This is a genomic window from Micromonospora sp. ATLC20, from assembly GCF_057196585.1.
In genome coordinates this window covers 1-57,252 of sequence record NZ_JBXUOV010000016.1, presented here as the reverse complement: position 1 = coordinate 57,252, position 57,252 = coordinate 1, and the positions used below count along the sequence as shown (strand labels likewise).

At 74.3% G+C, this 57,252-nt stretch carries 46 protein-coding genes and 2 riboswitches (1 of these 48 only partly in view); of the genes, 28 read left to right on the top strand and 18 right to left on the bottom strand.

What is annotated here, in order from left to right; genetic code table 11:
• The 6 genes from AC2CHG_RS06190 to AC2CHG_RS06165 form a co-directional block, all read right to left on the bottom strand.
• Positions 1 to 584: the beginning of a non-ribosomal peptide synthetase gene (locus AC2CHG_RS06190; protein ID WP_262014278.1), read on the bottom strand. Its footprint begins 1,762 nt before the window's first position; the window shows 584 of its 2,346 coding nt (coding positions 1-584); the start codon lies at positions 582 to 584; the stop codon falls past the left edge of the window.
• Positions 581 to 1,936 carry a DUF6002 family protein gene (locus AC2CHG_RS06185; RefSeq protein ID WP_262014277.1) on the bottom strand — a complete coding sequence of 452 codons (1,356 nt, stop codon included), beginning with the start codon at positions 1,934 to 1,936 and terminating at the stop codon, positions 581 to 583. The genes AC2CHG_RS06190 and AC2CHG_RS06185 overlap by 4 nt, the downstream gene beginning before the upstream one ends.
• On the bottom strand, positions 1,933 to 3,084 hold the full coding sequence (locus AC2CHG_RS06180) for a potassium transporter TrkA (RefSeq protein ID WP_484524340.1): 1,152 nt from the start codon (positions 3,082 to 3,084) through the stop codon (positions 1,933 to 1,935). Before AC2CHG_RS06180 ends, AC2CHG_RS06185 begins: the two co-directional genes overlap by 4 nt.
• Positions 3,065 to 5,701 (bottom strand): amino acid adenylation domain-containing protein, encoded by a 2,637-nt coding sequence (locus AC2CHG_RS06175; protein ID WP_402811121.1) that lies wholly within the window; start codon positions 5,699 to 5,701, stop codon positions 3,065 to 3,067. Before AC2CHG_RS06175 ends, AC2CHG_RS06180 begins: the two co-directional genes overlap by 20 nt.
• A complete protein-coding gene (locus AC2CHG_RS06170) occupies positions 5,698 to 6,702 on the bottom strand; it encodes a class I SAM-dependent methyltransferase (RefSeq protein ID WP_484524339.1) in 1,005 nt (334 codons plus the stop codon). Before AC2CHG_RS06170 ends, AC2CHG_RS06175 begins: the two co-directional genes overlap by 4 nt.
• A gap of 161 nt (positions 6,703 to 6,863) precedes the next feature.
• A complete protein-coding gene (locus AC2CHG_RS06165; protein WP_484524338.1) occupies positions 6,864 to 7,628 on the bottom strand; it encodes a thioesterase II family protein in 765 nt (254 codons plus the stop codon).
• 81 nt (positions 7,629 to 7,709) lie between these two features.
• On the opposite strand from AC2CHG_RS06165, the gene AC2CHG_RS06160 reads away from it, so the two are divergent.
• Positions 7,710 to 9,860: a hypothetical protein gene (locus tag AC2CHG_RS06160; protein ID WP_484524337.1), complete on the top strand. Its 2,151-nt coding sequence runs from the start codon at positions 7,710 to 7,712 to the stop codon at positions 9,858 to 9,860.
• Positions 9,861 to 9,978: 118 nt separating this feature from the next.
• Positions 9,979 to 11,616: an ABC-F family ATP-binding cassette domain-containing protein gene (locus AC2CHG_RS06155; RefSeq protein WP_484524336.1), complete on the top strand. Its 1,638-nt coding sequence runs from the start codon at positions 9,979 to 9,981 to the stop codon at positions 11,614 to 11,616.
• A gap of 58 nt (positions 11,617 to 11,674) precedes the next feature.
• Here AC2CHG_RS06155 and AC2CHG_RS06150 read toward each other — a convergent pair whose 3' ends face one another.
• Both AC2CHG_RS06150 and AC2CHG_RS06145 read right to left on the bottom strand, forming a co-directional pair.
• Entirely contained in the window at positions 11,675 to 12,691 is a 1,017-nt protein-coding gene (locus tag AC2CHG_RS06150) for a sensor histidine kinase (RefSeq protein WP_484524342.1), read from the bottom strand.
• A gap of 8 nt (positions 12,692 to 12,699) precedes the next feature.
• The gene (locus tag AC2CHG_RS06145; RefSeq protein WP_315985940.1) at positions 12,700 to 13,398 is read right to left on the bottom strand and encodes a response regulator transcription factor; all 699 of its coding nucleotides are present in this window, start codon (positions 13,396 to 13,398) and stop codon (positions 12,700 to 12,702) included.
• 101 nt (positions 13,399 to 13,499) lie between these two features.
• Between AC2CHG_RS06145 and AC2CHG_RS06140 the strand changes: the two genes are divergently transcribed.
• The 3 genes from AC2CHG_RS06140 (at position 13,500) to AC2CHG_RS06130 (ending at position 15,670) form a co-directional block, all read left to right on the top strand.
• The gene (locus tag AC2CHG_RS06140) at positions 13,500 to 14,084 is read left to right on the top strand and encodes a DM13 domain-containing protein (protein WP_484524335.1); all 585 of its coding nucleotides are present in this window, start codon (positions 13,500 to 13,502) and stop codon (positions 14,082 to 14,084) included.
• A 110-nt stretch (positions 14,085 to 14,194) separates the two neighbouring features.
• A riboswitch (cobalamin riboswitch) is annotated at positions 14,195 to 14,399 on the top strand.
• Between the two features lie 131 nt (positions 14,400 to 14,530).
• On the top strand, positions 14,531 to 15,043 hold the full coding sequence (locus AC2CHG_RS06135) for an acyl-CoA thioesterase (protein ID WP_262014268.1): 513 nt from the start codon (positions 14,531 to 14,533) through the stop codon (positions 15,041 to 15,043).
• A 3-nt stretch (positions 15,044 to 15,046) separates the two neighbouring features.
• Complete coding sequence (locus AC2CHG_RS06130; RefSeq protein ID WP_355510641.1) at positions 15,047 to 15,670, top strand: LysE family translocator; 624 nt, start codon at positions 15,047 to 15,049, stop codon at positions 15,668 to 15,670.
• 34 nt (positions 15,671 to 15,704) lie between these two features.
• On the opposite strand, the gene AC2CHG_RS06125 is transcribed toward AC2CHG_RS06130, so the two are convergent.
• Positions 15,705 to 16,520 (bottom strand): PrsW family glutamic-type intramembrane protease, encoded by an 816-nt coding sequence (locus AC2CHG_RS06125; protein ID WP_484524334.1) that lies wholly within the window; start codon positions 16,518 to 16,520, stop codon positions 15,705 to 15,707.
• A 119-nt stretch (positions 16,521 to 16,639) separates the two neighbouring features.
• A riboswitch (cobalamin riboswitch) is annotated at positions 16,640 to 16,854 on the top strand.
• A gap of 114 nt (positions 16,855 to 16,968) precedes the next feature.
• Here AC2CHG_RS06125 and AC2CHG_RS06120 point away from each other — a divergent pair.
• Together AC2CHG_RS06120 and AC2CHG_RS06115 are read left to right on the top strand one after the other, a co-directional pair.
• Positions 16,969 to 19,365: a ribonucleoside-diphosphate reductase subunit alpha gene (locus AC2CHG_RS06120; protein WP_410054932.1), complete on the top strand. Its 2,397-nt coding sequence runs from the start codon at positions 16,969 to 16,971 to the stop codon at positions 19,363 to 19,365.
• Positions 19,356 to 20,384, top strand: a complete 1,029-nt coding sequence (locus tag AC2CHG_RS06115) for a ribonucleotide-diphosphate reductase subunit beta (RefSeq protein ID WP_262014265.1) — start codon at positions 19,356 to 19,358, stop codon at positions 20,382 to 20,384. The genes AC2CHG_RS06120 and AC2CHG_RS06115 overlap by 10 nt, the downstream gene beginning before the upstream one ends.
• A 21-nt stretch (positions 20,385 to 20,405) precedes the next feature.
• On the opposite strand, the gene AC2CHG_RS06110 is transcribed toward AC2CHG_RS06115, so the two are convergent.
• The 3 genes from AC2CHG_RS06110 to AC2CHG_RS06100 are packed head-to-tail and all read right to left on the bottom strand — an operon-like array spanning position 20,406 to position 24,276.
• A complete protein-coding gene (locus AC2CHG_RS06110; protein ID WP_484524333.1) occupies positions 20,406 to 21,641 on the bottom strand; it encodes an MFS transporter in 1,236 nt (411 codons plus the stop codon).
• 38 nt (positions 21,642 to 21,679) lie between these two features.
• Entirely contained in the window at positions 21,680 to 23,119 is a 1,440-nt protein-coding gene (locus AC2CHG_RS06105) for a condensation domain-containing protein (RefSeq protein ID WP_262014263.1), read from the bottom strand.
• Positions 23,120 to 23,133: 14 nt separating this feature from the next.
• Entirely contained in the window at positions 23,134 to 24,276 is a 1,143-nt protein-coding gene (locus AC2CHG_RS06100; protein ID WP_484524332.1) for a glycosyltransferase, read from the bottom strand.
• Positions 24,277 to 24,381: 105 nt separating this feature from the next.
• Between AC2CHG_RS06100 and AC2CHG_RS06095 the strand changes: the two genes are divergently transcribed.
• The 13 genes from AC2CHG_RS06095 to AC2CHG_RS06035 all read left to right on the top strand — a co-directional run bounded on the left by AC2CHG_RS06095 (position 24,382) and on the right by AC2CHG_RS06035 (position 39,363).
• Positions 24,382 to 25,656: a DegT/DnrJ/EryC1/StrS family aminotransferase gene (locus AC2CHG_RS06095; protein WP_484524331.1), complete on the top strand. Its 1,275-nt coding sequence runs from the start codon at positions 24,382 to 24,384 to the stop codon at positions 25,654 to 25,656.
• A gap of 39 nt (positions 25,657 to 25,695) precedes the next feature.
• Positions 25,696 to 26,910, top strand: a complete 1,215-nt coding sequence (locus AC2CHG_RS06090; RefSeq protein ID WP_484524330.1) for an inositol-3-phosphate synthase — start codon at positions 25,696 to 25,698, stop codon at positions 26,908 to 26,910.
• Between the two features lie 74 nt (positions 26,911 to 26,984).
• The gene (locus tag AC2CHG_RS06085; protein WP_269696696.1) at positions 26,985 to 28,229 is read left to right on the top strand and encodes an acyl carrier protein; all 1,245 of its coding nucleotides are present in this window, start codon (positions 26,985 to 26,987) and stop codon (positions 28,227 to 28,229) included.
• Positions 28,226 to 29,725 carry a class I adenylate-forming enzyme family protein gene (locus AC2CHG_RS06080; protein WP_269696695.1) on the top strand — a complete coding sequence of 500 codons (1,500 nt, stop codon included), beginning with the start codon at positions 28,226 to 28,228 and terminating at the stop codon, positions 29,723 to 29,725. The genes AC2CHG_RS06085 and AC2CHG_RS06080 overlap by 4 nt, the downstream gene beginning before the upstream one ends.
• The gene (locus AC2CHG_RS06075; RefSeq protein WP_194799943.1) at positions 29,718 to 30,965 is read left to right on the top strand and encodes a type III PLP-dependent enzyme domain-containing protein; all 1,248 of its coding nucleotides are present in this window, start codon (positions 29,718 to 29,720) and stop codon (positions 30,963 to 30,965) included. Before AC2CHG_RS06080 ends, AC2CHG_RS06075 begins: the two co-directional genes overlap by 8 nt.
• A 5-nt stretch (positions 30,966 to 30,970) precedes the next feature.
• Entirely contained in the window at positions 30,971 to 31,225 is a 255-nt protein-coding gene (locus AC2CHG_RS06070; protein WP_135239575.1) for a phosphopantetheine-binding protein, read from the top strand.
• On the top strand, positions 31,222 to 32,382 hold the full coding sequence (locus tag AC2CHG_RS06065; protein ID WP_281600862.1) for an acyl-CoA dehydrogenase family protein: 1,161 nt from the start codon (positions 31,222 to 31,224) through the stop codon (positions 32,380 to 32,382). Before AC2CHG_RS06070 ends, AC2CHG_RS06065 begins: the two co-directional genes overlap by 4 nt.
• The gene (locus AC2CHG_RS06060) at positions 32,375 to 33,475 is read left to right on the top strand and encodes an acyl-CoA dehydrogenase family protein (protein ID WP_484524329.1); all 1,101 of its coding nucleotides are present in this window, start codon (positions 32,375 to 32,377) and stop codon (positions 33,473 to 33,475) included. The genes AC2CHG_RS06065 and AC2CHG_RS06060 overlap by 8 nt, the downstream gene beginning before the upstream one ends.
• 67 nt (positions 33,476 to 33,542) lie before the next feature.
• A complete protein-coding gene (locus AC2CHG_RS06055; RefSeq protein WP_484524328.1) occupies positions 33,543 to 35,033 on the top strand; it encodes an amino acid adenylation domain-containing protein in 1,491 nt (496 codons plus the stop codon).
• A complete protein-coding gene (locus AC2CHG_RS06050; RefSeq protein ID WP_484524327.1) occupies positions 35,033 to 35,566 on the top strand; it encodes a flavin reductase family protein in 534 nt (177 codons plus the stop codon). Before AC2CHG_RS06055 ends, AC2CHG_RS06050 begins: the two co-directional genes overlap by 1 nt.
• Positions 35,563 to 36,471, top strand: a complete 909-nt coding sequence (locus tag AC2CHG_RS06045; RefSeq protein ID WP_484524326.1) for an inositol monophosphatase family protein — start codon at positions 35,563 to 35,565, stop codon at positions 36,469 to 36,471. The genes AC2CHG_RS06050 and AC2CHG_RS06045 overlap by 4 nt, the downstream gene beginning before the upstream one ends.
• Positions 36,455 to 37,411, top strand: a complete 957-nt coding sequence (locus AC2CHG_RS06040; protein WP_355510605.1) for a Gfo/Idh/MocA family protein — start codon at positions 36,455 to 36,457, stop codon at positions 37,409 to 37,411. The genes AC2CHG_RS06045 and AC2CHG_RS06040 overlap by 17 nt, the downstream gene beginning before the upstream one ends.
• A gap of 101 nt (positions 37,412 to 37,512) precedes the next feature.
• The gene (locus tag AC2CHG_RS06035; protein WP_484524325.1) at positions 37,513 to 39,363 is read left to right on the top strand and encodes an AfsR/SARP family transcriptional regulator; all 1,851 of its coding nucleotides are present in this window, start codon (positions 37,513 to 37,515) and stop codon (positions 39,361 to 39,363) included.
• 55 nt (positions 39,364 to 39,418) lie between these two features.
• On the opposite strand, the gene AC2CHG_RS06030 is transcribed toward AC2CHG_RS06035, so the two are convergent.
• Positions 39,419 to 40,453 carry a hypothetical protein gene (locus AC2CHG_RS06030; RefSeq protein ID WP_262014249.1) on the bottom strand — a complete coding sequence of 345 codons (1,035 nt, stop codon included), beginning with the start codon at positions 40,451 to 40,453 and terminating at the stop codon, positions 39,419 to 39,421.
• Positions 40,454 to 40,853: 400 nt separating this feature from the next.
• Here AC2CHG_RS06030 and AC2CHG_RS06025 point away from each other — a divergent pair, with 400 nt between their 5' ends.
• On the top strand, positions 40,854 to 41,744 hold the full coding sequence (locus tag AC2CHG_RS06025) for an SGNH/GDSL hydrolase family protein (RefSeq protein ID WP_262014248.1): 891 nt from the start codon (positions 40,854 to 40,856) through the stop codon (positions 41,742 to 41,744).
• Positions 41,745 to 41,799: 55 nt separating this feature from the next.
• Here AC2CHG_RS06025 and AC2CHG_RS06020 read toward each other — a convergent pair whose 3' ends face one another.
• Positions 41,800 to 43,023, bottom strand: a complete 1,224-nt coding sequence (locus AC2CHG_RS06020; protein ID WP_484524324.1) for a glycoside hydrolase domain-containing protein — start codon at positions 43,021 to 43,023, stop codon at positions 41,800 to 41,802.
• 209 nt (positions 43,024 to 43,232) lie between these two features.
• On the opposite strand from AC2CHG_RS06020, the gene AC2CHG_RS06015 reads away from it, so the two are divergent.
• A complete protein-coding gene (locus tag AC2CHG_RS06015; RefSeq protein WP_194799931.1) occupies positions 43,233 to 43,385 on the top strand; it encodes a hypothetical protein in 153 nt (50 codons plus the stop codon).
• Entirely contained in the window at positions 43,385 to 44,350 is a 966-nt protein-coding gene (locus tag AC2CHG_RS06010; RefSeq protein ID WP_030268833.1) for a golvesin C-terminal-like domain-containing protein, read from the top strand. The genes AC2CHG_RS06015 and AC2CHG_RS06010 overlap by 1 nt, the downstream gene beginning before the upstream one ends.
• A 57-nt stretch (positions 44,351 to 44,407) precedes the next feature.
• On the opposite strand, the gene AC2CHG_RS06005 is transcribed toward AC2CHG_RS06010, so the two are convergent.
• Together AC2CHG_RS06005 and AC2CHG_RS06000 are read right to left on the bottom strand one after the other, a co-directional pair.
• Entirely contained in the window at positions 44,408 to 45,631 is a 1,224-nt protein-coding gene (locus tag AC2CHG_RS06005; protein WP_281600857.1) for an epoxide hydrolase family protein, read from the bottom strand.
• 22 nt (positions 45,632 to 45,653) lie between these two features.
• Positions 45,654 to 46,556: a redoxin gene (locus tag AC2CHG_RS06000; protein ID WP_484524323.1), complete on the bottom strand. Its 903-nt coding sequence runs from the start codon at positions 46,554 to 46,556 to the stop codon at positions 45,654 to 45,656.
• Positions 46,557 to 46,764: 208 nt separating this feature from the next.
• On the opposite strand from AC2CHG_RS06000, the gene AC2CHG_RS05995 reads away from it, so the two are divergent.
• Positions 46,765 to 48,990 carry a hypothetical protein gene (locus AC2CHG_RS05995; RefSeq protein ID WP_269696686.1) on the top strand — a complete coding sequence of 742 codons (2,226 nt, stop codon included), beginning with the start codon at positions 46,765 to 46,767 and terminating at the stop codon, positions 48,988 to 48,990.
• A 13-nt stretch (positions 48,991 to 49,003) separates the two neighbouring features.
• Here AC2CHG_RS05995 and AC2CHG_RS05990 read toward each other — a convergent pair whose 3' ends face one another.
• Together AC2CHG_RS05990 and AC2CHG_RS05985 are read right to left on the bottom strand one after the other, a co-directional pair.
• A complete protein-coding gene (locus AC2CHG_RS05990; protein WP_194799928.1) occupies positions 49,004 to 49,561 on the bottom strand; it encodes a GNAT family N-acetyltransferase in 558 nt (185 codons plus the stop codon).
• Positions 49,558 to 51,594, bottom strand: a complete 2,037-nt coding sequence (locus tag AC2CHG_RS05985) for a penicillin acylase family protein (RefSeq protein WP_484524322.1) — start codon at positions 51,592 to 51,594, stop codon at positions 49,558 to 49,560. The genes AC2CHG_RS05990 and AC2CHG_RS05985 overlap by 4 nt, the downstream gene beginning before the upstream one ends.
• Before the next feature lie 226 nt (positions 51,595 to 51,820).
• On the opposite strand from AC2CHG_RS05985, the gene AC2CHG_RS05980 reads away from it, so the two are divergent.
• The 4 genes from AC2CHG_RS05980 to AC2CHG_RS05965 all read left to right on the top strand — a co-directional run bounded on the left by AC2CHG_RS05980 (position 51,821) and on the right by AC2CHG_RS05965 (position 57,154).
• A complete protein-coding gene (locus AC2CHG_RS05980) occupies positions 51,821 to 53,377 on the top strand; it encodes a pyridoxal phosphate-dependent decarboxylase family protein (RefSeq protein WP_484524321.1) in 1,557 nt (518 codons plus the stop codon).
• Positions 53,378 to 53,403: 26 nt separating this feature from the next.
• Positions 53,404 to 54,678 carry a lysine N(6)-hydroxylase/L-ornithine N(5)-oxygenase family protein gene (locus AC2CHG_RS05975; protein WP_484524320.1) on the top strand — a complete coding sequence of 425 codons (1,275 nt, stop codon included), beginning with the start codon at positions 53,404 to 53,406 and terminating at the stop codon, positions 54,676 to 54,678.
• A gap of 110 nt (positions 54,679 to 54,788) precedes the next feature.
• Entirely contained in the window at positions 54,789 to 55,373 is a 585-nt protein-coding gene (locus tag AC2CHG_RS05970; protein ID WP_262014305.1) for a GNAT family N-acetyltransferase, read from the top strand.
• Positions 55,370 to 57,154, top strand: coding sequence for an IucA/IucC family protein (locus tag AC2CHG_RS05965; RefSeq protein ID WP_484524319.1), 1,785 nt, complete (start codon positions 55,370 to 55,372; stop codon positions 57,152 to 57,154). The genes AC2CHG_RS05970 and AC2CHG_RS05965 overlap by 4 nt, the downstream gene beginning before the upstream one ends.
• Positions 57,155 to 57,252 lie beyond the last annotated feature (98 nt).

Below are 57,252 nucleotides of genomic sequence, written 5' to 3'. Positions count from 1 at the left end.
GCGGCGACTGCCGCGCCGAGTTCCCGGTAGGTCACCGTCGCGTCGTCGGCGAGCACCGCCGGCCGTTCCGGGTACGCCCGCACCGCCGCCGCGAACGCGGCCGGGATGGTGTCGCCGCGGACCCGATCGGCCTCGGTGCCGTCGCCGCCGTGCAGCCGCCACAGGTCCGGGGCCGGACGCCGCTCGTAGCGGGCCGACGGCAGCACCCCCGCCGACGACGCGTCCGGGTCCAGCGTGGACAGGACGTCGGCCAGGTCGGCGCGGAGGTCGTCGGCGTACGCGGCGGGCAGCCCGGAGACGGTGACGCCGGCCAGGCCGGGGCGCACCTCGACGGTGACGTCGACCAGTTGGTCCGGCGGCGCCGGGCGCACCGAGCGGCACAACTCCCGGATCGGTGCGTCGGCGGTCAGGTCGAGCGTCACCGGTTCGTCGCCGTGCCGCAGCGTCACCACGGGGGATCCGGTGTACCGGCGTACCACCAGAGCCGTGGCGGTGAGGACGACGGCGGCCGGGTCGACGCCCGCGGCGTGCGCCCGGGCGGCGAGCCGCGGCGGCAGGCCGAGCGGCTGCGGAGACGGGCTCACCGCTGGTCCAGGACGGCGGCGACCACGTCGGCGAGCGTGGACACCTCGGCGTCGGCCTCGGCGATCCGGAAGTCGTCGCAGTAGCTGCCGGTGCCGTGCACCACGATCTCGTACCCGGCCGGCACCAGGCCCCGGTCGACGGCGTTGCAGACGCCGGTCAGCGCCATCAGGATCGACCACTCCCGCAGCCGGGCCGGGTCCTCGGGCAGGGTCAGACCGGCGTCGGCGAGCCACTGCCGGGCGACCGGGTAGCGCCGGACGCACTCGCGCCGCGACACCACGATGCCGTCGCCGCCGTGCCGTCCGATGAGCGCGTTCATGGCCGGGGAGGTCACCGGGCGATGGGTGTAGAACGTCGGGTCGAGCACCTCGGCCGGGTCGTCGGTGACGGCCGGGAAGCGCAGGTCGGCGTCCTGCGTCCAGACGCCCCGGCTCTCGTCGAGCGTGTACGCCGGGCAGTGGTCCCGCTCGAACGAGCCGTGGCGCAGGCTGAGCACCATGTCCGGCGTGCCGAGGTGCTGCACGAGCAGGAAACCGGGCCGGTCGGCCGATTCGGCGTCGCCGGCCGCCTCCAGTACGTCGCGGCCCAGGTTGTAGCCGAGCAGACCGAACGCGCTGGACACGGCGTGCGCGTGCCAGCGCGAGCCGGTGGCCGGCGACACGTCGGCCTCGAAGGCGGCCCGGGCGGCGTCGGCGACCAGGTAGTTGCGCAGGTCGAGGGTGTACCAGAGGGTGACGCCGTGCTTGTCGTACGCGGTGGCGGCGTACTCGTCGACGAACGCGCGGCCGAGCGCCTTCACGCCCTCCGGGTCCGCGCCGGTGTACCGCAGCAGCGGGTTGACCGCACGGGTCGCGGGATCGGCGGCGAGCGCGTCGTGGCGGAACTTGTGCCGGGTCGCCGCCGGGGCCAGCACCACGATGGACAGCTGCTCCGGGGTCACCAGCCCGGCCGCGTACGCGCGGGCCACCGAGTCGCGCAGCGCGACGCCCTTGTTGCCGGAGGTCGGGGTGACGATGCACAGCCGCTCACCGGTACGCCGGATGTGCTCCACCGCCCGGGCGACGATCACCATCGAGGCGAATGTCTTCGTGGTGCGGGTGCCCGGGTTGGCGGTCAGGTCGAGCATCGTCAGGTCGTGCCCGCCGTAGTGGCCCAGCGGGGACCAGCTGACCGTGGCGGCGGCGTAGAACTCGCGTACCGCGGGGGTCAGCTCGGGCAGGTCGAAGCCGGGCGCGAAGCCGGGCGTGCCGGGCGCGTCGCCGGGGACCGCGCCGCACCGGCGCACCGCCGACGCGATGACGTCGTAGTAGTCGGTGATCATGTTGCGGGTGGCCGGGGTGGTCACGGTCATCGGGCTTCCTCCAACACACTCCGGGCCGGCGCCGGCGGCACCGTTCGCAGATGGTCACGCAGGGCGGTGAACCGGCAGGCGATCTCGGGCAGCTCGCCCGCGTGCCAGCCGCCGGCCAGTTCGGGCCGGTACGCCGCCAGTGCCGCCCGGGCGCGCTCCGGGTAGCGGACGTGGCCGCCACCGACCTCGACGCCGTCGCGGCGCCCGGCGGCGGTGTTCCAGGCGACCGCCTGCGCCACCGGCAGCTCGGCCGGCAGCCGCAGCTCGGTCCGGCCGCCGGTGAGCCGGACCGGATAGCCGCCCGGCAGTCCCAGTGGCCCGGGCAGGCTCGCCGTCACCTCGTCGCCGGTGGCGAGCGCCGCCACCAGGGCGGCCCCGGCGTGCCCGGCGAGCGCGTTCAGCTCCGGCCGGGGCAGCGCGCGGTAGCCGGCGAGCAGCCCGGTGACGTCCGGGACGGGCCGGCCGTCCAGCCAGGCGCGTACCTCGGCGGTGTCGTCGTCGTCCGGGCCGGGCGCGGCGAGGTGGGCGTGGTGGCCGAGCACCGCCAGCCGGCGCGGGCCGGGACGGCCGAGCGCGGCGTCCAGGCACGCGGCGAGCGTCGCCACGTTGCCGATGCCGCAGCGCACCGGCAGGTCCCGTGCGGCGAGCAGCGGGTTGACCGCGTCCGGGAACGCGCCGTTGACGAGCGTGGCGCCGGGTGCGCCGCCGGCCAGCGCGGCGGCCAGCCGGGACACCAGCTCGGCCTGCAACGCCAGCGTCACCCCGAAGCCGGCCGCGGCGATCAGGTCCGTCCAGGCCGACGGCGCCGCCGCCCGCTCGTACGGCGACTGCGCGGACGCGGCGCAGACCAGCACGTCGGGCCGGAGCCGGGCCATCGAGGCGGCGTCGGCGGCGTACCCCTCCCCCGGGTCGGCGCCGGGTTCGGCGGTGAACGGCCGGGCGGTGACGGCGACGGGGGTGCCGGCGACTGTGGCGCGCACCCGCGCGGCGCGGGCGAGCGCGTGGGCCGCGTCCGGGTCGCGGGCCAGGACCGTCACGCGCAGCGGCGCCGGGGTGTGCGTCGCCGCCAGGGCGTGGCACAGCGAGCGGGCCAGCCGGCCGGCGCCCACCACGACGACGTGCCGCGCGTCAGCGGACCGGGCTGACATCGCGTCCCGCCTCCGTGACCCGGTCGACCCAGTCGGCGAACGATCCGGCGCGCAGGCAGCTCGCCGGGGACACCTCCAGCCCGGCCATCTCCCGTACCCGCAGCGCCATCCGCAGCGCGGTCAGCGAGTGCCCGCCGAGCGCGACGAACGTGTCGTCGTCGTGCACCGCGTCGACGCCGAGCGTGGCCCGCCACGCCTCGCGCAGCCGGTCGGTGAGGGCGCCGCCGCCGGGTTCCGCCGCGATCCCGGCGGGCCGGGACGGTGGCGGTGGCAGCTCCAGCCGCGCGACCTTGCCGTTGGGCAGGCGGGGCAGCCGGTCGACCAGGACGATCTGGTCCGGGCGCATCGCGGGCGGCAGCGCCGAGGCCAGGTAGCCCTGGAGCAGCCCGGTGGTCAGCAGGTGGTCGGCGGGCTCGTCCCGGGGCGTCGCCGCCGGTGGCGCTTCCTGCGGCCGTACGGCGTAGACGTAGCTGACGTCGGCGTCCGCGCCGACGTTCCAGTCGCCGATGTCGTGGACCTCGAACCCGGCCGCGCACAGCAGCTCGCGTACCAGCGGGGTGGTCACGCTGCTGCGCTCGACCTCCAGGCAGACCTGGCGAATACGCGGCCAGTGCTCGGGGCGCAGCCCGCGCAGCACGCTCAGCTCGGCGCCCTCGGTGTTGACCTTCAGCAGGTCGACGCGGTCCAGCCCGAAACGGTCCAGCAGGTCCGACAGCGTCACGGTCGGCACCACGTGCGCCACCGGGGCGAGGCGGCGGCGGGCGTCGGCCAGGAGCGCCGCCTGTTCGGTCTCGTCGGCGTCGCCGCCGCCGTGGCGGTAGTGCGACCGGACCAGGTCGGAGGCGGCGCCGGCCCGGTCGGCGCCGAGGCCGGACAGGTAGCTCAGCTCGGGGAACGAGGTCAGCTCGGCGGTGCCCGCCGCATCGGTCACGGCGGCCTCGACGACCGACGCGGACCCGGCGTAGAGGCCGAGGTTGGCGCGCAGGTACGGCAGTGTGTCCGGGTTCGGCTCGACCGCCACCAGCCGCACGTCGCGCGCCTGCCGGGACGCCCAGAGCGAGAACAGTCCGATGTTGGCGCCGACGTCGAGGACGACCGCACCGTCACCGACGCGGACGCCGAAACGCGCGTACTCGGCCTGGTCGAAGATCTGCCGGTAGAGGAAGACCGCCTCGTCCGGCGACGCCGCGGTGACCGCCATGCCGTTGGGTAGCGGGAACCGCGGCAGCCCGCCGACCGCCGGGGCCTGCCGGGGCTGCGGCACCACGTAGCCGACCAGGCGGGGGCCGTCGTCGGTGTCCGGGACGGTCACCACCACCGCGTCGTGCACGGCTGGATGCTCGCGCAGCACGGCGGCCACCTCGCCCGGCTCCACCCGGACCCCCCGGATCTTGACCTGGTCGTCGGCCCGGCCACGGAACTCCAGGAAACCCTGCGGTGCGACCCGAACCAGGTCACCGGTGCGGTAGAGCCGCGCGCCCGGCCGCGCCGGGTCGGGGCGGAAGCGCTCCGCCGTCCGCTCGTCGTCGCGCAGGTAGCCCAGCCCGACCGCGACCCCGCCGATCCACAGCTCGCCGGTCCCGCCCTCGGGCACCGGGTGCAGGTCGTCGTCGAGCACGTGGGCGGTGACGCCGTCGATGATCCGGCCGATCGGGGCGATGCTGCCCGCGTACGGCTCGGCGCAGTCCCAGTAGGACACGTTGATCGAGGTCTCGCTCGGGCCGTACCCGTTGAACAGCCCGCACGGCAGCACCTCGCGTAACCGCCGGACCAGCCGCATGTCCAGCGCCTCGCCGCCGCACAGCACCCGGCGCAGCGTGACGCAGCCGGCGAACTCCGGCTCGTCGAGCACGTGCCGCAGCATGGTCGGTACGAAGTGCGCGGTGGTGACCGCCTCCCGCTGGATCAGCCGGACCAGCCCGAGGCTGTCGAACTGCAGGCCCGGCCCGGCGACGACCACGGTGCCGCCCGCGATCAGCGGGGAGAGGATCTCGTGTACCGACGCGTCGAACCCGATCGACGCCTTGTGCAGCACCCGGTCGTCGGCGGTGAAACCGAACCGGCCGTGGCCCCAGGCCAGCCGGTTGACCAGCCCGGCGTGGTGCAGCACGACACTCTTCGGCCGGCCGGTGGAGCCGGAGGTGAACAGCACCAGCGCGGCGTGCTCGCCCGGCGGCAGCCAGCCGGTGCGATCGGTCAGGTCGGCCGGCGACCCGGCCCGCGCGGTACGCACGTCCCGCCAACCGGTGGACGCGGGCGCGGCGACGGCGGGCGGACGGTCGGCGTACAGGACGAGCCGGGGCGCCGCCGCGGCGAGCATCTGCTCGGCCCGGCCCGACGGCAGCTCGGGGTCGACCGGCACCGCCACCGCGCCCACCGCCAGCGTCGCGAGCAACGACGTCACGTAGTCGGCGGACCGGTGCAGGTACAGGCCCACCAGGTCACCCGGCCGCACGCGGGCGCGGCGCAGCAGCTCGGCCGTCGCGCCGACCCGCTCCCACAGCGCGGAGTAGCTCACCTCGCCGTCCGGTCCGACGATCGCGGGCCGGTCGCCGTCGGCGCCGGTGGGCCGGTGCACCAGGTCGGTCAGGTAGCGCGGGCCGGTCACAGCGGTCACCGCGTCCTCGTCGCGACCGCGACGATCGCCATCCGGGGCACCTCGGCGACGAACTGCCCGTCGGCCCGGTAGACCAGCGGACGGGCCGGCACGTCGTCGCGACCGAGCCCGGCCAGGTAGCCGGTGTGGTCGAAGTGGCGGTTCAGCAGTCGCCACACCTCGTCGTCGGTGAGCGTGGCGAAGTAGTCGCGCACGCCGTACATGTCGCCGACGTAGTCGCGCATGCCGGCGGAGGCGGACTCGGCGCTGTCGGCGCGCACGATCAGCGGGTCGTACAGGTCGACGACGCGTACCGGCAGCCCGGCCGCGGTGAACAGGCCGGTCAGCTCGGCGCGGCTGAAGTGCCGGTAGTCGTGGCCGCCGGCGGCGTGCGGGTGCACCACATCGCCGAAGAACCCGGCCATCGGGCTGGACTCGTCGAAGTCGTGCAGCACGATCCGGCCGCCGGGGCGGACCACCCGGGCCGCCTCCGCGACCGCCTGCGGCCGCCGGGCCGCCGGGATGTGGTGCGTGCCGTACGCCAGCAGTACCGCGTCCACACCGGCGTCGCGCAGGAACAGGAAGTGCGCGGCCTGACGGACGGCAGGCAGGCCGTGGGCGAGCGCCTTGTCGACCATGTGGCCGGACAGGTCGCCGGTGATGAATGCGAGTTTGGACTCGAAGCAGGCGGACTGGCTGCTTGCGGCGCGGGCCACGGTGCCGTCGCCGCCGAGCACGTCGAGGATGAGCGTGACCGGGGCGGCGGCGTCCGGTGTGGCGAGGTCCAGCAGCCGCCGCATGCCGGTCCAGCGGACGAGCGTGTCCCGCTGGGCCCGGCGGTAGGAATCGCCCCGGCCGGTCGAGTCGGTGTCGAACTCGCTGACCGTGCCGGCCAGTTCCGCCAGCGCCGCGTCCGCGCCGGGGCGGCCGAAGTCGAGCAGCTCGCGCAGTTGCGGGTGGAGGGTCGCCACGGTGTGCAGGTAATCGCGCAGGACCAGGGACGGAAGGTACGGCCGGCTCATGTACACCTCGGCGCACGCGACAGTATGCCGCCTCGTCAGCGACGTCCCTTCGGCGAACGGATGGCAGACTTTAACACCGCTTCTCGGCCGTTCACCAGGTCGAATACCGGACATTGTGGAAGGTCCGGTACGGGTACGAGTCCTTACCCGTTCTTTGTCGCTTATTCCGCCACAGGGGTGTGACTGGCGACGATGTGTCGCATTAGGTCGATGATTTCCGGCAGATGGTCGGTAAGGAAGAAATGCCCGCCGGGAAACACGTGCCACCGCGGCTCGGTGACACATTCCCGGGCCCACCCCGCGGCCCGGTCCGGGTCCACGTGCTCGTCGCGGTCGCCGAGCAGCACGTGCACCGGCACCTCCAGCGGCGGCCCCTCGCGGTAGGCGTACCGCTCGGACAGCGCGAAGTCGGCCCGTACCCCGGGCAGGATCAGCTCCATCAGGTCGCGGTCGGCCAGCAGCGCGGCCGGCGTCGCCCCGAAGTCGCGCAGCGCGTCGATCAGACCGGCGTCGTCGAGGTCGTGCACGCGCCGCCGTACCAGCCGGGTCCCCGGCGCCTCCGCGCCGCCGACGAGCAACGCCAGCGGCGCGGGCGCGTCCCGGCGGCGCAGCTCCCGGGTCACCTCGAACGCCACCAGCGCCCCCAGGCTGTGGCCGAACAGCAGGTACGGCCCGGACGCCCGCTCGGCGACGGCTGTCGCCAGTGCGTCCACCAGCTCCGCGAGGTCGTCCACCGGCGGCTCGTGCAGCCGGGCGCCCCGGCCCGGCATCAGCGCGACCTGCACCGACAGCTCCGGCGCGGCCAGTTCCCGCCACTGCGCGAAGGAGGCGGCGACGCCACCGGCGTACGGGAAGACGAACACCTGGGCGTCGCCGGACGAGGAGCCGGCCGGCCCGAACCAGCGGCTCGCGGTCACCTGGGACATGGCCAGGAGCATAGGGCCGCACCACTCCCGGCTCGGCGGACGGGCCTGTGTGGACAGCCGGTCGGCTGGCACACTACCGGGATGCGGCGGGGGGTCTGGTCGGTGCTGGCGATGCTCGTCGCGGCCGGGCTCGGCGCGTCGGTCGCCTGGCTGCCGAACGCCACCGACCGGCAGCTCACCCTGCTGCAGTCGGTCCTCGCCGTCCTGGCGGCCGGCGGGCCGATCCTGGGCTGGCTGTGGCGGCGCAACCACCGGGGCACACGCCGCCCCGGCCCCGAGGCGCAGCGGGCGGCCGACGAGCTGGCCGCCGCCGTCCTCGCGCAGTGGAGCCGCGCGGCGACCGAGCGCGGGCTGTGGGCGCCGGTTCCGATCCGGGTCCACTGGCGGTGGTCGGACCGGCCGGTCACCGGGCCGGTGGACGCCGCCGCGACCGAGGGCGACCTGGTCCGGTTCCCGCCCCTGCCGGCCGTCCCGCCGGTGCGGGCGGCCGACCTCGCCCACGGCGACCTGCACGACCTCTTCCGGGTGTACGCGGGCCTGGGCTCCGGCCGCCTCCTGCTGCTCGGCGGGCCCGGGGCGGGCAAGTCGGCAGCGGTCGTCCTGCTGCTGATCGACGCGCTGGAGCACCGGCAGCGCCTGCCGGAGCAGGAACGCGCACGGGTACCCGTGCCGGTGCTGCTGACCGTGTCCGGCTGGGATCCACGCCGGCAACCGGTCGCCGACTGGCTGGCCGCCCGGCTGGCCGCCGATCACGATGTCCTCGGCGGGCTCGAACCGGCCCGCCGGCTCGTCACGGGCGGGCACGTCGCCCTCTTCCTGGACGGGCTGGACGAACTGCCGCCGGACCTGCGACCGGTCGCCCTGCGCGCGCTCGACGTCCAGACCACGTTCCGGCTGGTGGTGACGACCCGCAGCCGCGAGCTGGTGGAGGCGGTGGCCGCCGCCCGGCACCTCTCCGGCGCCGCCGCCCTGGAGCTGGAGCCGCTGACCGGCGCGGACATCGCCGCGTACGTCACCCGGAGCCGGACCCAGCCGTTGCCGCCGGGGTGGCAACGGCTGGTGGACGAGGTGCGCGACCGGCCGGACAGTCCCGTCGCGCAGGCGCTGCGCAGCCCGCTGATGCTGAGCCTGTTCCGGGACACGGTGACCACCGACGACGATGCCGCGGAGCTGCTCGACCGCTACCACAGCCGGGAGGCGGTGGAGGACGCCCTGCTCGACCGGGTGCTCCCCGCGGCGTACGCCGTCCAGCCCGGCGTACCGGAGCCGCGCTACACGGCTGCGCAGGCGGCGCGCTGGCTCGGTCACCTCGCCCACCTGATGAACCGGGCGGGCAGCCGCGATCTGGTGTGGTGGCACCTGGCGTCGTTCACCTCCTGGGACCTGTACGCGGTCTCGACGGTGCTCGTCACCGGCCTCGGCGCCGGACTGAGCGCGGGGTTGCTCGCGGGCCCGGCGTTCGGCGTCCTGGCCGGGCTGGCGTTCGGGCTGGTGCTCACGTTCACCGCCAAGCTCTCCCGGGACGTGCTGATCGGCCGGCGTCCGCTGCGGCTCCGCCGGATCAGGTGGAGCCGGGTGATCAGCCGTCAGCGGATGGAGAACGTGCTCGGCGCCGGGCTCACCGGTGCGTTGTTCCTGGGCTTCTTCGGGCTCCTCGTCGCCGCGTGCGCCGACGTCACAGGCATCGGGTCCGGCCGGGCCTTCCCGGTCTTCCTCGCCTTCACCGCGACCGGTTTTCTCGGTTGCCTCTCCCTGGGCCTGTACCTGGCGATGGCCGGCTCGGCGGGCGAGGACGACCCGGTGTCGTCGCGGCTGTCCTGGCGGCGGGACCTGTGGTCCGCGGTGGGCGGCGGCCTCTGGCTCGGGTCCGTGCTCGGCGTCCTGGGTGGCCTGGTGGGGCGGCTCGCCGGGTCGGCGGAAGGTGGCATCGCCTGTGGCATCGTCGGCGGCTTCCTGCTCGGCGTGACGTCCTCGCAGACCTGGCGCGCCCTGCTCGTCATCGTCGAGCTGCGCCGTACCGGGGTGGCGCCGCTGCGGCTGCTCCGATTCCTCGACGACGCGCACCGCCGGTCGGTGCTGCGCACGGTGGGGCCGGTCTACCAGTTCCGGCACGCCCGTCTCCAGGACCGCCTGGCGACCACCGCCGGTGCTACGGTGGACCGAAGTGATCCAGTGGCGATCAGGCAGGCAGGGAGACCAGACATGGCGGGTGACGACGACATCTCCGGGTGAGACCGGACATGTGACCGACCGCAGGCGAGCGCCGTGGTCGTTCCGTCGTACCCCGAGACCGTGTCCCCCGCCGGGCGGCTGAGGTCCGCCCGCCCTCATCTTCGAGGTCGTCTTCCTGATGTCCGATTCCTTCGTCGTCTGCTCGAACCTGACCTTCTCCTGGCCGGACGACACCCCGGTCTTCCAGAACCTCTCCTTCACCCTCGGCGGTGGCCGGACCGGTCTGGTCGCGCCGAACGGCGCCGGCAAGAGCACGCTGCTCAAGCTGATCGCCGGCGAGTACCGCCCGGCCGCCGGGTCGGTGACCGTCGACGGCGTGCTGGGCTACCTCCCGCAGAGCCTGCCGCTGGCCGCCGACCTCACAGTGGCCGAGGTCCTGGAGATCGCCCCGCTGATCGCGGCGCTGCACGCCATCGAGGCCGGCGACGCCGACGAGAAGCACTTCACCACGATCGGCGCCGACTGGGACGTCGAGGAACGCACGCGCGCGCAACTCGACCGTCTCGGCCTCGGCGACCTCGCCTTCGACAGGCGCCTGGGCACGCTCAGCGGCGGGCAGGTGGTCTCCCTCGGTCTGGCGGCGCAACTGCTCAAGCAGCCCGAGGTGCTGCTGCTCGACGAGCCGACCAACAACCTCGACCTGGGCGCCCGGCACCGCCTCTACGACGTGCTGGAACAGTGGCACGGCTGCCTGCTGCTGGTCAGTCACGACCGGGCGCTGCTGGACCGGATGGACCGCATCGCCGAACTAGACCGCGGTGAGATGCGCTTCCACGGCGGCGACTTCACCTCGTACGAGGCGGCCGTGCGGGCCGCGCAGGAGGTGGCGGAGAAGAACGTCCGCAGCGCCGAACAGGACCTCAAGCGGGAGAAGCGGGAGTTGCAGGAGGCCCGCGAACGGGCGGCCCGGCGAGCCGGCAACGCCTCCCGGAACCTGAAGAGCGCGGGTCTGGCGAGGATCGTCGCCGGCGGCTTGAAGCGGGACGCGCAGGTGGCAGCGGGCAAGGCGAACGAGATGCACTCCGGGCGGGTCGACGACGCCCGGGCACGGCTGGACGAGGCCGAGCGGGCGCTGCGCAACGAGAAGACGATCACGGTGGAGCTGCCCGCCACCACCGTGCCGGCCGGACGTACGCTGCTGACCGCCGAAGGGGTGCAGGTCCGGCACGGCGAGCGGTCGCTGTTCGCTGCCGACGGGGTCGACCTGACGATCCGCGGTCCGGAACGGATCGCCCTGCTCGGCGACAACGGCGCGGGCAAGTCCACGCTGCTGCGGCTGATCGACGGCGACCTGGAGCCCGAGAGCGGCCGGATCACCCGCGCGGACGGCCGGATCGCGTACCTGTCGCAGCGGCTGGACCTGCTGGATCTGGACCGTACCGTGGCGGAGAACCTGGCCACGTTCGCGCCGCAGGCCCCGGACGCGCAGCGGATGAACCTGCTGGCCCGCTTCCTGTTCCGCGGCCCGCGCGCGCACCTTCCGGTCGGTGTGCTCTCCGGCGGGGAGCGGCTGCGCGCCACGCTCGCGTGCGTGCTGGGCGCCGAACCGGCCCCGCATCTCCTGCTGCTCGACGAGCCGACGAACAACCTCGACCTGGTCAGCGTCGGCCAGTTGGAGAGCGCGCTGCACGCCTACCGGGGCGCGTTGCTGGTGGTCAGCCACGACGAGCGGTTCCTCGCCGCGATCGACGTGGGCCGCTGGCTGCGCCTGGCGGACGGACGCCTGGTGGAGACCGGTCCCCCGGACGCCGCCTGACCGGGCCGCCTCACCCGCCTGCGCGGTGGCCGGGTCGCCCGGCGAGCCGGGCGGGTGGTCAGACCGCCGGCAGGCGGACCACGAACCGGCACCCGCCGGTCACGTTGTGCGCGTGCACCCGCCCGCCGTGCGCCTCGACCAGTCCGCGCACGATCGCCAGACCCAGCCCGCCGCCGGCCGCCGGCGACTCGGCGCCGCCGGCCGGTGCGGGGGTACGGGCCCGGGTGCCCCGGAACGCCACGTCGAACACCCGGGGCAGGTCCGCCTCGGGAATGCCGCCGCAGGTGTCGGAGACGGCGAGCCACGCGTCGTCATCGTCCCGGCCGGCGTCGATGCGCACAGTGCCGTCCGGTGGCGTGTACCGCACCGAGTTGACGAGCAGGTTCGTCACGACGCGGGCGAGTTCGGCCTCGGCGGCCCGGACGGTCGGCCAGCCGGTCTCCGGGGCGAGCACCCGCACCCGCCGGTCGGCGGCCAGCGGCGCGGTGGCGGCGATCGCGTCGGAGACCACGTCGCCGAGCGGCACCGGGGACAGGGCGGGCCGCAGCGCACCGGCGGTGATCCGGGACAGCTCGAACAGGTCGTCGACAAGGCGTGTCATCCGGTCCGTCTCGACCCTGATCCGGCGGTGGTACTCGGCCACCGCCGCCGGCTCGTCGACCACCCGGTCCTCCAGCGCCTCCGCCATCGCCCGCAGCCCTGCGAGCGGCGTACGCAGGTCGTGGGAGACCCACGCGACCAGCTCGCGGCGGCCGGCCTCCAGCTGCCGTTCCCGCTGCCGGGCCTGGTCGGCCCAGACCGCCGCCTGGGCGAGGCGGCGGGCGAACGCCACCCCGACGGCCAGGCTGAGCGCCGCGGACGCGGCGACAGTGACGAGGACGACCTGGAGGTCGTGCGCGGACAGGAACATGGCCTGGGCGACGGCGGTGACGCCCGCCGTCACCGAGGCGATGGTGACCGCGAGCAGCACCGCGATGTGCGCGAGGATCGACCGGTGGCGCACCAGCCGCAGCGCGCCGACGCCGAGCGCGCCGACGGCAGCGCCGGCGAGCAGGGCGTAGAGCCCGATGACCATCAGTTCGTTCACCGGGACGCCTCCGACGGCTCGTACCGGTAACCGACGCCCCACACGGTGACGATGCGGCGCGGCTGCGCCGGGTGGTCCTCGATCTTCTCCCGCAGCCGCCGGACGTGGACGGTGACTGTGGACTGGTCGCCGAACCGCCAGCCCCACACGCGGTCCAGCAGCTCGGCCCGTGACCAGGCGCGTCCGGGGTGCGCCAGCAGGAACGCGAGCAGGTCGAACTCCCGTACGGTCAGCGACAGCTGCTGCCCGCCGCGCTCGGCGACGCGGCGGCCGGTGTCCGCGGTGAGGTCGCCGTCGCGCAGCAGCCCTGTCGGTCCCCGATCCTGCGGGGCCGCGCGCCGGAGCACCGACCTGATGCGCAGCACGAGTTCGCGCGGCGAGAACGGCTTGGTCACGTAGTCGTCCGCGCCGACCTCCAGCCCGGCGACCCGGTCGGCCTCGTCCCCGAGCGCGGTGAGCATGACGACCGGCAGGCCGGGCAGCCGGCGCCGCAGCCGCCGGCACACCTCGATGCCGTCGAGGCCCGGCATCATCAGGTCGAGGACCACCAGGTCGGGCGGCTCCTCCTCGGCCGCAGCGAGCGCGTCCGGCCCGTCGAAGGACAGCCGGACCCGGCAACCGTCCTGCTCCAGATAGCGCCGTACGACGTCGCTCACCGTCCGGTCGTCGTCGACGACGAGCACGTAGCGCCCCATGCGGCAGACGCTACCCATCGGCGTCCCGGCGCGGCGGCCCGCGGTCGGGCCGTATGCGGACGGAAAGATCTTTCCGCCGGGTCCGCGCCTACCGTCGGGGCATGGGCAGAAGACGTGTGGTGTTGTCGGTGCTCGCCGTCGTGGCCGTCACCGGCCTCGGGGTGAGCCTGTACCTGTTCCAGCCGTGGCGGCTGGTGACCGACCGCGAGGTACGCGAGACGCTGCCCACTGTGGCGGAGCCGCAGCCGGCCGGCACGACCGGCTCACCGGCTTCCGGCACGACCGGCCCGTCGCCGACCAGCGCGCCGCCCGCCGACGTGGTGCTCGCCGCCGGTGACTTCGTCACCCACGAGCACGACACGGCCGGCCGGGCGCAGCTCGTCCGCCTCGCCGACGGCCGTCGTCAGCTGCTCCTGCGCGGACTGGACACCTCGGACGGGCCCGACCTGCGGGTGTGGCTCACCGACCGGAAGGTGCTGCCCGGCCGGGCCGGCTGGCAGGTGTTCGACGACGGCCGCTGGGTCGAGCTGGGCCGGCTCAAGGGCAACATCGGCGACCAGGCGTACGACATCCCGGCGTCGGTGGACCTGGACGGTCTGCGCAGCGTGTCGATCTGGTGCAAGCGGTTCGCGGTGTCGTTCGGCGCGGCGCCGCTTGCCGCTGTGACGGGATCGGCGCCGGCCTGACACCTGTGCCGTCGGCCTCGGACGCTGGGCTACGCTGCGGGAAGCGCTGGTTCACCCGGTCGGCGACGGCCGGGTGTCGCGGGGCGTGTTTCATAAGGGCGGTCGAGCCGAGGCGGAGTCCAGGCGGCGGCCGGCCAGTTCTTGTGAAACACGCCCCTAAGAGGGAACCCGGTGAGAGTCCGGGACTGCCCCGCAGCGGTGAGTGGGAACGACAGCCGTCAACAGCACTGGGCCACGGCCTGGGAAGCGACGGCCAGTAGGCGACCTCGTGTCACGCCCGCGAGTCCGAAGACCTGCCCGCGTCGCGCGTACCACCGGTGCGCGCCGCCGTCGACCTCGCGGGTGGGTCGGGCGGGTGACACGCCGTAGGCAGGGCCGTCGGCGTGTCCTCGACGTGCACGCCCCGGCCGGTCGGCGGTCCGCTTCTGCGAGGACGGAACCGCACAGTGCCCGACACCATCACGCTCACCGGCCGACCACCGTCGGCCTCGCACCTGACCCTGTCGCAGATCATGGACCAGCACCACACCAACCTGATGGGCACGGTCCACGGCGGGCGCATCCTCAACCTGATCGACTCGGTCGCCGGGGTGGTCGCCGCCCGCCACTCCGACGGACCGGCCGTCACCGCCGCCATCGACGAGACCGCGTTCCTGCGCGCGGTACGCGTCGGGGACGTAGTGCACGTGGACGCCCGGATCACCTGGGCCGGCCGCAGCTCGATGGAGGTGGCGGTGAAGGTCAGCGCGGACCGGTGGGACCGCGCGGTGCCGCCGGTGGACGTGGCGACCGCGCACCTGGTGATGGTGGCGGTGGACGACGACGGGCAGCCCCGGCCGGTGCCGCCGCTGCACACCGAGACCGACGGCGACCGGCGGCGCTACCGGGAGGCGCAGATCCGGCGCGAGCACCGGCTGGCGCTGCGCCGGGCGCTGCTCGACGGCGCCGGGGAGGGCTGAGCGGTGCTCGGACTGTCGGCCGCCACGCTCGCCGGTTACCTGGCCGCGATCGTGGTGCTCATGCTCACCCCGGGGCCGGACATGATGTTCGTGCTCGCCAACGCCACCCGGTACGGCGCCCGGGCGGGCGCGGTGGCCGCGCTCGGGGTCGCCGCCGGGGAGGCGGTGCACGTCGCCGCCGTGGTGGCCGGGCTCGCCACCGTCATCGCCGCGTCCCCGGTGCTGTTCACCGCGATCCGGTGGGCCGGTGCGGCGTACCTGATCGTGCTGGGCCTGCGGGCGTTGCGCGGCACGGGCCGGCCCGGCGCGCGTGCGGACCGGCCGGACGGCGGCGCCGGGCGGGCGTTCCGGCGCGGACTGCTGACGAACCTGCTCAACCCGAAGATGATCCTGTTCAGCGTGGCGTTCCTGCCGCAGTTCGTCCGGCCCGAGGCGGGCCCGGTGGCGGCGCAGCTGGTGCTGCTCGGGGCGCTGTTCGTCGCGGTGCAGCTCGCCGTGGACCTGGCGCTCGGCGTGGGCGCCGGACGGTTCGCCGGGCGGTGGGGCGACAGCCGCTGGTCGCGGCGCGTCGACCGGCTCTGCGCTGTCGCCTTCGTCGCGCTCGGCGTCCGGCTGGCCGTCGGCTGACGGCCGGGCTGAGCCGGACGGCCGGCCGCCCGGCTCAGCCGGGATGCGCGGCCGTCTCCCGGGATGCCGGCACGACCGGCGTCCCGGACGGGGCCGGCCGCTCGCGGTCCAGGTGCAGGCGGAGCAGCACCCAGCCCAGCGACACGGCGCCGATGAACACGTACGCGGGCTGGGTGCCGAACGTGTCCCAGCAGGTGTGCAGCGTGACGGCGGCGGCGAAGGTGAGCAGGAACGCCGCCAGCTTCCGGCCGCCGGGCGCGGCGGCGAACGTGAACAGCGCGGCGGCGGTCAGCCCGGTCCAGGCCAGGTGCGCGGCGGGCGCGGTGAGACCGCGAACCAGCAGCGTCCGCTCGACCGCGCCGAGGTTGCCCTCCGACCCGACGAACGCGGCGAACGCGTAGCCCATGGTCTCCAGCGCGGCGAACCCGGCGCCGGAGGCGACGCCGATCACCAGGCCCTGCGCCGGGGACGGGTGCCGCCGCCACAGCAGCAGGATGCCGGCCGGCACGATCAGCTTGGCGGTCTCCTCGGCCAGGCCGACGAGCGCCATCGGCAGGACACCGAGGCGGTGCAGCGTGCCGTACTCCAGCCAGCCGGCGGCGACCACGCCGACCACGCCGCCGAGGAGCGCGGCGACGCCGACGACGGAGCCGGGGACCGGACGGCGGGCCGGCCGCCCCTGGGCGAAGGCCAGGAACGTGGCGGGCGCGACGCACGCGCCGAGCACGATCAGCGCCGGGATGAACGTGACGGTCCCGGTGCCGGCGAGTGTCTCCAGCACCAGCAGGTGAAGCCCGCCGCCGACGAGCAGGACCGCCACCCACGCCCAGCGGCGCCCGGTATTCCCCATACGCCGAGTATCGCGCCCGCCGGCCCGAGCCGGAATCGGGGGTAGGCACTGTGGACAGTGAGATCATTCCGACACGCCGACACGACATCTGGTGTTGCACACAAGCCCTCACCGCCATATATGGTGGTGCCGCAGCTGGTTCGGCCGAGCCCTCCGGGGCGGGGCCGAGGCAAGAGGGAACCCGGTGGGAATCCGGGACTGCCCCGCAGCGGTGAGTGGGAACGACAGCCGTCAACAGCACTGGGCCATCGGCCTGGGAAGCGACGGCCGGTAGGCGACCGGCGACCCCGGTCGGGCCCGCGAGTCCGAAGACCTGCCAGCGCGCCGTACGCCTCCGCGTACGGCGGCCGGAGGTCGCGCGGGACGACCGACGCCAGCAGCCGGGCCGGCCGCGCCGTGCCCGTTGGCGTCTCCCGCCGTCTCCAGACGGTGACAGCGAGGAGAGGTCATGACTGTCGTGCAGGAGAGTCCCCCGTCCGCCACCGGCGGGTCCGAGGCCCGCCGGCCGGCGATGCGGGTACGCAAGCGGGACGGCGACACCGAGCCGGTGGACGTCGGCAAGATCGTCCGGGCGGTCGAGCGCTGGGTCGCCGACCTGGACGAGGTGGACCCGCTGCGGGTGGCCACCAAGACGATAAGCGGGCTCTACGACGGGGCGACCACCGCCGAGCTGGACCGGTTGTCGATCCAGACCGCGGCGGAGCTGATCGGCGAGGAGCCGCAGTACTCGAAGCTGGCGGCGCGGCTGCTCGCCGCGTACGTGGACAAGGAGGTCCGCGGTCAGGGCGTGGCGAGTTTCAGCCAGTCGATCGCGTACGCGCACGGGCTGGGGCTGATCGGCGACGAGACGGCCGCGTTCGTGGCCCGGCACGCCCGCAAGCTCGACGACGCCGTGGACCCGGACGGCGACCTCCGGTTCGAGTACTTCGGACTGCGCACGGTCGCGGACCGCTACCTGCTTCGGCACCCGCAGTCGCGGCTGGTGGTGGAGACACCGCAGTACTGGCTGCTGCGGGTGGCCTGCGGGCTGTCCCGCACCCCGGGCGAGGCGGTCGGCTTCTACCGCCTGATGTCCAGCCTCGCGTACCTGCCCAGCTCCCCCACGCTGTTCAACTCCGGCACCCGGCACACCCAGATGTCGTCGTGCTTCCTGGTCGACTCGCCGCGCGACGAGCTGGACTCGATCTACGAGCGGTACCACCAGGTCGCGAAGCTGTCGAAGTTCTCCGGCGGCATCGGCATCTCCTGGTCGCGGGTGCGGGGCCGGGGCGCGCTGATCCGGGGCACCAACGGCCGGTCCAACGGCATCGTGCCGTTCCTCAAGACGCTCGACGCCGGGGTGGCCGCGGTCAACCAGGGCGGCCGGCGCAAGGGCGCGGCCTGCGTCTACCTGGAGCCGTGGCACCCGGACGTGGAGGAGTTCCTGGAGCTGCGGGACAACACCGGCGAGGAGTCGCGGCGTACGCACAACCTCAACCTCGCCAACTGGATCCCGGACGAGTTCATGCGCCGGGTCGAGGCCGACGGCGAGTGGTCGCTCGTCGACCCGTCGGACGCCCCGGAGCTGCCCGACCTGTACGGCGAGGCGTTCGACGCCGCGTACCGGGCGGCCGAGAAGAACGCGGTGCGCACGGTGAAGGCCCGGGACCTGTACGGGCGGATGATGCGCACGCTCGCGCAGACCGGCAACGGCTGGATGACGTTCAAGGACGCCGCGAACCGGCTGTCCAACCAGACCGGCGAGCCGGGCAACGTGATCCACCTGTCCAACCTGTGCACCGAGATCCTGGAGGTGAACGACGACGCCGAGACGGCGGTGTGCAACCTCGGGTCGGTGAACCTCGGCGCCCACGTCACCGCCGACGGCGTGGACTGGGAGCGGCTGCGCGCCACGGTCCGCACCGCTGTGGTCTTCCTCGACCGGGTGATCGACATCAACTACTACCCGGCCGAGCAGGCGGCGGCGTCGAACCCGCGCTGGCGGCCGGTCGGGCTCGGGCTGATGGGGTTGCAGGACGCGTTCTTCACGCTGCGCCTGCCGTTCGACTCGGCGCAGGCCAGGGAGCTGTCCACCCGCGTCCAGGAGGAGATCCTGCTGACCGCGCTGGAGACGTCCGCCGGGCTGGCCGAGCGGTTCGGGCCGCATCCGGCGTACCCGCAGACCCGGGCCGCGAAGGGTGACCTGCACCCGGACCTGTGGGGCGCGGAGCCGGCGCAGGCCGGACGGTGGGCGGCGCTGCGCGAGCGGATCGCCGCACACGGGCTGCGCAACTCGCTGCTGGTGGCGATCGCGCCGACCGCCACCATCGCCTCCATCGCCGGCTGCTACGAGTGCGTGGAGCCGCAGGTGTCCAACCTGTTCAAGCGCGAGACCATGTCCGGGGAGTTCCTCCAGGTCAACACGTACCTGGTGCGGGAGCTGAAGGCGCGCGGGCTGTGGACGCCGCAGGTCCGCGACCGGATCAAGCGGGCCGAGGGCTCGGTGCAGGACATCGCCGAGCTGCCCGCGCCGGTTCGGGAGCTGTTCCGCACCGCCTGGGAGCTGCCGCAGCGGGCGCTGATCGACCTGGCCGCCGCGCGGGCGCCGTTCGTCGACCAGTCCCAGTCGCTGAACCTGTTCCTGAGCGCGCCGACCATCGGCAAGTTGTCCTCGATGTACCTGTACGCCTGGAAGGCCGGGCTGAAGACCACCTACTACCTGCGTTCCCGTCCCGCCACCCGCATCCAGCAGGCCACCGTCGCGCCGGTGCTCGCCCCGGTCTCCGGCGTGGTCTCCGCCGTGAGCGACGACGAGGCGCTGGCCTGTTCCCTGGAGAACCCCGAGAGCTGCGAGGCATGCCAGTGACCACCACCGCACCGACCCGGCACATGCTGCTCGACCCCGGCATGGACCTGACCCTGCGGCCGATGCGCTACCCGCGCTTCTTCGACCGCTTCAAGGACGCGATCAAGAACACCTGGACGGTCGAGGAGGTGGACCTGCACTCCGACCTCGCCGACCTGGCGAAGCTGTCCCCCGCCGAACGGCACCTGGTGTCGCGGCTGGTGGCGTTCTTCGCGACCGGCGACACCATCGTCGCCAACAACCTGGTGCTCAACCTCTACCAGCACGTCAACTCGCCCGAGGGCCGGCTCTACCTGTCCCGGCAGCTGTTCGAGGAGGCGGTGCACGTCCAGTTCTACCTGAACCTGCTGGACACGTACGTGCCGGACGAGAAGGAACGGTTCGCCGCGTTCGCCGCGGTGGAGAACATCCCGTCGATCGCCCGCAAGGCCGAGTTCTGCTTCCGGTGGATCGACTCGATCTTCGAGCTGCGCGAGCTGCGGACCCGCGCGGACCGGCGGGCGTTCCTGCTCAACCTGATCTGCTTCGCCGCGTGCATCGAGGGCCTGTTCTTCTACGGCGCGTTCGCCTACGTCTACTTCCTGCGCTCCCGGGGCCTGCTCAACGGGCTGGCCTCCGGCACCAACTGGGTGTTCCGGGACGAGTCGATGCACATGGCGTTCGCCTTCGACGTGGTGGAGACCGTACGCGCCGAGGAGCCGGACCTGTTCGACGACGAGATGGAGAAGCAGGTGAGGGAGATGCTGGCCGAGGCGGTGGAGTGCGAGGTGGGCTTCGCCGCGGACCTGCTCGGGCAGGGCGTGCCCGGGATGTCGCTCGCGGACATGCGCGAGTACCTCCAGCACGTGGCCGACCGGCGCCTCGCAGTGCTCGGCATCGCCCCGATGTACGGCAGCGGCAACCCGTTCGCGTTCATGGAGTTGCAGGACGTGCAGGAGCTGTCCAACTTCTTCGAGCGCCGGGTGTCGGCGTACCAGGTCGGGGTGACCGGGTCGGTCACCTTCGACGACGACTTCTGACCGCCGCCCCCGCCCCGGCCGTCACGGCGGGGGCGGGACCGGGCTCTCACCGGGCAGCGCCGTCGCCCGGACCCGCCCGATCAACGCCACCACGGCGACCGCCATCACGGCCACCACCACGAACGCGCTGCGCAGGTTCAGGGCACCGGCGAGCAGGCCGATCACCGGCGCCGCGAGCAACGCGCCCGGCCACTGGCCCATCGCCACCACCGAGACGCCCTCACCGGAGGTGAGGCGCGGCTGCTCGCCGGCGAAGCCGAGCACCGTCGGGGTCACGCACGCCAGGCCGAAGCCGAGCAGTCCGAAGCCGGCCATCACCGCGGCCGGATGGGGGTACGCCACCGGCAGCGCCACACCCGCTGTGGCGACGAGCGCGGACAGCCGCACGAAGCGGATCCGCCCGAACCGGCCGGCCAGCCGGTCTCCGACCAGCCGGGCGACGGTGGCGGCGAGCGACAGACAGGTGTACGTGGCGGCGGCGAGCACCGCGGCGGCGCCCGCCACCTCGGTCGCGTACAGCGCGCTCCACTGTGCGCCGGCCATCTCGATGAACGAGGCGAGGAAGGCGATCACCGCGAGCAGCAGCAGCTGCGGGGTGAACCGGTCGCGCAGCCGTCGCCGGGCCTCGCCGTCCTTCGTCTCCTGCCGGGGCGTATCAGGCAGCCAGCGGTGCGTGCCGACCAGCAGCGCGCCCAGCAGGACGCTGGTGACCGCCATCTGCGCCGACGGGGACATCCCGATCGCCGCGGCGCCGGTGCCGCAGAGGCCGCCGGCCAGCATGCCGATGCTGAAGCCGGCGTGGAACGTGGACAGGATCGGCCGCCCGTAGCGCTTCTGCACCTCTACCGACTGGGCGTTCATCGGCGTGGCCAGCAGGTTCGCCGCGAAGCCCCAGACCGCCAGGCCGCCGACCAGCGCCACCACTGTGGTGGACGCGGCCAGCAGCGGCGCGTTGAGCAGGATCAGCGCGGCCCCGGCCAGCGCCAGCCGGCGGGTGTTGATCCGGCTGATCAGCACCGCCACCACGACCAGGGAGACCAGCTCCCCGGCGTTCGTGGCGATGTTCGCCAGGCCCCAGCCGGTGTTGCCGACGCCTACCGCGTCCCGCACCTCCGGTACGCGGGCCGACCACCCGCCGATGGCCAGGCCCATGATGACGAAGAGCAGCGCCACCGACCAGCGGGCCCGTACGGCCGAGCGTGGCACCGGCGGCGCGGGCTGCTCCGTCGTGTGCTGGTTCGTCGAGGTGTCCGTCATGGTCGTCGTACCTCTCTCCGATCGGTCCGTCGGAACTCCTACCCGATCGCGTGGTCGAGGAAGCACGCACCGTCAGGAAGGCGTACCCGCTCCGGGGTGGTGGCCGGGTCGGTGACGAGCGCCGAGACCACCGCGACGTAGTCGTCGATCAGGCCGCGTACCAGGTCGTCGCCGAACACGCCCCGGTTGCGGATCACCACGCCGCCGGCCCGGTCGTCGTCCACCACGACGATCGGCGAACCCCGCTTGACCCAGACGGGCAGGCATTCGGGCGGCACGTCGGCGGCGACCACCGGCGGCGGTGTGCCGGGCGCGGGCCGGGCGGTGATGTCGACCGGCTCCACCCGCAGCCCCGGGCAGTGCAGCACCGGCGACGCCGACGCGGCGGACTGGAACCAGGCGTCGAACAGGTGGTTGTCCGGCCAGGGGCGGATCGCCGCGAAGTCGGGGCGGACCGCCCGGGCCAGCCGGTGGAACGCGGTGGCGTGCGCGACGGCCTCGGCCAGCGAGGTGTGCGCGGCGCCTACCACCGCGCTCATCGGCGCGTCCGCCGCGACGTCGACCGGCAGGTAGACGTTGTTCGTGAACTGACCGACGAGCTGCCGGGACAACGGGCTCTCCCGGCCCAGCGTGGTGGTGCCCAGCACCACCCGGGACCGGCCGGCCCGCCGCGACAGCAGCACCAGGTACGCGGCCAGCAGCAGCACGTACGGGCTGGTGCGGGCCCGCCGGGCGGCCGGACGCAGCCGCGCGGTGACCTCCGGCGGGAACGCGAAGCGGGTGGCCACCTCGGCGCTGAGCGCGACGTCCGGCGCCGGCGGCGACGCCGGGAAGAGCTGGTACGGCTCCACCGGCCGCAGCCGGTCCCGCCAGTACGCGGCCCGGGCGGCGGCGTCGACGCCGTTGCCGGCCTGCTCCGCCTCCTGGAGCGCGGCGAGCGCGGTGGGGCCCACGCCCAGCGGCGGCTGCGGATCGGCCGCGCCGAGCCGGGCCGAGTACGCGTGGCACAGGTCCTCCACCACGACGCGGCACGACCAGCCGTCGGAGACCATGTGGAAGAAGCAGAGCGCGAGCACGTGCTCGGTCTCGGAGAGCCGGACCAGGGCGGCCCGCCACAGCGGCGCCCGGCCGGGGTCGAACGCGTCGTTGCGGTGCGCGTACGCGATCCGCTCGACCCGGGCCTGCTGCTCGGCCGGCGGCAGGCCGGACAGGTCGACGTACTCCAGCGGCGACTCGACGTGCGGCAGGATCCGCACCTCGGGCTCCACGCCGATGCTGTCGAACCGCATCCGCAGCGCGTCGTGCCGGTCCACCACGTCCTGCATCGCCTGCCGCAGCACGTCGACCCGCAGCGCGCCCCGCAGCCGGCGGAACTCCACCACCACGAGCCGTGAGGCGCCGGGGCGGGCCGGGTCGAGCGCGGTCATGAACTCCCACATCATCTGCTGGCCGGGGGCCAGCGGGTACGTCGTCGGCACCACCACTCCCTCCGTCAGGCCGCCACCGGCGCGACCGGCCGGCGGTCCGCCTCGTCCGGCCGATGGTCCGCCCCGTCCGGCTGGTAGTCGGCCTCGTCCGGCGCGCGGAAACCGGTGAAGAGCAGGTCGGGGCGGCCGAGCCGGAGTGAGGTGACGAACGCGGCCCCGTCGAAGAGCGTCTCGATCGCCGCGCAGGCCATCGACTCGGCCACCGCGCGCGGTCCCCGGTCGCCGCCGAGCCGGCCGGGTGTCTTCGCGGCGATCACCGCGGCCGCGACGGCCGGCACCGCGAGCAGGCTGCGCCCACCGCTGCGCCGGGCGGTCAGCAGCCCGGCCAGCGCGGTCACGGCGAGCGTGCTGGCGGTGTTGAGCACGAACCGGCGCCGGTGCGGGTGGGCGAGGCAGAGCCACTGCTCGGAGCGCCCGTACGTGGTGAACCGGTAGGCGACAGCGCGGAACGTGTCGGCGACGCCGGTGTCGTGGGTGATCACCCCGGCCGGGTCGGTGAGCAGCACGTAGCCGGCGTCGGTGAGCAGCAGCCCGAGGTGCAGGTCCTCGCCGCCCAGCGGCATCGGGGAGTCCTCCGGGAATCCGCCGACCGCCTCGAAGACGGAGCGCTTCACCGCCATGTTCGCCCCGGCGCCCCAGGACACGCGCTCGTAGTGCAGCGGCCGGGTCAGGTCGCCGAGCAGCAGGTAGGAGCGGCGCATCACGCGGAAGAACGCGCTGTCGCCGGGCTCGACGATCACCGGGCCGGTGACGCCGGCGACCTCCTCGCCGGAGGCGCGCAGCCGGGCCGCGTACCGGGTGATCAGGTCGGCCGGCACCCGGCAGTCGGAGTCGGTGAACAGCAGCAGGTCGTACCGGGCGTGCCGGACGCCCAGGTTCCGTTTGGCGCCGACGTGCCGGGGGCCGCGCACGTAGCGGGCGCCGTACTCGGCGCAGGCGGCGCGGTGCGCGGCGGCCGCGCCGGGCGCCGAGTCGTCGACGACCACCACCTCCACCGGTTCCGGGCAGTTCGGGGCGGCGTCACGCAGGCTGCGCAGTTGACGGCGCATCTCCGCCACCCGGTCCTTGACCGGGATGACGACGGAGACGCCGCGCGTGACGGCGCGGGGTTCGGTCGGTTCGCTCACGTGCGATGCGGATCGGCTCATGTCCCGAGGTTCGACCACCCGGATACAACGCCGATACACGGCGCCGGCCGGGCCGGCTACCGCGTGTGTACCGCTGATGTATCGATGGGCATCAAGGTCGAGGACATGACGACCTCCATTCCTCTCGACCGGCGGCTCGCCGTGGACGGTGGCCGGCCGGTCCGCCCGCCCGACCGTCCGTGGCCACGCTGGCCGATCCCCGCGCCGGACGCCGCCGGCAACCTCTCCGCGGTGCTGACCGGCGGCCGGTGGGCGATCAGCAGCCCGTCCGTCGGCGGCACCGGCCTGTACGAGCGGCGCTTCGCCGCCGACTTCGCCCGCTACGTCGGTACCCGCCACTGCGTGCCGGTCGACCACGGATCGAGCGCCCTCGTCGTGGCCCTGGAGTCACTCGGCCTCGGCTACGGCGAGACGGTGCTCGTACCGGCGCTGACCTGGACCGCCTCCGCGACCGCCGCGCTGCGCGCCGGCCTGGTCCCGGTGCTCGTCGACGTCGACCGCGACACCGGCTGCGTCGGGCCGGACCACATCGACCTGTCGGTGGACCCGCGCGCCGTGGTCGCGGTGCACTGGGCCTCCAACATGGCCGACGTGCCGGCGCTCGACGCGGTCACCCGGCCGCGCGGCATCTCCGTCGTGGAGGACTGCGCGCAGGCCCACGGCGCCACCTGGCAGGACCGCCAGGCCGGCTCGCTCGGCCGGCTCGGCTGCTTCAGCTTCCAGCACGGCAAGGTGCTCACCTGCGGTGAGGGCGGGGCCGTGGTCACCGACGACGACACGCTCGCGCCGGTGCTCGAGGAGCTGCGGGCCGACTCGCGCCGCTACCGCGGCGACCGGACGCCGGCCGGCGAGCTGGACCTGGAGGAGAGCGCCGGGGTGCAGGGCGCCAACTTCTGCCTGAACGAGTTCTCCGCCGCGGTGGCCTGCGCCCAGCTGACCACCCTGGACGAGCAGCACGACGTGCGCAACCACCACTACCGGCTGCTCGGCGAGCTGCTGGCCGGCGTCGACGGGGTACGGCTGCTGCAACCGGCGCCGGACCAGACGCGCATCTCGATCTACGAGGGCACGATCGTCTTCGACGAGCTGCCGGCCGGCATGGACAACGCCGCCGTGGCCGCCGCGCTCACCGCCGAACTGGGCCGGCGGTTCTACTGCACCGACGAGCCGCTGCACCGCAGCCGGCTGCTCCAGCCGTGGACGAAGCCGCTGCTCGCGCCGCTGGCCGAACGCTTCGCGGCGATCCACCGGGAGCGCACGTACCCCAACACCGAGTGGCTCGCCGCCCACACCGTCCAGACACACCACAGCACCTTCCTCGGCACCGAACAGGACATGGAGGACATCGCCGCCGCCGTCACCAAGGTGCTCACCCGCTGAACCGCGCCGTCCCGGCGCACCCAGAGAAGGAGTCTTCCCGTGACCGTCACCCAACGCGAGACCTCGCGCGCCTCGTCCCCCGACACGGACGCACCCGTCGGCGTGTGGCTCAACGGCGCCCGCGGTTCGGTCGCCACCACCGCGATCACCGGTCTGCTGGCGCTGCGCGCCGGCATGGCCGACTCGACCGGCTGCGTCACCGACACCGGCATGCTGCGCGACGCGCCGCTGGCGAGCTGGAACGACATGGTGGTCGGCGGGCACGACATCGTCGACACGCCGCTGGAGAAGAAGGCCGAGTCGCTCGTCGACTCCGGGGTCATCCCGGCGCCGGTGCTGGCCGCCGTGCGCGGCAGCCTGCCCGAGGTCGAGCAGAACCTGCGCACCGGGTACGACGCGCGTGCCGAGACCGCGCCACTGGCCGAGGTGGTCGATCGGCTGGCCGGCGACATCGAGGAGTTCCGCAGCCGCCACGGGCTGTCCCGGGTCGTCGTCATCAACGTCTCCTCGACCGAGCCGCCGGCCGACCACCGGCCCGAGTACGACGACCTGGACGCGCTGACCCGCGCCATGGCCGACCCGGACGACAAGGCGCTGCCGGCCAGCTCGGTGGTCGCGTACGCGGCGTTCCAGGCCGGTTGCGGCTTCGTCGACTTCACCCCGTCCACCGGGGCCCGGCTGCCCGCGCTGGAGATGATGGCACAGCGGGAGCGCGTGCCGTTCGCCGGCTCCGACGGCAAGACCGGGGAGACGCTGCTGCGTACCGCCCTGGCGCCGATGTTCACCTCCCGCGCCCTGCACGTGCTCTCCTGGGCCGGGGTGAACCTGCTCGGCGGCGGTGACGGCGCGACGCTGGAGGACCCGCGCAACGCCCGCAGCAAGCTCAGCTCGAAGTCGGGCGTGCTGCCCGCGCTGCTCGGTGAGGACGTCACCGCCCCGCTGCACATCGACAACGTGCCGGACCTGGGCGACCACAAGACCGCCTGGGACCACGTCTCGTTCGAGGGCTTCCTCGGCGTCCGGATGTCCATGCAGCTGACCTGGAGCGGAGTGGACTCCACGCTGGCCGCCCCGCTGGTGCTCGACCTGGCCCGGCTGACCGCCGCGGCGCACCGGGCCGGGCACGTCGGCCCGATCGAGGAGCTGGGTTTCTTCTTCAAGGACCCGATCGGCACCGACGAGCACGCGCTCGCCGAGCAGGCGCAGGCGCTCGCCACCTGGGCCAACGGGCTGGACGGCCGCACCGACAGCTGACCTTCGCACCGGCCGCCGGCGCGGCACCCACCGCGCCGGCGGCCCCGCCCACGTATCCGTAACGAGGAGTTCCCATGTCCCACCACGTCCCGAACGCGCCGGACCGGCCGAGCACGGATCCGGTGTGGACACCGATCCTGACCGGTCTGCACGCGACCGCGCTGGACTGTCTCCAGACGAGCTTCGCCCTGCTGGCCGACCACGCGAACGGGTCCGGCAGCCACCTCGCCCTCGGCGCCCGGTTCGGGTTCCACACCCGGGACAAGGACGGCCTGGTCACCGTCGAGGCGACCTCGGACGACCGGGCCGCCGAGGCGGTCGACCTGCTGGGCCTGCGGGTGGAGGGCCGGTGGATGCAGCTCGACGGCCCGCAGGTGCGCCGGCTGTCCGCCCCGGGCCAGCCGCTCTACGTGACCGCTGACGCGTACGACCTGCCCTGGTGCCCGTACCACGAGCACGAGCACATGCGGCACAGCTTCCTCGTCACGGCCGCCGCGCCGGACGAGGTCACAGTGGTCGACGCGTATCACAACGACACCGCCTGGGGTCCTGCGCGTCCCGGCGTGTGGCGGCTGCCCGCCGCCGCGTTCGACACGGCGCTGGCCGGCGGCGCGCACACCCTGGCGGTGACGGCGCACCCGGCCCCGGAGATCGACGTACCGGCCATGCTCGCCGGCAACGCCGCCCGGGCCGGCCGGGCCCGTCCGGAGATCGACGGCTACCTGGCCCGTACCGGCGCCGCCCTGGACACGGTGGCCGGGCTGCACCGCTTCGTCCTCGACGTCTGGCTGCTGGCCCGCGCCCGCGACCTGCACGAACACTGGCTCGCCGCGGTCGCGCCGGAGGCCGCCGCCGCGCTGGCCGGGCAGGCCGCGCGCTGGCAGCAACTCGCCACGCGCAGCTACGTGGCACTGCGGCGGGCCCAGGCGGGCCGGCCGGCCGCGCCGGACCTGGCGGACACGCTCGGCGGGCTGATCGCCGACCACCTGGCCGCGCTGGAGTCGATCGCCGGACCGGCCGGCGCGACCGGCGACGACACCGCGCGGCCCGCGCCGGAGAGGGCCGGTGACGACGGCGTACGCGCGGCGGTGCTCGGCGCGCTCGGCGACACCCTGGACCTGGACGGCTCGGCCCTGCGCACCACCGACGTGCTCCGGGAACTGCCCGGCTTCGACTCGTTCCGGCTGGTCGACGTCATCGACCGGGTCGAACGCCGGCTCGGCGTCGAGGTGCCGGCCACCGCGCTGTCCGCGGCCGACCTGCGCGACGTCGGCTCCCTGTGCGCCATGTTCGGCGCCGCCACCGGAGGTGCCCGATGAGTACCGAACTGCTGCACGACCTGCTGGACCGCACCGCCGAGACGCGACCCGACGCGCCCGCCGCCGGGGACGGGACCGTCGAGTTCACGTACCGTCAGGTCCGGGCCGACAGCCTGCGCCTGGCCGGCTGGCTGCGCGGGCAGGGCGTCCGGCGCGGCGACCGGGTGCTGGTGGCGCTGCCCGCCGACGCGACCCTGCCGGCGCTGCTGTACGCGGTCGCCCGGGCCGGCGCGGTCTTCGTCGTCCTCCGGACGCCGGCCCCCGAAGTCGCCCTCGCCCACGTGCTCGACGACGCCGAACCGGGCCTGGTCCTCACCGACGACCCGGTCCTGACCGGCCTGTCCCGCGCCCGCGGCGTCCCGGTCCACAGGGCGGCCGAGGCGCGGCACGCCGCGTCCGCCGCGGCGATCGGCGACGCGCCCACCGGCCCGGCCCCGCTCGCGGTCGACCCGGTCTGCCTGATCTACACCTCCGGCAGCACCGGCATGCCGAAGGCCGTGGTGTCCACGCACGCCCAGGTCACGTTCGCGGTCCGGGCGATCCAGTCGGAGCTGCGCTACCGGCCCGACGACGTGGTGCACGTCCTGCTGCCGCCGTCGTTCGACTACGGCCTCTACCAGATCTTCCTGAGCACCGTGGCCGGCGCCCGGCTGCGCCTCGGTGATCCCGGGGACACCGGAGGCCGCCTGCTGGCGACCCTCGTCGAGTCCGGCGCCACGGTGCTGCCCTGCGTACCGTCGCTCGCGATCAACCTGCTGCGGCTGCTCGGCCGGGCCGGCGCGCCGCGCCCGCCGCTGCGCCTGCTCACAAACACCGGCGCCGCCATGCCGCCGGAGGTGCTGGCCGGCCTGCGCCGGCTGCTGCCCGGCCTGGCCGTCCAGCTGATGTTCGGCCTCACCGAGTGCAAACGCGCGGCGATCATGCCGCCCGACGCCGACCTGCGCCGGCCCGGCGCCTGCGGGCGCGCGCTGCCCGGCACCGAGATCTTCACTGTGGACGCCGAGGGGCGGCGTCAGCCACCGGGCGTCCGCGGCGAGCTTGTGGTACGCGGCCCGCACGTGATGGCCGGCTACTGGCGGCGACCCGAACTGACAGCGCAACGCTTCCGCCGCGCCCACGGGCTGTTCCCGCAGTTGCACACCGGCGACCACGGTCACGTGGACGCCGACGGGTACGTCCACTTCGCCGGCCGCCGCGACGACGTCTACAAGGAGAAGGGCACCCGGGTCAGCGCCACCGAGGTGGAGGCCGCCGCGTACCGGGTCGACGGCGTGGACGCGGCCGGGGTGCTGCCGCCGGCCGACGGCCGCGACGGCGCGACGCTGTTCGTGGTGGCCGCGCTGACCCCCGCCGACGTGCTGCGCCGGCTGCGGGAACAGCTGGAGGAGATGAAGGTGCCGGCGCGCTGCGTCGTGCTGCCCGACCTGCCACTGACCGGCAACGGCAAGGTGGACCGGCGGGCGCTGGCCCGGCTGGCGGGTGAGCACGATGGCTGACCTGCCGTTCGACACCCCGGCGTACCGCTACGACCTGGCCCGGGTACGCGCCAGCCACGCCACCCTGGTCGCCGCGCTGCCCGCGCCCAGCCGGCTGTTCTACTCGCTCAAGGCCAACCCGCACCCGGCGCTGGTCGCGGCGCTGCACACCGCCGGCTGCGACGCGGAGATCTGCTCGCCGGGCGAGCTGGCCGCGGCGCTACGGGCCGGTGTGCCGGGCGAGCGCATGCTCTACACCGGACCCGGCAAGCGCGACGCCGAGGTGGCCGAGGCGGTGCGCGCCGGTGTCCGCTGGTTCTCCGTCGACTCGCCCGAGGGCCTGGACCAGGCCGACCGGATCGCCACCGCGCACGGCGTCGAAGTGCGGTGCCTGCTGCGGGTCAACGACCGGGTGCCCAACCCGGGTCAGGGGCTCACCATGACCGGCGTCGCGTCCCAGTTCGGCGCCGACGCCGACTGGATCGAACAGGAGCCGCAACGGTTCCGCTCCCGCCCGTCGGCCCCGGTACGCGGATTCCACCTCTACACCGGCAGCAACGTCGACTCGGTGGACGCGCTGGTGGCCCAGTTCACCGCGGCGGCGCGTACCGCCCGGCGGCTGCGGGACCTGCTCGGCATCGACCTGACCCTGCTCGACCTCGGCGGCGGCTTCGGCGCGCCGTTCGCCCGGCCCGGCCGCAACGCGGACCTGACCGGCCTCGCCGAACGGGTCGCCGCGGCCCTGGACGAGCTCTTCCCCGGCTGGCGCGACGGGGCGCCGACGGTCGCCTTCGAGTCCGGACGGTTCCTCACCGCGACCGCCGGCACGCTGCTGACGCGCGTGCTGGACGTCAAGCGGTCGCAGGGTACGCCGGTGGTGGTGCTGGAGTCCGGCATCAACCACCTCGGCGGGATGTCCGGCCTGCGCCGGCTGCCGCCGCTCGTACCCGCCCTGCACGCCGCCGACGGCCGCGACGGCGCGCCGCTGGAGGCCGCGATCGTCGCCGGGCCGCTGTGCACGCCGCTGGACACCTGGGCCCGCGCCGCGAACCTGCCCGACGTGCGGCCGGGCGACGTGCTGGCCGTGCCGAACGTCGGGGCGTACGGGCTCTCGGCGAGCCTGCTGGCCTTCCTCGGCCACCCGGCGCCGGTCGAGGTCGTCTGCGACGGCGACCGCGTCGTCGAGACGTCCCGGCTGACCCTGACGCGGCACCCGGTCGACGCGCCGGGCGCCACTGCCGAAACCCGAGAAGAAAGGTGACGTCAATGAACGCCGAATTCACCGAGTTGCTCCGCCCGTTCCTCAAGTTCGCCGGCGCGGACGAGATCACCGAGGAGTCGCGCCTGCGCGACCTCGGCCTGGACTCCATGCGCGAGATCGAGCTGCTGTTCGCCATCGAGGACACGTTCGGAGTCGCCGTGCCCGACGACAAGCTGGTCGACTCGACCTTCGCCACGGCCGGCGGGCTGTGGGGCGTGGTCGAGGAACTGCGCGCCCCGGTCGGCGGTGGTTCCCGATGACCGCGACCGCCGGGTACGCCCCGGCCGCCGAGACCGTCGCCGAGGTCGCTGCGGAGCACGCCCGCCAGTCCGACGAGGACGCCGCCTTCCCGACCGAGGCGCTGACCGCCATGCGCCGTACGGGGCTGCTGGGGCTGCTGGTCCCGGCCGCCGAGGGCGGTGCCGGCGGCACGCTGACGGACCTGGTCGACGTCACGCTGACGCTGGGCCGGGTGGACATGTCGGTGGCGATGGTCTTCGCCATGCACTGCCAGCAGGTCGCCGCGATCACCGCGTACGGCGGCGAGAAGCTGCGCGCCGAGGTGCTGCCGACGGTGGCCCGGGGCGAGCGGTATCTCGGCTCGGTCACCACCGAGGCCGGCAAGGGCGGTCACCTGCTGACCGCCGAGTCGGCGCTGGAGCACGACGGCGAGATGCTGCGGATCGACAGGCAGGCACCGATCGTGACCGGCGGCCCCTACGCGGACGCCTTCCTCATCACCACCCGCGCGCCGGGGGCCGGGTCGGCCGCCCAGGTGGACCTGGTCTACGCCGACCGGGACCAGGTGGAGACCGAGGTGACCGGCGGGTGGCGCCCGCTGGGCATGCGGGCCACGCACAGCGTGCCGATGCGGCTGCGCGGCGCGGTGCCGCAGTGGCAGGTCATCGGCGAGCACGGCGGGTTCCGGGAGATCGCCACCCGGGTCTTCGCGCCGCTGGCCCACGTCGGCTGGTCGGCGGCCTGGATCGGGGCGGCGGCCGGTGCGTACGCCCGGGTGCTGCGGCACGCCCGCAGCGAGGCGGGACGGCGGCAGTTCGCCCCCTCCTCCGAGCTGGTGCTGCTGCGGCTGGCCGGCATCCGCACCCGGCTGGACGCGGCGCACGCGCTGCTGCGGCACACCGTCGCGGTGGTCACCGACGCGCCGGACATGTCGGCGGCGCCGGTGCAACTGCTGCTCAACACGCTGAAGATCCGGGCGGCGGAGGAGTCCTTCGCCGCCGCCGACGAGCTGGTCGAGCTGACCGGCCTGCGCCACGGCTACCTGACCGACTCGCCGCTGACGCTGGAGCGCACCTTCCGGGATCTGCGCTCGGCCTCGCTGAACTACGCCAACGACCGGCTGCGCCTGGCAAACGGGGCGTTGTCGCTGCGCGACCCGGGGGTGCGTCTTGCCTGAGCCGACGCCGGCCGGGGACGACGCCGCCGCGGTGCGGGCCGCCCTGTCCGGTGCGGACCCCACCGACCCCGGCGCGGTGTGGCGCGCGCTGGGCGCCGCCGGGATCGTCGAGGCGCTCTACCCGGACGGCGTCCAGCCGGACCCCCGGCGGCTGTCGGCGCTGCTCACCGAACTGGACGCCCGGTGCCCGCTCGGCGTGACGCTGTCGGTCTGCGTGCAGGTCGCCACCGTACTGCCGCTGCTGGCCGGCGCGACCGGCCCGGCGGAGACCGCGCGGCGCGGCATGCTGCGCGGCGAGACGGTGGTGGCGCTCGCCGTCACCGACGCCGCCGGGTCGGGCTCGGACCTGCTCGACGCCACGACCCGGGTGAAGCCCGGCGACGACGGCGCCGTCCTGGACGGCGGCAAGGACTGGATCACCAACGCGACGAGCTGCGACGCGGCGCTGGTGCTGGCCCGGCACCGCGAGGCGCGGCACTTCACCAGCTTCTGCTGGGTGCTGGTGCCCGCCGCCGCGCCGGGCGTGACGGCCGAGTCCGCCGGGCGGGCGTTCGCCGGGTCCGGCGTGGGCCACCTGCGCTTCGCCGGCGTGGCGCTGGGCCCGGACGCCGTGCTGGGCCGCCCCGGCCGGGCGCTGGCCGGGTTCGCCCGGCAGGTCGGCGTCGAACGGGTCGCCGGGGCGCTGTGGGCCCGGGCGATGTGCCACCGGATGCTGACCGGCCTGCACGACTGGCTGCGGCGGCGGCCGGCCGGGGCGGGCACGCTGTGGGACCGCCCGGCGGTCCGCGAGCGGTACGCCCGGTGCCTGGTCGCCATGCACCAGCTCGACGCGCTGTGCGCGCCGCTGCTGGACGCGCCGGCCGCCGTCCCGTCCGCGGTCACCGGGATGCTGCTCAAGGTCAGCGCCGCCGAGACCGTGGACCGGGTCGCCGCCGAGGCGGTGCGCCTGCGCGGCGCGGACGCGTTCCGCGACGGCGGGGAGGCGCAGCTGCGTACCGAGGCGGTCATGTTCGGCATCGCCGGTGGCGCCACCGGCGCAATGCTCGCCGGCATCGCCGACCACGCCGACGAACTCGTGGGCACGGTGACCTGAGCACGACGTCCCGCGCCGGTGGCGCCGGAAGACCGATCGACGACAGCACAGTGAAGGGAGCAACGCCGTGAGTCTCTACTCCTGGTTCGAGCGGACCGTGGCACGCGTGCCCGAAGCGGTCGCGCTGGAGGTCGGCGGAGAGCCGGTGACCTACCGCCGGCTGCGCGACCTCGCCGACGGCCTCGCCGGGCGGATCCACGCCGAGGTGGGCCACCGTCCGCGCGCGGTCGGCCTGCTGGCCGCCCGCAGCCTGCCCGCGTACGCCGGCTATCTGGCCGCGCTGCGCGCCGGAGCGGTGGTGGTGCCGCTCAACCCGGCCTTCCCACCGGCCCGCACCGCCCGGCAGTGCCGGGACGCGGGCGTGGACGCGCTCGTGGTCGACGACGCCGGCGCCGCGACCGCGGCGCAGGTCGCGGGCGACACCGTGACGGTACGCCTCGACGGCGCGTCCGCCGTCCCGCCGCCGGCCGCCCCGGTGGCGCCGGACGACGTGGCGTACCTGCTGTTCACCTCCGGCTCGACCGGGCGGCCCAAGGGCGTGCCGGTCCGGCACCGCAACGTGGACGCGTTCCTCGCGTACTGCCGGGACCGCTACCCGGTCGGCCCTGGTGACCGGCTGTCGCAGACCTTCGACCTGACCTTCGACCCGTCCGTGTTCGACATGTTCGTCGCCTGGGGCGGTGGTGCCACGCTCGTGGTGCCGCAGCCGGACGAGGTGCTGACGCCGGTGCGGTTCGTCAACGAACGGCGGATCACGCACTGGTTCTCGGTGCCCTCGGTGGTCTCGCTGGCCCGCCGGATGCGGATGCTCTCCCCCGGCGCCATGCCCGGCCTGCGGCACAGCCTCTTCGCCGGCGAGCCGCTGACGCTGGAGCAGGCGCGGGCGTGGGCGGCGGCGGCGCCGGGCAGCGTGGTGGAGAACCTCTACGGTCCCACCGAGCTGACCGTGACCTGCACCGGTCACCGGCTTCCGGCGGATCCGGCGGCCTGGCCGGCCACCTCCAACGGCACCGTGCCGATCGGCGACGCCCACCCCGGGCTGGACGCGATCCTGCGCGCCGAGGACGGCGCCGTCGGCGTGGACGACGGCGAGCTGTGCGTGCACGGGCCGCAGCGGTTCGACGGCTACCTCGACCCGGCCGACGACGACGGCCGGTTCGTCGCGTACGCCGGCCGCCGGTACTACCGCACCGGTGACCGGGTCCGGCGCGAGCACGGCACGTTCGTGCACCACGGCCGCCTGGACGACCAGGTGAAGCTGCGCGGCTACCGGATCGAGCTGGGCGAGATCGAGATGGTCCTGCGCGGCCACCGGGGGGTGCAGGACGCGGTGGTGCTGGCGTTCGGCGCGGGCGACGACGTCTCCCTGCGCGCGGTCTACACCGGCGCCGCCGGGATCATCGGCGAGCTGACCCGCAGATGCGCGGAGCGTCTGCCCGCCTACATGGTGCCGGCGCGGATCCACCACGTGGCCGCGCTGCCCACGAACGCCAACGGCAAGACCGACCGGCGGCGGGCCGCCGACCTGGTCGGCAGCGCGACGAGAGGAGCACGGTGATGACCGGCACAGGAAAGGGACAGGACCAGGAACGGGCGTTCCGCTCGGTGGCCGGGCGCTTCGCCACCGGAGTGGCGGTGGCGACCGCCGTCGGGCCCGACGGACCGGTGGGGATGACAGTCAACTCCTTCACCACCGTGTCGCTGTCGCCCCGGATGCTGCTGGTCTGCCTGCGGCGGGACTGCCGGCTGCTCGGCGCGGTGCGGCGTACCGGCCGGTTCGCGGTGACGGTGCTCGGCGACGACCAGCGCGAGGAGGCGGCCTGGTTCGCCAGCCGGGGCCGGCCTGCGGGCGCCGAGGGTTTCGCGGGTGTGGCGTACGACGACGAGCGGGCGACCGGTTGCCCGCGCCTGACCGACGGGGTGGCGTACTTCGGTTGCGAGGCGGTCTCCGCGAATCCGGCCGGTGACCACGCGGTGCTGATGGGCGCGGTCCGCTCCGCCGGTCTGCTGCGGCCGAACCCGCCGCTGCTGTTCGTGGACGGCGGCTACGCCCGGGTCGCCGCGTCGCGGGAAGCGCAGGTGGCGCGATGAGCATCGGTGCCGCTCCCGGCGACCTGCGCCACCTGAGCCTGCGCGCGGCGCGGGCCGGGGCGGACGCGATCCGCGAGGCGCGCGGCAAGGGCTTGCAGACCGAACACAAGGGCGGCGCGGCCCAGGACCCGGTGACCAGCGCCGACCACGCCAGCGAGCGGGCCATCCTCGGCCTGCTCGCCCGCGACCGGCCGCAGGACGCCGTGCTGGCCGAGGAGTCCGGGGCCAGCGACGGCTGCTCCGGCCTGCGCTGGATCGTCGACCCGCTCGACGGCACGCTGAACTTCAGCCACGGGGCGAGCCGCTACGCGGTCAGCATCGCGGTGGCGACCGGCTGCGACGTGGGCGACGGCCGGGTGGTCGCGGCCACCGTGCTGCAACCGGCCACCGGCGCCTGCCTGGTACTCGACGACGACGGCGCGCTCGACGGCGACGCACCGGTCGCGGTGAACCGCGAGGCCGAGCCGGGGCACGCCCTGGTGGCGTTCGCGGTGCCGAACGCGCCGGGGCCGCGACGGCGGGCGTACCAGGCGCTCGTGGGCGTCGCGCCCCGCGTCGCCGACCTGCGCAACACCGGCTCCACGGTCTGTGACCTGGCGGCGGTGGCCCGCGGCGAGCTGGACGCGTTCGTCAGCTTCGACCCCGCGCCGTGGGACATCGCGGCCGGCGCCGCGCTGGTCGAGGCCGCCGGCGGCGTGAGCCGGCGGTGGGGTCACGACGGGTTCGTGGTCTTCGCCACCGGCGCGCCGGCCGTGGTGGCCGCGCTGGCCGGCTGGCTGGGCGACGACGGCGCGGACGGCCGCGACGGCATCGACAGCCGCGGCGGCGCCGACAGCACCGACGAAGCCGACACCGACACCGACACCGACGAGGAGAGGGGAACCGACGATGACCGGCAGCGATGAGTTCCGGCTGGCACTGGTGGGGGCGGGCCGGATGGGCCACCACCACCTGCGGGCCCTGGCCGACCACCCGGCCGTCCGGATCCGGTACGTGGTCGATCCGGTTCCGGCGGCACGGGAGGCGGTCACCGCCGCCGGGCTGCCGGCGTACCCGAGCGTGGAGGACCTGCTCGCGGACGCCGTGCCGGACGGTCTCCTGGTGACCGCGCCCACCGGGCGGCACGGCGCGCTGGTCGCGGCGGCCGCCAAGGCGGGGCTGCCGGTGCTGTGCGAGAAGCCGGCCGGGCTCGGCCCGGCCGAGGCGGCGGAGACGGGCCGGGTGGCCGCCGCGGCCGGGATCCCGTTCCAGGTCGCCTACTGGCGCCGGTTCGTCCCGCAGCTACGACGACTGCGGGAGCGGATATCCGGCGGAGAGCTCGGCGAGATCCTGTTCGTGGCCGCGGCGCAGTGGGACGGCGAACCACCGGCGGCGGCGTTCCGGACCGGCAGCGGCGGGATCTTCGTGGACATGGGCGTGCACGAGTTCGACCAGATCCGGTGGCTGACCGGGCAGGAGATCGACCGGCTCGCGGTGCAGCCGGCCGGTCCGGTCACCGACCCGGCGGTACGCGGCCGGGACGTGGACAGCGCGCAGGCCTTGCTCGGCCTGTCCGGCGGCGGCACCGCGCTGGTGTCGCTCGGCCGGCACCACCGGGGCGGCGACATGGCGACGGTGGAGGTCTTCGGCACCCGCGACCACGAGCGGCTGACCTTCCTCGACCCGGCCGACGGGGACGCCACCATGTACGCGGCCCTGGCCCGTCAGGCGGAGGACTTCGCCGGGCTGGTCCGGGAGGGCCGGTCGGCGGGTGCCGGGGTGGCGGACGCGGTGGCGGTGCTCGACGCGGCGCGGCGGGCGACGGCACAGCTGACTCGGGGTCACGAAGTACACACCGATCGGTGACTACTTGCACCATCTGGGAGCGAGGTATTCCCCAGCCGAAGGTGGGAAATCCATCGGTACACCACACTGTGGACGGTACTGCGGAGCGGGGGAATACATCGATGCGGTTCAGTGTTCTCGGCCCGTTGACCGTTCATGTGGACGACCGGCCGGTCACGCTCACCGGCACCAAACCCCGCCTCCTGCTCGCCGTGCTGCTGCTGAGCCCGGGACGTACGGTCCCCACATCCCGGCTGGTCGACGGCCTCTGGCCGGACGCGCCGCCCGCGTCGGCGGTCCGCAACCTGCGCACGTACGTGCACCGGCTGCGGCAGGCGCTGGACCGCGGTGGCGACTCGGCCGACCGGCTGGTCCACGACGGCACCGGCTACCACCTGCGGGTCGACGAGGACGAGCTGGATCTGCTGCGGTTCCGGCGTCTCGCCGACGAGGCCCGCCGGGCCGCGCGGGGGGACCGCCCCGAGGCCGCCGCCGACCTGTTCGACCGGGCGGTCGAGCTGTGGGGCGGGTATCCGCTGGAGGACCTGGCGGATCTCGGCACCGACCTCGGCGCGACCGTCACGGCGCTGCGGGAACAGCACCGGGAGATGACGACCGAGCTGATCGACCTGCGCCTGCGGCTGGGTCAGCCGGCCCGGGTCATCCCGCCGCTGCGCCGGATGGTGGCCGAGGAGCCGCTCGACGAACGCCGGCAGGCGCAACTGGTGACCGCGCTGACCTTGGAGGGGCGCGTGGCCGAGGCGCTGGCCGTGTACCAGCAGGCCCGGCGCGGCATCGTCGACGAACTCGGCGTCGACCCCGGTCCCACCCTCCAGGGCGCCCTCCAGACCGCACTGGACGCGGACTCCGCCGAGGTCCGTCCACCGGCCGGCTGGTCGGCGGCCCTCGGCGCCGGGCCCGCGTCGCCGCCCGACCCGCCGCCGAGCCCGCAGGCCCTGCCGATGAAACCGCCGTCCCTGGTCGGCCGGGACACCACGGCGGGCCAGTTGCGCGCCATCGCCGAGGGGATCGCCGACCCGGCCGGCGCCGACGAGCACGCCGGGGTCGTGCTCGTCTCCGGCGCGCCGGGCGTCGGCAAGTCGTCGTTCTCGGTGAGCAGCGGGTACGACCTGGCCGACCTCTTTCCCGACGGCCAGCTCTTCGTCAGCTTCGACAGCGGCGACGAGCCGCCGCGCGGCAGCGGGGAGCTGATCCGGGAGCTGCTGGTCGAGCTGGGCGTGCCGCTGACCGACGTGTCCGAGGACATCCGGGAGCGCTCGGCCGTGCTGCGGTGCGCGCTCGCCGGCCGGCGGCTGCTGCTCATCATCGACGACGTCGACTGCGCGCAGCAGGTGCGGCCGCTGCTGCCCGGTGCGGGCCGCAGCCTGGTGCTGATCAACAGCCGGCAGCGCCTGCTGGACCTGGACGTCGGCTGGCGGCTGACGCTCGGCGCGCTCGACCGGGCCGACGCGGTGGAACTACTCGCCACGATCGCGGGCGAGCGCCGGGTACGGGAACAGCCGGAGGTGTTCGGCCGGATCGCGGCGGCCTGCGACCGGCTGCCGCTGGCCCTGCGGATCGTCGGCAGCCGGCTCGTCACCCAGCCCGACGTCGCCCTGCCCGGCTTCGCCGCGCATCTGGAGGACGAGGAGAACCGGCTGTCGGAGCTGTCCGTCGGGGACATCTCGGTACGCGACAGCCTCTCGGTCAGCTACCAGGCACTGGACGTCGACGCCCGCCGGGCGCTGCACGCGCTGGCCCGCACCGACTCGTTCATCACCCTGGCCAGCGCGGTGGAGATCCTGCGCCTGCCCCGGCAGCAGGCCAACCGGATGGTGGAGCATCTGATCCAGCACAATCTGCTGGTGCCGGTCGACCCCGGCGCCCCGGGCGAGCGTCTCCACCTGCCGGAGCTGCTGCGGCTGTTCGCCCGCGAGCGCGTGGACGCGCACGGCCGGCCGCTTCCGGCCTGAACGCCGATCGCGGTGTGCGGGTCGGTCCGACCCACACACCGCGACCGGGTGTCGCCTACTTGAGGAAGCGGTCCAGCGCGGCCTCGATGGTGCCGCTGTCCGGCGACGCGTACGACTTCATCGTCACCTTGTTGTAGGAGATGAAGCTCGGGCACCGGGCGGCGGGCGCGGTCACCGTGCCGCCGTCACCGACCTTCTCGCCGGTCTTGGCGGCGTGGAAGGTCAGGGTGTACCGCGAGGAGATGTAGTCGACGGTGACGACCTTGTCCTCGCTGTTCTTGTACTGGCACTTCTTCGGCGTGCCCTCGCTGCCCTCGACCATCTTCAGGCAGCCGATGACCGACACCGTGGCGAAGTCGGCCGACTTCGCGTAGTACGGCTTGGCCGAGCTGATCGTCTTCTGCGACCAGAACGACGGCCGGTCCGGGGAGTTGGAGAAGACGTACGCCTTCGAGCCGGCCGGCGCGGTGTACGGCGCGGCGTTGAGGATCGCTCCCCCGTCGCAGACCGCCGACATCTCGCTGGCGTACCGCGCGGTGATCGAGTCGTTGTTGGTGGGCCCGTCCGGCCCGGTCGACTCCGGACCGCCCGCACTGGGGGTCGCGGACGGGCTGTTGTCCGGCCCGGGGGTGGCGCTGCCCGAGGCCACCGGCTTCGGGTCCTCCTCGTCGCCGTTGAAGGCGACGTAGGCGAGGCCGCCGCCGCAGCACAGCAGCGTCAGCGTGACCGCGCCGGCGGCGAGGCCGACGATGAGGCCCTTGCTCTTGCCGCCGCTCGGGGGCGGGGTGGGCGCGTACGGCGCCGGCCCGGGGTAGCCCGGCTGGCCGGGGAACGGCGCCGCGGGCTGCGCGCCGTACGGAGCGCCCGACGCGGGCTGCGCACCGTACGGGGCACCCGACCCCGGCTGGGCGCCGTAGGGGGCGCCCGACGCGGGCTGCGCACCGTAGGGCGCACCCGACGCCGGCTGCGAGCCGTAGGGCGCGCCGGAGGCCGGCTGCGCGCCGTACGGGGCGTTCGGGTCGGGCTGGTTGCCCCACGCTCCGGCGTTCGGGTCCGGATAGCCTCCGTAGGGAGGGTGATTGTCACTCATCTGAGGTTCTTCCACCTGTCGTCCGTGGTTCCGGCGATCAACCACCCCGCAGCGTAATGACGCCTGCAAATTCACGATCGCCGACATTCGATACGTTCTTCACCAGCCGTGCCGGGGTCACTCCGGTGCGTGCGCGCCCGGATCCGGCATCCGCCCGCCTATCAGGCGTGACGGGCCGGGGACCGTTGTGACGCAACGGATCGACTGATCGGCGATCGACCTGTACCCGGCATCCCCGACGCCGAAAAGTGTGACGTACGCGACACCGACTGACGCCCGGCGGGGCGGCGGCGGACCACATCCTGGACCGCTATTTAGTGAGGCCCATCGATATTGACGCACGTCACGGGCGCGGACAGAATCCCCAGCACCACCACCAGGACCCCTCCGGGAGGGCCCCATGAACCGTCCCCGCCTGCCGCTCCTGCGGACCGCCGGCCGGATGACCGCGCTCGTCGCGGCCGCCGCCGGCATGCTGCTCACCGTCGCCGCGCCCGCCGTCGCCGCCGCACCCGCCGGGCGCTACGTCGCGCTCGGCGACTCCTACACCTCCGCCCCGCTCGTGCCCACCCAGGTCGACCTGAACTGCCTGCGCTCCAACCGCAACTACCCGTCCCTGGTCGCGGCGTCCGCCGGGTCCTCGTCGTTCGCCGACGTGAGCTGCTCCGGCGCCACCACCGAGGACATCCTGTACGGCGGCGACGGCGCGCTGGGCATCGCGCTGCCGCCGCAGGTGAACGCCGTCACAGCGGCCACCGCGCTGGTGACCGTCCAGATCGGCGGCAACGACATCGGCTTCTCCGGCATCATCGGCGACTGCGCCGAGGCGAGCGTGAGCAGCCCGCTCGGGTCGCCCTGCAAGGACCGGTTCACCGCGGGCGGCACGGACCAGTTGCGGGCCCGGATCGCCGCCACCGCGCCGAAGGTGACGGCCGTGCTGCGGGCGGTCCGCCAGGCCGCGCCGAACGCGCGCGTGGTGGTGCTCGGCTACCCGGCGATCCTGCCCGACAGCGGGTACGGCTGCTGGCCGGTGGTGCCGATCGCCTACCAGGACGTGCCGTACCTGCGCGGTGTCCAGAAGGCACTGAACACGATGCTCGCCGACACCGCGGCGGCGGGCGGGGCGAGCTACGCCGACGTCTACGCGCCGTCGATCGGGCGGGACGCGTGCAAGAGCAGCGGCACCCGTTGGGTGGAGGGACTGGTGCCGCAGAACTCCGCCGCGCCGTTCCACCCGAACGCCCGCGGTGAGCAGGGCATGGCCACCGCCCTGCTGGCGCACCTGAGCTGACAGCACGCCGTGAGCCGGCCCCGCCGAGGCGGAGCCGGCTCACGGTTCGGCGGCCTCACACCCGGGTGATGCGGACCGCGTCGGCGACCACGTAGCCGGCGCCGGCGCTCCAGCGGCTCACCCCGACCTTGTCCCCGGTCCCGGCGGGGAGCGTGAACACGCCGAGCGAGACCCAGCGTCCGCCGCCGGTGCGCTGGTCGACCGCCACCGACCGGTTGCCGGTCGTGGTGGCGACCAGGTACGGGGTGCGGTCGTTGTAGCCGGGGTCGGCCGGGTACCACACCGACACCTCGTAGGAGCCGGTCGCGGGCAGGCTCGCCCGGAACCAGGCCACGTCGCTGGACGCCACCGGGGTGGCGAAGCGGTAGTCGGCGCCGTGGCGCTGCCCGGAGTACGCGGAGGTGCCCCAGGCGGCGCCCGCGCTGAACCCGCCCGACGTGGCGTTGTCGACCGTGACGCTCCACGACGCGGGCGGGGTGCCGGCCCGTACGTCCAGGTAGTTGCGGTCGATCTTCATGGTCACGCCGCCCCACGTCTCGGTGACGTCCCCGGCGTACTGGTGCAGGCGCTGCTGGTCGGCGTAGCGGTCGTCGGCGCAGTACGTGCCCCCGTCGGTGTCCGCGACGCCGTTCCACCAGGCGATCCAGATCTGGTCCAGGCGCAGGTACCGGGTGTCGTCGTAGGCGGCGCAGACGTCGGTGATGCCGGAGGAGCCGCTGGAGTACATGCCGGCGAGGTAGCCGCGCGTGTGCAGCCGCTCGACCCAGCCGGAGAGGAAGGAGAGCACGGCGGCCCGGCAGCTCGCGTTCGACGGGTACTGCTCGATGTCGTTGTAGAGCGTGCTGCCCGCGCCGATGCCGAGCGCCGCCGCGGCGGCGACCGCGCTGTCCGCCGCGGTCCTCCCCTGCCCGCGGGCGGTGGCCGGGTCGGCGGACATCTTCGGGGTACGGGTGCCGCACGGCGCCTGGTAGCCCAGTTCGATCGGGATGAGCCGCCAGCCCTTGCGGGTCTGGTCGGCGACCCAGGTCGCGGTCAGGTTCGGCTGGGCGCAGGTGCGGCTGCCGCCGCTGATGTAGACGCCGACCGCGCGGTACGGCGACGCGGTCAGCCAGGCGTCCATCGCGGCCTGCGACGGCGCGGTGCACGTGTCGAAGCCCTTGCCGGTGAAGGTGCCGGGCTGCGGGCCGACCGCGGCGACGGCGGCCGGCGCCTCGGCCGCGGCCGTGGCCGGGGCCGCGAGCACGGCGAGAAGTGTCAGGGCCGTGGCGATCGCTCTCATCGGCGCCCCTCCTGTGAAGGATTCCTCGCTCGACGGCGAGACTTGGGCAGGATTTCTACCACGCATCGACGAATGGCGACAGATGGCGGTGGCGAAAGTTTTCACGACGGAAACGATCATTGAAGGGTATCGACAGAACGGCGGGTGCCGGTATAGCGTGCCCGCACTCACATCCGTCGATCGGTGAGCGTCGTCACCCGAGGAGCGCCATGTCCACGTCACGATCCCCCCGTCTGCGACGCCGAGGTCTGCTCGGCGTACCCGCCCTGGTGGCAGCCGCCCTCGCGGTGGCCGTCCGTCCCGGTACGGCGCACGCCGCGCCGAAGGCCGAGTGCCTCGCCGACCTGCTCGGGGAGCAGTGATGGCCACCATTCCCTGGCTCGTGGACGTGCTGCGCGGCGCCGGCGTACAGGTCGTGGTCGAGGGCGACTGGCTCAACCGGATGCGCTCCGGTTCGTTCGACCCGATCGGCGTGCTCTGGCACCACACCGCCGCCACGTCCAGCGCCACCAACCCGCACCCGGCGCTGAACATCTGCATCAACGGCCGGTCCGACCTGCCCGGCCCGCTCTGCCAGGCGCTCGTGGACTACCACGGCGTGTTCCACGTGATCTCCGCCGGCCGGTGCAACCACGCCGGCACCAGCGGCGGCAGCGGCCCGATCCCGGCCGGGGACGGCAACACCCTGATGATCGGGTGGGAGATCGACTACAACGGCGTCGACCAGCGGATGACCACCGCCCAGTACAACGCGAGCATCGCGGCCACCGCCGCCGTGCTCAAGCGGCTCGGCCGGGACTCCAGCTACGCCCGCGGCCACCGGGAGACCAGCACCACCGGCAAGATCGACCCGTCCTTCATCGACCTGAACACGATGCGCGCCGACGTGGCCGCCAAGATGGCCGGCGGTGGCACCGGCTGGACGTCGATCGTGGACAACGCCACCGCCGGCCGGTTCACCGCCAGCGCGAGCTGGGGCACCTCGACGTACTCCGGGCAGCGCTACGGCGCCGACTACCGCTACGCGGACCCGGTCGCCGCGAGCGACGCGGCCTGGTACAAGTTCAACGTCCCGCGTACCGGCAACTACCGGGTCGAGGCGTGGTGGCCGGCGAACGCGGGCTACAACGCGGCCACGCCGTACATCGTCGCCACCACCACCGGCAATCGGACGGTGGTGGTCGACCAGCGGGCCACCGGCGGGCAGTGGCGCTCGCTCGGCACGTTCACGCTGCCGGCCGGGGACGCCAACCGCGTCGCGGTCAGCCGGTGGAGCTCCGCCGCCGGCCTGGTCATCGCCGACGCGGTCCGGCTGACCGAGGTCTGAGTCCGGGCGTACCGACGCGGCCGGGTGGGCGCCCCACCCGGCCGCGTCCGCCGTCGGTCAGCGCAGCGACCGGAAGGCCGCCCGCATCTCCTGGGCGAACAGCTCCGGCTGCTCCCAGGCGGCGAAGTGCCCACCCCGGTCCAGCGTGTTGTAGTGGATCAGGTTCGGGTACGCCCGCTCCGCCCAGCTGCGCGGCGCGAGCAGGATCTCGTCCGGGAACTGGCTCACCGCGGCCGGCACCTGGACGCCCTTGGCAGCGAAGAACGACAGCGCGTTCTGCGCGTAGAGCCGGGCCGACGACACGCCCGTGTTGGTCAGCCAGTAGAGCGTGACATTGTCCAGGATGTCGTCGCGGCTCAGCCCGCCGGGCCGCCCGGCGAAGGCGGCGCAGATCAGGTCCAGGCTGGCCGCGTCGTGGTCGAGCATGAACGTCGCCAGGCCGACCGGCGAGTCGGCGAGCGCCGTGAGCGTCTCCGGACGGGTCGTCATGATCAGCGCGTACGCGGAGTGCTTCCAGAAGAAGTCGATCCGCTCGCAGGCGGCCCGCTCCTCGGTCGAGAGCCCGGCCGGCAGCTCCTCGAGGGGGTTGTTCACGCCGGTGATGCCGCTCTGCAGCAGCGCGTCGATGTCCGGCGGCACCACGCAGGGCATGTTCGTGTGGATGCCGGCGAGTTCCGGCGGCGCCTGCACGCCGAGCATGTCGGTGATCAGCGCGCCCCAGTCGCCGCCCTGGGCCACGAAGCGGGTGTAGCCCAGCCGCCGCATCAGCTCGGTCCAGGCGCGGGCGACGTGCTGCGGGTCCCAGCCGGGCCGGTCCGGCTTGCCGGAGAAGCCGTAGCCGGGCATCGACGGGATCACCAGGTGGAACGCGTCCGAGGCGCTGCCGCCGTGTGCCGTCGGGTCGGTGAGCGGGCCGATGATCTTCAGCTGTTCGATCACCGACCCCGGCCAGCCGTGCGTGACGATCAGCGGCAGCGCGTCGGCGTGCCGGGACCGGACGTGGATGAAGTGGATGTCCAGGCCGTCGATCTCGGTGACGAAGTTCGGCAGGTCGTTCAGCCGCGCCTCGACCTTGCGCCAGTCGTACTCGGTGGCCCAGTAGCGGGCGAGCGCCTGACTCGTCTCCAGCGGCACGCCCTGCGACTGGTCGTCGACTGTCTGCCGCTCCGGCCAGCGGGTGGCCGCGAGCCGGGACCGCAGGTCCGCCAGGTCCTCCTCCGGCACGTCGACACGGAACTCGCGGATGTCGGTGCCGGTACGCGTCATGGTCTTGACGGCCACGGGCTGTCCTCCTCGGGTCGGGTCAGGGACCGAACGTGAAGACGTACGCGCGCAGACCGGGCCGCTCGGCGCGCAGGGTGAGCCGGTGCTCCCCCGGCGTCGCGCCGTCGACCAGCCGGAACATGGCCGCCCGGTCGACCCGGGCCCGGCCGTCCGGTCCCACGTCGGTGCCGCGCGCGTCGGCTGCCGGTTTCCCGTCCAGCAGCACCCGAACCACTGCCGGTCCCTCCGGTCCCGGGTCGGCCACCAGGTTCACCTCACCTGCGGTGAACGGCAGGACCAGTTCCGCACCGGCGCCGCCCGTCTCGACGTACTCGCCCTCGACCCGCCAGTCGCCGGTCAGCTCGTACGTGCCGGGCACACCCCGGTCCGCGCCGAGATAGGTCTCCGGGGTCATCCCCGCGTACGTGGGCTGCGGGCCGGTCACGAACGCGGTCACCTCCGGGGTGACCGGCGGCAGCGCGGGAGTGGGCGTGGCGGCCTCGACCAGCCGCCGGATCAGCGACTCGGTCCGGTCGTAGCCGCCCTCGCCGACCCAGCGGTCGGCCAGCCGCCCGTCGGCGTCGAAGAGGTACCTCGCCGGCCAGGCGTCGTTGCGCAGGGCACGCCAGAACGTGTAGTCGTCGTCGATCGCGATCGGGTAGGTGAGCCCGTGGTCGCGGATCGCCCGGTCGATGTTCTCCGGAAGCCGGCCGAAGCCGAACTCCGGCGCGTGCGCGCCGATCACCGTGAGCCCCAGGTCGCGGTAGTCACGGTGCCACGCCCGCACGTACGGGGAGGTGCGGATCCAGTTCACGCAGGTGTACTCCCAGACGTCCACCAGGACCACGCGCCCACGCAGCTCCTGCGGCGTCAGCGGCGCCGAGTTCACCCACCGGCTGACGTCGATCGGCGGCAGCCGGGTCGCCGCCGTGACCCCCGTCATCCGGGCGCGCCGCGCGGTGATGGTGTGCCGGTCATCCGATCTCCCTCCCGAGTACGTCCGGCGGCGGTTACCCGGACGGCGGGGCTTCGAACGGACGTCCGCCGGGCCCGCGCGGGCGTTTGCCTCCGGCCCGGCCGGGTAGGACGCTGCGCCACCCGAGGGCGGGCCGTGCAGGCGGCGTGGGCGGCCGGGACGTCGCGGAGGGTCGATGACGGCTGGACCAGGGCGGGCGCAGGCCCCACCGGGCGAGGTGGTGGAGCTGCGGGTGCACGGGGTCTCCGCGGGCGGGGCCGCCGAGGTGCTGGGCAGGCCGCTGGTCCGGCAGGTCGCGGGCGACCGCAGCGCCGGCTTCTACCGTCCCCGTCCGGACCTGGCCGACGGGCGCGGCGCGAGCGGGGTGACGCTGGAGGCGTACCAGTGGAACGACCTGCCGTCCGGCACCGCGCTGCGTACCCTCTCGCTGCTGTTCCTGATGCCCTTCATGCTGCTCAACGTGGCCGTGTGGATGCGGCCGGGGGACGCCGTCGGCGGCGCGGTGGTGCGGGCGCTGTGCCGGGTACTGGGGTTGAGCCTGACCGCGCTGTACGTGCTCGCCGGGGCCGGGGTCGCGCTGGACCTGGTGGCCTGGCAGTGCCTGTCCGTCCCGGCCTGCGTCGCCGACCGGGAGTGGCTGTCCTGGATGGGCGGCCGGCCGGTCGGGCTGCGGCTCGTGGTGCTGGCGCTGGTCCCGTCCGCCGCGGTGAGCCTGGTCTGGTGGGGCGCCCGGCGGCCGGGCCGCTCGTTCACCGCGTTCCGGGCGCCGGAGCGAGCGTCCGCCGGGCCCCCGCTGAGCACGATCGGCCAGTGGGACACCGAGCCGCTGATGGGCCGGCTGCGCTCGATCCACATCGCGGCGGCCTTCGCCACCCTCGACGGCTGTCTCCTCGCCGCCCGGGCCGCGCAGGGCGTCCCGCCCACGGTGGCGGTGCTGCTGGCGGTCACCGGCGCGGTGCTGCTCGCCTGCCTGGTCCTGGTCTGCGTGCCGCCGCTCGTCGACCGGGCGCCCACCGACCCGCGACGCGACCGGGTCGCCCGGGTGCTGCGCGGCACCGCGATCGGGCTCACCGTCGTGGTGGCCGGGTACCTGCTGTTCGCCCCGGCCCGCTGGCGTACCGGCGGCGGGCTGCCCGGCTACGGCTCGATCCTGACCTGGCTGCTGGTCACGCACGCGGTACTGCTCGGCGGCCTGGCCGCGGTGCTGATCTGGCACCGCCTACGGGTCCGCGGCCACCAGCCGCCGAACGGCCTCGGGGCGCTCGTGGTCGCCGCGGCGGCGGGCGGGCTCGCGGTGGCGTACTCCGCCGAGCTGGTCCAGCGCACCGCCGACCTGCTGGACCGGGGCGTGTCCCCGGCGGACGACATACCGGGTCCGGCGCACGCGTACACCTGGGCGATCTACGGCTTCTTCCGGGCGCTGCTGGTGACCCTGGTGGTCGCGGCCGTGGTGGCGCTGGTGTCCAGGCGCGGCCGGACGCGGGCCGCCGAGGCGATCGTCGAGCGGGACTTCCCGTCGCCGCCGGCCGAGGCGGCGCCCCGGCTGCGGCAGGTCCGGACGATGATCGTGCGGGCCCGGTTCACCGACCTGCTGGTGCCGCTGGCGGTGCTGTTCGCCGTCATGGCCGGACTGGGCGCGGCGACCACCGCGATGGCGCTGGTCCGTCCCGATCCGGGCGAGACGCTGGAGCACCGCACGCACGTGCCGGCGGAGCTGGTCATGTTCGGTATCGAGGTGGGCGGGGTGGCGATCTCGGCGGCGGTGCTGGCCCTCATCCTCGCCGGGATCTTCGCCTACCGCAGTCCCGGGTTCCGGCACCACGTCGGCGTGCTCTTCGACCTGGCCACGTTCTGGCCCCGGGCGGCGCATCCGTTCGCACCGCCCTGTTACGCCGAGCGGGCCGTGCCGGAGCTGGCCCGGCGCATCACGTACCTGGTGCACAGCGGCAACGGGGTGCTGCTCTCCGGCTACAGCCACGGCTCGGTGCTCGTCGCCGCCACCGTTCTGCAACTGCCGGCGGAGGTCAGCTCGCGGGTCGCCCTGCTCACCTACAGCTCGCCGCTGCGCCGGCTCTACGCCCGGCTGTTCCCCGCCTACGTCGGCGGCGAGATGCTGCGCGGGATCGGCGGCCGGGTCGGCTGGCGGTGGCGCAACCTGTGGCGCGACACCGACGCGCTGGGCGGCTGGATCTTCTCCCCGCACCGCCCGGACGAGCCGGCCCGCGTCACCGGCCCGGAGGCGACTGTGGACCGTCGTCTCCGGGATCCGGAGAGCCTGGTGGCCCCGCCCTGGGACAGCGTCCCGCCACCGATCAAGGGTCATCTCCCGTCCGAGGACGACCCGGCGTACGCCGAGACGGTGCGGGACCTGGCCGGGCGGCTGCGCGCCGCCGGGCCGTGACGCGGGCCGGGTGTCACGCCGCCGGGTGGTCCGCCTCGAACCGTTCCCGGGTGAGGAACGCCAGCCTCGCCCGCTTGTCCGGCATGTCGATGTCGGGGCCGAACGTGAAGCCCTCGATGCGCAGGCGGCGCAGCATGGCGTCGTTGCGCACGTCCGGCTCGACCACCACCCGGCGCGCGGCCGGGTCGCGCAGCAGGAACCGGATCAGGGCCGGGAAGACCGCGCCGGTCAGCGAACCCGGGTACGGCCGGGGCGCGTCGAGCAGCAGATGCGTCCCCACGTCGCCGGGCTGCACCGGGTAGCGCTCGCCGACCGGGTCCGCCTCCGGCTGGTAGGTCTGGAACAGCCCGATCGGCTCGCCGTCGAGCCGGATCAGGTACGCGTGGTGGGTCTCCAGGCCGTCGACGAACGCGTAGATCTCGCGTACCTCGTCGACGGTGTGCGAGCCCATGCCCCAGAACCGGTTGCGGGGCCGGATCACCCAGCCGTGCAGCAGGCCGGCGTCCCGGTCGGGGCGTACCGGCTCCAGCGCCAGCTCGCCGAGGCCGGGGATGCGCTCCAGGTGGATCACGTCGTCTCGTCTCCCGTCAGGGGGCCGGCGGGCACCGGGATCAGCGTCCCGGCGGCCCAGTGGGTCAGTTGGTCGGCGAAGTGCGCGTCGCCGGGGCGCCCGGACGCGCCGAACGGGACGATCCAGCGGCTGGCCGCCCGGTCGGTCAGGTCCCACACGTAGCGGGCCACCGGGCCGCGCCAGCAGGCGTCCGACACGCCCGGCACGCTGGAGGTGGCCAGCACGCAGTCGGTGTCACCGGCCAGCGCCACCCGCCGCCGCATCGCGGTGACCGCGTCGGTGACCGCCGGGGCGACGCCCAGGTGCACCGGGTGCAGCAGGTGCCGGCCGCCCCACTCGCCGGGCGGCGGGCCGGCGGCCACCTCGGCCAGCTCCTCGGCCGCCGGTTCCGCGAGGTCGAGCGCGGCGGCCAGGTGGTCCAGCGCCAGGCCGATCCGGGCGGCCGGGTCGGTCCAGGGGGCGAACAGCTCGTCGAACCCGCACGGCTCGTCGAGGGCACGCAACCTCGGGTGTACGCGCAACCGCCGGGCCAACGCCGCCCGCCAGGCCGCGTACGCGCCGGCCTCGGCCGAGCCGGCCGCCATCGCCCGGTCCCATCCGCGCAGCCGCAGCAGCAGCGCGCGGGCGGGTTCGTCGAGCCGGCCCGGGTCGAGCCGGTCGAGCAGCCGGTACAGCGGGCCGGCCGGGAGCCGGTCGTCGGTGTGCACTGTGGACGCCTCGGCGCCCTCGGCGAGCAGCGCGCGGATCCGGCGCGCCCGGTGCGGCGGAGCGAAGTCGGCGCCGTGCGCGGCGACGTCGTCGCGCCGGTCGTTGGCGCACACCGCCACGCCGTCGACCGGCTCGTCGACAAGCGGCAGGTAGTCGCCCCGCCACCGGTAGGCCGGCTCCCAGGCCGGAACGGGCTCCCGGCGGCACCGCTCGTCGCGTACCGGGACCAGGCCGGCGACCAGGCGGCGGACGCCTCCCTCGGTGTCGGCGGCGAGCACGCTGTTGACCGGCTCGACCCAGTGGCGCAGCGCGTCGGCGACGTCACCGGTACGCCGGGCGCGCAGCAGCGGCAGCAACGCCTCGAAGCCGAGGCGGGCCTCGACCCGGCTCGGGGTGCGCAGCGCGATCGCCTCGCCGGTGACCCGGTCATGGTCGATCACCGGCCCGCGCGGCGTCTCGATCACCTCGACCGTCTCGGGGGCGCCGCCGCGGACCTCGATCTCCTCGACGTGGCGCGCGGCGGGCGTCCAGCCGTCGGCGTCGCGGACCAGCACCCGGGCGCCGTCGCGGCGCAGCCGTTCGCGGTAGAGGTCCTGGTAGTCGGCCATCGCGTTGGTGACGGCCCAGGCCACGTGGCCGGTGTGGCCGAAGTGCGGCACGCCCGGCACGCCGGGGAAGGCGAGACCGACCACGTCGAACTCCGGGCAGGCCAGGCGGACCTGCTGGTAGACGCCGGGGAGTTCGAGCAGCCGGTGCGGGTCACCGGCGATCAGCGGGCCGCGCCCGGTGGCCGGGTCGGCGGGCAGCGCCCAGGCGTTGCTGCCGGACGAGGCCGGTCCCTCGACCGCGAACAGTCCGGCCGCGTCGGGGCCGAGCGTCCGGGCCACGTGCGCGTGCCAGAGCTTGTTCGGGAACGTGGAGAACAGCACGTGCTGGACGAGGAAGACGCCCAGCGGCGACCAGGGGTGCCACTGTTCGGGCGCGGTGCCGGTGGCGGCGAACTCGGGTGCGGCGGCGGCGCCCTCGGCGAGCCCGGAGTTGACCCCGTCCACGTACGCCCCGACCCACCGCCGGGTGTCCGGGTCGAGCCGTTCGTAGCAGCGCCGGGCGGTGTCGTCCAGCCGTACGCGGCGGGCGAACCGGTCCCACGCCAGTTCGGCCGGGCCGACGTGGGCGGCCAGGCGACCCTCGGCGCGCCATCGTTCGACGCTGATCTGCCAGGCCCGGTCCAGCGCGGCGACACGCCCCTGCAGATGCGCGAGCGCGTCGACGTCGCCGGCCCACAACTGGGGCACGCCCCACTGATCGCGATCGACGTGTGTCATCGTCTTGCGCCGCCTCGACGCGCCGGGCGACGGTTCCGTTCGACAGTCAACTTAGGATAACCTCCCCTAACCGAGGGCGACCTTACCGCGACGCGTGCAGGGCGCCAACCGGCGGCACATCCGGGACAAAGCACCCCGAGTCGCGCTTGATAGTTAGGCCAGCCTAACCTAACCTGATCGCCGCGGCTCTGGCCGCGTCCTGTCCGTACGACCGCTGGGATGTCGCATGAGTTCGATCGGGAGCCCGACCGGCGCCGCGCCCGCCGACACCGGCCGCGCCGCCGCCACGGCACGCGGCCACCTGTTCAACGCCGGCTCGCTCGGGCGCTACCGGGACGTGCTGGCGCGCGGCGTGGACCGGGTGGCCCGCCGGGTGGCCGAGGCGGACCGCCCGTTCACCGGCGTCACGCCCGAGGAACTGGCCCCGCTAGTCGGCGCCATCGACCTGGACCGGCCGCTCGGCGACACCGACGCCGCCCTGGACGAGCTGCACGACGTGTGGCTGCGCGACGCCGTCTGGTTCCACCACCCGCGCTACCTGGCCCACCTGAACTGCCCGGTGGTCATCCCGGCACTGCTCGGCGAGGCGGTCCTCAGCGCGGTCAACTCCTCACTGGACACCTGGGACCAGAGCGCCGGTGCGACGCTGATGGAGCGGCGCCTGATCGAGTGGACGGCCGGGCGCATCGGGTTCAGCGCCGGCGCCGACGGGGTCTTCACCAGCGGCGGCACCCAGTCGAACCTCCAGGCGCTGCTGCTGGCGCGCGAGGAGGCGTACCGCACCGTGGTGGGCGGCGCCGGCGGCCGGCCGGACCGGCCGCAGGTGCTGTCCCGGCTGCGCGTCATCACCTCCGCGGCAGGGCACTTCAGCGTGCAGAAGGCCGCCAAGCTGCTCGGACTGGCCGCCGACGCGGTCCTCACCGTGCCCACCGACGCGAACCGCCGGATGCGCACCGACGAGCTGGCCCGCGCGATCGACAGTTGTCACCGCGACGGTCAGGTGGTGATGGCAGTCGTCGCCACCGCCGGCACCACCGACTTCGGCACCGTCGACCCGCTGCCGGAGATCGCCGACATCTGCGCCGCCGCGGGCGTCTGGCTGCACGTCGACGCCGCGTACGGCTGCGGGCTGCTGGTCTCCCCCACCCGCCGGCACCTGCTCGACGGCATCGAACGGGCCGCGTCGGTGACTGTGGACTACCACAAGTCGTTCTTCCAGCCGGTCAGCTCCAGCGCGCTGCTGGTCCGCGACGGCCGGACGCTGCGCCACGCCACCTGGCACGCCGACTACCTCAACCCGGCCCGCGCGGTCGAGCAGGGCATCCCGAACCAGGTCGACAAGAGCATCCAGACCACCCGCCGGTTCGACGCCTGCAAGCTCTGGCTGACCCTGCGGATCATGGGGCCGGACGCGATCGGCGCGCTGTTCGACCAGGTCGTCGACCTCGCGGCGCAGGCGTGGCGGCGGCTCGACGCCGACCCGCGGTTCGAGGTGGCCGCGCCGTCGCAGCTGAGCACCGTGGTCTTCCGGTACCGGCCCGCCGGCCTCGCCGCCGACCTGGTCGACGAGGCCAACCTGTACGCCCGCGAGGCGCTCGCCGCCTCCGGCGCGGCACTGGTCGCCGGCACCCGGGTCGACGGCGCCCACCACCTGAAGCTCACCCTGCTCAACCCGGAGACCACAGTGGACGACGTCGCCCACGTGCTGGACCTCGTCGCCGACCACGCCGCCTGGTACGCCCGGACCGCCACCGCCACCGAGCTGTCCTGCCCGGTCGGCTGACCCCCGTCGAGGAGAACGAGAACCCCATGTCGACCCACGACTTCATCGCCGTCGGGCTGGGCCCCTACAACCTCGGACTGGCCTGCCTCACCGCCCCGATCGACGACCTCGACGGACTGTTCCTGGAGGCGCGGGACAGCTTCGACTGGCATCCCGGCATGCTGCTCGAATCCACCCGACTTCAGACGCCGTTCATCGCCGACCTGGTCACGCTCGCGGACCCCACCTCGCCGTACTCGTTCCTGAGCTACCTGAAGGAGACCGGCCGGCTCTACCCGTTCTACATCCGGGAGAGCTTCTTCCCGCTGCGCGCCGAGTACAACGACTACTGCCGCTGGGCCGCCGCCAAGCTGCCGAACCTGCGCTTCCGGCACGGCGTCACCACTGTCGAGTACGACGAGGCCGACGACCGGTACGTGGTGCACGCCGACACGCCGGACGGGCCGGTCACCCACCGGGCCCGGCACCTCGTGCTCGGCACCGGCACCCCGCCGTACCTGCCGCCGGCCTGCGCCGGGCTCGGCGGTGACATGATCCACAACTCGCGCTACCTGGAACACCGGGAGGCGCTGCGGGCCAAGGACAGCATCACCATCGTCGGCAGCGGCCAGAGCGCCGCCGAGATCTACCACGACCTGCTCGGCGACATCGACACGTACGGCTACCAGCTCACCTGGGTGACCCGCTCGCCCCGGTTCTTCCCGCTGGAGTACACCAAGCTCACCCTGGAGATGACCTCGCCGGACTACGTGGACTACTTCCACGCGCTGCCCGAGCCGGCCCGCTACGCGCTGGAGGCCGCGCAGAAGCCGCTGTTCAAGGGCATCAACGCCGACCTGATCAACAACATCTACGACCTGCTGTACGCCAAGAGCCTGCCCGGGCCGGTGCCCACCCGCCTGCTCACCAACACCGAACTGGTCGAGGCGGCGTACACCGACGGCCGCTACCGGCTCGGGCTGCGCCACACCGAGCAGGACCGCGCGTTCACGCTGGACACCGAAGGGCTGGTGCTCGCCACCGGCTACCACTACCGGGTGCCGGAGTTCCTCGCGCCGGTACGCGACCGGCTCCGCTTCGACGCGCACGGCCGCTTCGACGTGGCCCGCAACTACAGCGTCGACCACACCGGCCGGGGCGTGTTCCTCCAGAACGGCGGCACCCACACGCACAGCATCACCTCCCCCGACCTGGGCATGGGCCCGTACCGCAACTCGTGGCTGATCCGGGAGATGACCGGCCGAGAGCACTACCCGATCGAGAAGGCGATCGCGTTCCAGGAGTTCGGAGTGCCGGCATGAGCGAGCGCACCGAGCGAAGCGAGGGCCGCGAGCGCATGCCCAGCCGGCCCCGCATGAGCGAGCGCACCGAGCGAAGCGAGGGCCGCGAGCGCATGCCCAAACAGCCCGGCATGAGCACCTTCACCCGCGTCGACGACGCGCTGGGCGAATTCACGCTGCGCCCGCTGGACCCGGACGCCGACGCCGCGCTGCTGCACCGCTGGGTCACCCATCCCAAGTCCGCGTTCTGGCTGATGCAGGACGCCGACGTGGACGCGGTCGCCGCCGAGTACCGGCGCATCGCCGACCACCCGCACCACGACGCGTACCTGGGGTCGTGGCGCGGCACCCCGGCGTTCCTGGCCGAACGGTACGACCCGGCACACGTCGAGCTGGCCGGTCTGTACGACCCGGAGCCCGGCGACGTCGGCATGCACTTCCTCTGCGCCCCCGCCGACACGCCCGTGCACGGCTTCACCCGCGCCGTCATCACCACGGTGATGGCCTGGCTGTTCGCCGACCCGGCGACCCGGCGGGTGGTGGTGGAGCCGGACGTGCGCAACAGGGCGGTGCACGCACTCAACGCGGCAGTCGGCTTCTCAGTCGTCGGCCCGATCCGCAAGCCCGAGAAGGAGGCGCTGCTCAGCGTCTGCACGCGGGACCAGTTCCGGGCCGCCACCGGCGCGCCCGCAGGCGAGGAAGGGGCACCGGCGTGAACGCCAGCGCATCCGTGGACCACCTGACCCCCGAGGCGTGGGCGACGGCAAACCGGCTGCTGGTGCGCAAGGCGCTCGCCGAGTTCGCCCACGAGCGCCTGATCACCCCCGAGCCCGACGGTTCGGGGCGGTGGCTGGTCCGCAGCGACGACGGCGCCGTCGAGTACCGGTTCGCGGCGCAGCGGCTGGCGCTGGACCACTGGGAGGTCGACGCGGACAGCATCGTGCGCCGCCGCGACGGCGCGGACCTGCCGCCCGACGCCGTCGACCTGTGCGTGGAACTGCGCGGCGCGCTCGGCCTCACCGACGCGATCCTGCCGGTCTACCTGGAGGAGATCACCTCCACGCTCGCCGGGACCGCGTACAAGCTGGCCAAGCCCGCGGTGAGCGCCGCCGAGCTGGCCGCTGCCGGGTTCCAGGCGATCGAGACCGGCATGACCGAGGGGCACCCCTGCTTCGTGGCGAACAACGGCCGCATCGGCTTCGGCGTGCACGAGTACCACGCGTACGCCCCGGAGGCCGCTGCGCCGGTGCGGCTGCTCTGGCTCGCCGCGCACCGCGACCACACCACGTTCACCTGCGCCGACGACCTGGACTACGACACGCTGGTCCGGGCCGAGCTGGGCGAGCAGACGCGGGCCGGGTTCACCGCCACGCTCACCGGGCTGGGCCTGGACCCGGCCGACTACCTGTTCGTCCCGGTGCACCCGTGGCAGTGGTGGAACAAGCTCGCTGTCACGTTCGCCGGTGAGGTGGCCGCGCGCCGGCTGGTCTGCCTCGGTGAGGGGCCGGACGAGTACCTCGCGCAGCAGTCCATCCGGACCTTCTTCAACGTCAGCGACCCGGCGAAGCACTACGTGAAGACCGCGCTGTCGGTGCTGAACATGGGCTTCATGCGCGGGCTGTCGGCCGCGTACATGGAGGCGACGCCGGCCATCAACGACTGGCTGGCCGGGCTGATCGAGGGCGACCCGGTGCTCAAGCGCACCGGCCTGTCGATCATCCGGGAGCGGGCCGCCATCGGCTACCGGCACCGGCAGTACGAGGCGGCGACCGACAGGTACTCCCCGTACCGGAAGATGCTGGCGGCGCTGTGGCGGGAGAGCCCGGTCCCCGCGCTGGAACCCGGGCGGCGGCTGGCCACCATGGCCTCGCTGCTGCACCTGGACCGCGACGGGCGGTCGCTCGCCGCGGCGCTGATCGACGAGTCGGGGCTGGCGCCGGCCGACTGGCTGCGCCGCTACCTGGACGCCTACCTGGTGCCGCTGCTGCACAGCCTGTACGCCCACGACCTGGCGTTCATGCCGCACGGCGAGAACGTCATCCTGGTGCTGCACGGCGGCGCCGTGGAGCGGGTCGTGTTCAAGGACATCGCCGAGGAGATCGTGGTGATGGACCCGAACGCGGACCTGCCCGAGCGGGTACGGCGGATCCGGGCCGCCGTGCCCGAGGACGAGAAGATCCTGTCCATCTTCACCGACGTCTTCGACTGCTTCCTGCGGCACCTGAGCGCCGCCCTGCACACCCGGGGCGTCCTCGACCAGGACGAGTTCTGGCGCACCGTCGCCGCGTGCGCCGCCGACTACGCCGCGACGGTGCCGCACCTGGCCGACCGGATGCGCCGGCACGACCTGTTCGCGCCGGAGTTCACGCTGTCCTGCCTCAACCGGCTCCAGCTGCGCAACAACCAGCAGATGGTGGACCTGTCCGACCCGTCGGCCGCGTTGCAGTTCGCCGGCACCCTGGTCAACCCGCTCGCCCCGTACGCACCGCGCGACTGATGGCATGACGGAAGCGGGGGGGGGGGGGGCGGGGGGCGGGGCGGGGGGGGGGGGGGGGGGGGGGGGGGGGGGGGGGGGGGGGGGCGGCGCCCGCGCCC

Coding starts and splice junctions, on each gene's coding strand:
- AC2CHG_RS06185 (WP_262014277.1), bottom strand. CDS start 1,936: ATGACCGTGACCACCCCGGCCACCCGCAACATGATCACCGACTACTAC.
- AC2CHG_RS06180 (WP_484524340.1), bottom strand. CDS start 3,084: ATGTCAGCCCGGTCCGCTGACGCGCGGCACGTCGTCGTGGTGGGCGCC.
- AC2CHG_RS06170 (WP_484524339.1), bottom strand. CDS start 6,702: ATGAGCCGGCCGTACCTTCCGTCCCTGGTCCTGCGCGATTACCTGCAC.
- AC2CHG_RS06165 (WP_484524338.1), bottom strand. CDS start 7,628: ATGTCCCAGGTGACCGCGAGCCGCTGGTTCGGGCCGGCCGGCTCCTCG.
- AC2CHG_RS06160 (WP_484524337.1), top strand. CDS start 7,710: ATGCGGCGGGGGGTCTGGTCGGTGCTGGCGATGCTCGTCGCGGCCGGG.
- AC2CHG_RS06155 (WP_484524336.1), top strand. CDS start 9,979: ATGTCCGATTCCTTCGTCGTCTGCTCGAACCTGACCTTCTCCTGGCCG.
- AC2CHG_RS06150 (WP_484524342.1), bottom strand. CDS start 12,691: ATGGTCATCGGGCTCTACGCCCTGCTCGCCGGCGCTGCCGTCGGCGCG.
- AC2CHG_RS06145 (WP_315985940.1), bottom strand. CDS start 13,398: ATGGGGCGCTACGTGCTCGTCGTCGACGACGACCGGACGGTGAGCGAC.
- AC2CHG_RS06140 (WP_484524335.1), top strand. CDS start 13,500: ATGGGCAGAAGACGTGTGGTGTTGTCGGTGCTCGCCGTCGTGGCCGTC.
- AC2CHG_RS06125 (WP_484524334.1), bottom strand. CDS start 16,520: ATGGGGAATACCGGGCGCCGCTGGGCGTGGGTGGCGGTCCTGCTCGTC.
- AC2CHG_RS06120 (WP_410054932.1), top strand. CDS start 16,969: ATGACTGTCGTGCAGGAGAGTCCCCCGTCCGCCACCGGCGGGTCCGAG.
- AC2CHG_RS06115 (WP_262014265.1), top strand. CDS start 19,356: ATGCCAGTGACCACCACCGCACCGACCCGGCACATGCTGCTCGACCCC.
- AC2CHG_RS06110 (WP_484524333.1), bottom strand. CDS start 21,641: ATGACGGACACCTCGACGAACCAGCACACGACGGAGCAGCCCGCGCCG.
- AC2CHG_RS06100 (WP_484524332.1), bottom strand. CDS start 24,276: ATGAGCCGATCCGCATCGCACGTGAGCGAACCGACCGAACCCCGCGCC.
- AC2CHG_RS06095 (WP_484524331.1), top strand. CDS start 24,382: ATGACGACCTCCATTCCTCTCGACCGGCGGCTCGCCGTGGACGGTGGC.
- AC2CHG_RS06085 (WP_269696696.1), top strand. CDS start 26,985: ATGTCCCACCACGTCCCGAACGCGCCGGACCGGCCGAGCACGGATCCG.
- AC2CHG_RS06080 (WP_269696695.1), top strand. CDS start 28,226: ATGAGTACCGAACTGCTGCACGACCTGCTGGACCGCACCGCCGAGACG.
- AC2CHG_RS06075 (WP_194799943.1), top strand. CDS start 29,718: ATGGCTGACCTGCCGTTCGACACCCCGGCGTACCGCTACGACCTGGCC.
- AC2CHG_RS06070 (WP_135239575.1), top strand. CDS start 30,971: ATGAACGCCGAATTCACCGAGTTGCTCCGCCCGTTCCTCAAGTTCGCC.
- AC2CHG_RS06065 (WP_281600862.1), top strand. CDS start 31,222: ATGACCGCGACCGCCGGGTACGCCCCGGCCGCCGAGACCGTCGCCGAG.
- AC2CHG_RS06050 (WP_484524327.1), top strand. CDS start 35,033: ATGACCGGCACAGGAAAGGGACAGGACCAGGAACGGGCGTTCCGCTCG.
- AC2CHG_RS06045 (WP_484524326.1), top strand. CDS start 35,563: ATGAGCATCGGTGCCGCTCCCGGCGACCTGCGCCACCTGAGCCTGCGC.
- AC2CHG_RS06040 (WP_355510605.1), top strand. CDS start 36,455: ATGACCGGCAGCGATGAGTTCCGGCTGGCACTGGTGGGGGCGGGCCGG.
- AC2CHG_RS06035 (WP_484524325.1), top strand. CDS start 37,513: ATGCGGTTCAGTGTTCTCGGCCCGTTGACCGTTCATGTGGACGACCGG.
- AC2CHG_RS06030 (WP_262014249.1), bottom strand. CDS start 40,453: ATGAGTGACAATCACCCTCCCTACGGAGGCTATCCGGACCCGAACGCC.
- AC2CHG_RS06025 (WP_262014248.1), top strand. CDS start 40,854: ATGAACCGTCCCCGCCTGCCGCTCCTGCGGACCGCCGGCCGGATGACC.
- AC2CHG_RS06020 (WP_484524324.1), bottom strand. CDS start 43,023: ATGAGAGCGATCGCCACGGCCCTGACACTTCTCGCCGTGCTCGCGGCC.
- AC2CHG_RS06015 (WP_194799931.1), top strand. CDS start 43,233: ATGTCCACGTCACGATCCCCCCGTCTGCGACGCCGAGGTCTGCTCGGC.
- AC2CHG_RS06010 (WP_030268833.1), top strand. CDS start 43,385: ATGGCCACCATTCCCTGGCTCGTGGACGTGCTGCGCGGCGCCGGCGTA.
- AC2CHG_RS06000 (WP_484524323.1), bottom strand. CDS start 46,556: ATGACGGGGGTCACGGCGGCGACCCGGCTGCCGCCGATCGACGTCAGC.
- AC2CHG_RS05995 (WP_269696686.1), top strand. CDS start 46,765: ATGACGGCTGGACCAGGGCGGGCGCAGGCCCCACCGGGCGAGGTGGTG.
- AC2CHG_RS05985 (WP_484524322.1), bottom strand. CDS start 51,594: ATGACACACGTCGATCGCGATCAGTGGGGCGTGCCCCAGTTGTGGGCC.
- AC2CHG_RS05980 (WP_484524321.1), top strand. CDS start 51,821: ATGAGTTCGATCGGGAGCCCGACCGGCGCCGCGCCCGCCGACACCGGC.
- AC2CHG_RS05975 (WP_484524320.1), top strand. CDS start 53,404: ATGTCGACCCACGACTTCATCGCCGTCGGGCTGGGCCCCTACAACCTC.
- AC2CHG_RS05970 (WP_262014305.1), top strand. CDS start 54,789: ATGAGCACCTTCACCCGCGTCGACGACGCGCTGGGCGAATTCACGCTG.